The sequence below is a fragment of the Mycolicibacterium agri genome (assembly GCF_002553505.1).
GTDB classification, from domain to species: domain Bacteria; phylum Actinomycetota; class Actinomycetes; order Mycobacteriales; family Mycobacteriaceae; genus Mycobacterium; species Mycobacterium agri.
On the sequence record NZ_PDCP01000022.1, the window covers coordinates 53681 to 94884 of the forward strand.

General features: G+C 68.2%; 34 protein-coding genes, 1 pseudogene and 1 riboswitch (1 of these 36 cut by a window edge). Of the genes and pseudogenes, 25 read left to right on the plus strand and 10 right to left on the minus strand.

Annotated elements, in window-relative coordinates:
• The 10 genes from CQY20_RS14210 to CQY20_RS14255 form a co-directional block, all read left to right on the plus strand.
• Window positions 1-1077, plus strand: partial view of a carboxylesterase/lipase family protein gene (locus CQY20_RS14210; protein ID WP_097940730.1) — the 3' portion only. The gene continues 471 nt to the left of window position 1, outside the view; 1077 of the gene's 1548 nt are visible here — the last part of the coding sequence; the start codon falls outside the window, past its left edge; its stop codon occupies window positions 1075-1077.
• 67 nt (window positions 1078-1144) lie between these two features.
• Complete coding sequence (locus CQY20_RS14215; RefSeq protein WP_097940761.1) at window positions 1145-2032, plus strand: sterol desaturase family protein; 888 nt, start codon at window positions 1145-1147, stop codon at window positions 2030-2032.
• A gap of 24 nt (window positions 2033-2056) precedes the next feature.
• Window positions 2057-2539 (plus strand): cation:proton antiporter regulatory subunit, encoded by a 483-nt coding sequence (locus tag CQY20_RS14220; protein WP_097940731.1) that lies wholly within the window; start codon window positions 2057-2059, stop codon window positions 2537-2539.
• A gap of 3 nt (window positions 2540-2542) precedes the next feature.
• Window positions 2543-3748, plus strand: coding sequence for a cation:proton antiporter (locus CQY20_RS14225; RefSeq protein WP_097940732.1), 1206 nt, complete (start codon window positions 2543-2545; stop codon window positions 3746-3748).
• Between the two features lie 91 nt (window positions 3749-3839).
• A complete protein-coding gene (locus CQY20_RS14230; protein WP_097940733.1) occupies window positions 3840-5246 on the plus strand; it encodes an NAD(P)/FAD-dependent oxidoreductase in 1407 nt (468 codons plus the stop codon).
• Between the two features lie 185 nt (window positions 5247-5431).
• On the plus strand, window positions 5432-6064 hold the full coding sequence (locus CQY20_RS14235) for an Rv1815 family serine proteinase (RefSeq protein WP_234816243.1): 633 nt from the start codon (window positions 5432-5434) through the stop codon (window positions 6062-6064).
• 135 nt (window positions 6065-6199) lie between these two features.
• The gene (locus CQY20_RS14240; RefSeq protein ID WP_097940735.1) at window positions 6200-6538 is read left to right on the plus strand and encodes an ArsR/SmtB family transcription factor; all 339 of its coding nucleotides are present in this window, start codon (window positions 6200-6202) and stop codon (window positions 6536-6538) included.
• Window positions 6535-7164: an SRPBCC domain-containing protein gene (locus tag CQY20_RS14245; RefSeq protein WP_097940736.1), complete on the plus strand. Its 630-nt coding sequence runs from the start codon at window positions 6535-6537 to the stop codon at window positions 7162-7164. The genes CQY20_RS14240 and CQY20_RS14245 overlap by 4 nt, the downstream gene beginning before the upstream one ends.
• A 45-nt stretch (window positions 7165-7209) precedes the next feature.
• Window positions 7210-7692 (plus strand): VOC family protein, encoded by a 483-nt coding sequence (locus CQY20_RS14250; RefSeq protein WP_097940737.1) that lies wholly within the window; start codon window positions 7210-7212, stop codon window positions 7690-7692.
• On the plus strand, window positions 7689-9167 hold the full coding sequence (locus CQY20_RS14255; protein WP_097940738.1) for an FAD-binding protein: 1479 nt from the start codon (window positions 7689-7691) through the stop codon (window positions 9165-9167). Before CQY20_RS14250 ends, CQY20_RS14255 begins: the two co-directional genes overlap by 4 nt.
• Here CQY20_RS14255 and CQY20_RS14260 read toward each other — a convergent pair.
• The 3 genes from CQY20_RS14260 to CQY20_RS14270 are packed head-to-tail and all read right to left on the minus strand — an operon-like array spanning window position 9164 to window position 14946.
• Complete coding sequence (locus tag CQY20_RS14260) at window positions 9164-11038, minus strand: ABC transporter ATP-binding protein/permease (protein WP_097940739.1); 1875 nt, start codon at window positions 11036-11038, stop codon at window positions 9164-9166. The two genes, CQY20_RS14255 and CQY20_RS14260, sit on opposite strands and share 4 nt — an antisense overlap.
• Before the next feature lie 23 nt (window positions 11039-11061).
• Window positions 11062-12990: an ABC transporter ATP-binding protein/permease gene (locus CQY20_RS14265; RefSeq protein ID WP_163700241.1), complete on the minus strand. Its 1929-nt coding sequence runs from the start codon at window positions 12988-12990 to the stop codon at window positions 11062-11064.
• Window positions 12991-13035: 45 nt separating this feature from the next.
• Window positions 13036-14946, minus strand: coding sequence for an ABC transporter ATP-binding protein/permease (locus CQY20_RS14270; protein ID WP_097940740.1), 1911 nt, complete (start codon window positions 14944-14946; stop codon window positions 13036-13038).
• 130 nt (window positions 14947-15076) lie between these two features.
• Here CQY20_RS14270 and CQY20_RS14275 point away from each other — a divergent pair, with 130 nt between their 5' ends.
• The 15 genes and pseudogenes from CQY20_RS14275 to CQY20_RS14345 all read left to right on the plus strand — a co-directional run bounded on the left by CQY20_RS14275 (window position 15077) and on the right by CQY20_RS14345 (window position 30802).
• Window positions 15077-16729, plus strand: coding sequence for an acetolactate synthase (locus CQY20_RS14275; protein ID WP_097940741.1), 1653 nt, complete (start codon window positions 15077-15079; stop codon window positions 16727-16729).
• A gap of 92 nt (window positions 16730-16821) precedes the next feature.
• Complete coding sequence (locus CQY20_RS14280) at window positions 16822-17769, plus strand: GNAT family N-acetyltransferase (protein ID WP_234816241.1); 948 nt, start codon at window positions 16822-16824, stop codon at window positions 17767-17769.
• 217 nt (window positions 17770-17986) lie between these two features.
• Window positions 17987-20320: an accessory Sec system translocase SecA2 gene (secA2, locus tag CQY20_RS14285; protein WP_097940742.1), complete on the plus strand. Its 2334-nt coding sequence runs from the start codon at window positions 17987-17989 to the stop codon at window positions 20318-20320.
• A 10-nt stretch (window positions 20321-20330) separates the two neighbouring features.
• Complete coding sequence (locus tag CQY20_RS14290) at window positions 20331-20945, plus strand: CDP-alcohol phosphatidyltransferase family protein (protein ID WP_097940743.1); 615 nt, start codon at window positions 20331-20333, stop codon at window positions 20943-20945.
• Entirely contained in the window at window positions 20938-21867 is a 930-nt protein-coding gene (locus CQY20_RS14295) for a DUF881 domain-containing protein (RefSeq protein WP_234816242.1), read from the plus strand. The genes CQY20_RS14290 and CQY20_RS14295 overlap by 8 nt, the downstream gene beginning before the upstream one ends.
• A complete protein-coding gene (locus CQY20_RS14300) occupies window positions 21864-22196 on the plus strand; it encodes a small basic family protein (RefSeq protein WP_097940744.1) in 333 nt (110 codons plus the stop codon). Before CQY20_RS14295 ends, CQY20_RS14300 begins: the two co-directional genes overlap by 4 nt.
• Window positions 22197-22199: 3 nt before the next feature.
• A complete protein-coding gene (locus tag CQY20_RS14305; RefSeq protein ID WP_097940745.1) occupies window positions 22200-22982 on the plus strand; it encodes a DUF881 domain-containing protein in 783 nt (260 codons plus the stop codon).
• A 24-nt stretch (window positions 22983-23006) separates the two neighbouring features.
• Entirely contained in the window at window positions 23007-23402 is a 396-nt protein-coding gene (gcvH, locus tag CQY20_RS14310; protein WP_097940746.1) for a glycine cleavage system protein GcvH, read from the plus strand.
• Between the two features lie 189 nt (window positions 23403-23591).
• Window positions 23592-24074 carry a glycogen accumulation regulator GarA gene (gene garA / locus CQY20_RS14315; RefSeq protein ID WP_163700238.1) on the plus strand — a complete coding sequence of 161 codons (483 nt, stop codon included), beginning with the start codon at window positions 23592-23594 and terminating at the stop codon, window positions 24072-24074.
• A 26-nt stretch (window positions 24075-24100) separates the two neighbouring features.
• On the plus strand, window positions 24101-24835 hold the full coding sequence (ftsR, locus tag CQY20_RS14320; protein WP_097940747.1) for a transcriptional regulator FtsR: 735 nt from the start codon (window positions 24101-24103) through the stop codon (window positions 24833-24835).
• 48 nt (window positions 24836-24883) lie between these two features.
• Complete coding sequence (locus CQY20_RS14325; RefSeq protein WP_097940748.1) at window positions 24884-25378, plus strand: bifunctional nuclease family protein; 495 nt, start codon at window positions 24884-24886, stop codon at window positions 25376-25378.
• 244 nt (window positions 25379-25622) lie between these two features.
• The gene (locus CQY20_RS14330; protein ID WP_097940766.1) at window positions 25623-26246 is read left to right on the plus strand and encodes a MerR family transcriptional regulator; all 624 of its coding nucleotides are present in this window, start codon (window positions 25623-25625) and stop codon (window positions 26244-26246) included.
• A 43-nt stretch (window positions 26247-26289) separates the two neighbouring features.
• Window positions 26290-26387: riboswitch (glycine riboswitch) on the plus strand.
• Between the two features lie 144 nt (window positions 26388-26531).
• Complete coding sequence (gene gcvP, locus CQY20_RS14335; protein WP_097940749.1) at window positions 26532-29390, plus strand: aminomethyl-transferring glycine dehydrogenase; 2859 nt, start codon at window positions 26532-26534, stop codon at window positions 29388-29390.
• On the plus strand, window positions 29387-29923 hold the full coding sequence (locus CQY20_RS14340; RefSeq protein ID WP_174814626.1) for an Rv1352/Rv1906c domain-containing protein: 537 nt from the start codon (window positions 29387-29389) through the stop codon (window positions 29921-29923). The genes gcvP and CQY20_RS14340 overlap by 4 nt, the downstream gene beginning before the upstream one ends.
• A 10-nt stretch (window positions 29924-29933) precedes the next feature.
• Window positions 29934-30802: pseudogene (locus tag CQY20_RS14345) on the plus strand (alpha/beta fold hydrolase).
• Here the strand turns inward: CQY20_RS14345 and CQY20_RS14350 are convergent.
• The 7 genes from CQY20_RS14350 to CQY20_RS14380 all read right to left on the minus strand — a co-directional run.
• A complete protein-coding gene (locus tag CQY20_RS14350) occupies window positions 30792-33014 on the minus strand; it encodes a substrate-binding domain-containing protein (protein ID WP_097940750.1) in 2223 nt (740 codons plus the stop codon). The pseudogene CQY20_RS14345 and the gene CQY20_RS14350 overlap by 11 nt on opposite strands.
• 87 nt (window positions 33015-33101) lie before the next feature.
• Window positions 33102-35297: a malate synthase G gene (locus CQY20_RS14355; RefSeq protein WP_097940751.1), complete on the minus strand. Its 2196-nt coding sequence runs from the start codon at window positions 35295-35297 to the stop codon at window positions 33102-33104.
• A 73-nt stretch (window positions 35298-35370) separates the two neighbouring features.
• Window positions 35371-36255 (minus strand): 3-methyladenine DNA glycosylase, encoded by an 885-nt coding sequence (locus CQY20_RS14360; protein WP_097940752.1) that lies wholly within the window; start codon window positions 36253-36255, stop codon window positions 35371-35373.
• Window positions 36248-37312: a hemolysin family protein gene (locus tag CQY20_RS14365; RefSeq protein ID WP_097940753.1), complete on the minus strand. Its 1065-nt coding sequence runs from the start codon at window positions 37310-37312 to the stop codon at window positions 36248-36250. Before CQY20_RS14365 ends, CQY20_RS14360 begins: the two co-directional genes overlap by 8 nt.
• Window positions 37305-38744 carry a hemolysin family protein gene (locus tag CQY20_RS14370; protein WP_097940754.1) on the minus strand — a complete coding sequence of 480 codons (1440 nt, stop codon included), beginning with the start codon at window positions 38742-38744 and terminating at the stop codon, window positions 37305-37307. Before CQY20_RS14370 ends, CQY20_RS14365 begins: the two co-directional genes overlap by 8 nt.
• Before the next feature lie 212 nt (window positions 38745-38956).
• A complete protein-coding gene (locus CQY20_RS14375; protein ID WP_097940755.1) occupies window positions 38957-40393 on the minus strand; it encodes a GuaB1 family IMP dehydrogenase-related protein in 1437 nt (478 codons plus the stop codon).
• Between the two features lie 180 nt (window positions 40394-40573).
• Window positions 40574-41204 (minus strand): NADP(+)-dependent, decarboxylating phosphogluconate dehydrogenase (locus CQY20_RS14380; protein WP_474630422.1); only part of this gene is annotated, 631 nt, incomplete at its 5' end.

Here is a 41204-nt window from a genome sequence, read left to right on the forward strand (position 1 = left end):
CGATTCGACTCCAACATCGGGCTGCGCGACGTGCTGGCCGCGCTGCAGTGGGTGCGCGACAACATCGCCGCGTTCGGTGGCGATCCCGACCGGGTCACCGTGTTCGGCGAATCGGCGGGCGCGGCCATCATCACCACGCTGCTGACCAGCCCCGCCGCCGAAGGCCTCTTCGCCGCGGCGATCGCGCAGAGCGCACCGGCGACGTCGATCTACGCAAGGGGACGGTCCAGCGGCGTCGCCCGCCAGGTGCTGAACCGGCTGGGGCTCAGGGGTTCCGACGTCGACCGGCTGCGTGACGTTCCGGTCGACGCGATCGTCGCCGCGGCCACCCAGGTGTTCTACGAGACGCCGATGAACAAGCCCGGCACGCTGGCGTTCGCACCGACCGTCGACGGCGATCTGGTGCCGGATTACCCGGTGAAGCTCGCGCGGGAGGGCCGCTCGCACCGCGTTCCGCTGCTCATCGGCACGAACAAGCATGAGGCGGCGCTGTTCAAGTGGATGAAATCGCCGCTGGTTCCCATCACACCGGAGGCGATCAACGCGATGTTCAACGAGATCGCCTCGGAGCAGCCGCATTTACAGCTGCCGACCGACGACCAGCTCGGCTCGGCTTACGCGGGTCTGCGCGGCAAGGCCCGCGGCATGAGCGTCGCCCGCGACCTCGGCTTCCGGATGCCCTCGGTGTGGCTTGCCGAGGGCCATAGCGAAGTGGCGCCGGTATATCTCTACCGCTTCGACTTCGCGACCCCGATGCTGCGGCTGCTGCGCATCGCCGCCGCGCACGCCACGGAACTGCCGTTCGTGTGGGGCAACCTCGGCACCACCGCGAAGGACCCGACGTTCAAGCTGGGCGGGCGCCGGACCGGACGCGCGGTGTCCGAGCGCATGCGGGCCCGCTGGGTGAACTTCGCACGCCGCGGCGAGCCCCTGGGGCTGCCGGGCGAGCCGCACTGGCCGTCGTACAAGGATCCCGACCGCATGTGTCTGCTCATCGACGAGCGCGACTCCGTCGTCAGCGATATCGACGCCCACATCCGGCCCGTCTGGGGCAACGAGGTGCTCAATTTCCGCTAGCCGCCGCCGCGGCTAGACTTTCGCCGTGGACTGGGCCAAGGCGTGGGAGTACGTGCTACCGCCGCTGATGCACGACCCCGTGACGTTCGCGGTCCCGTTTTTTCTGATCCTCCTCGTCATCGAGTGGGCCGCCGCCCGCAAGCTGGCCCACATCGAAGACGACCGTCCGCCGTCGGGCGCCTACTCGCGGCCCGACGCGTGGGCCAGCATCTGGATGGGCGTGGTGTCGGTCGGCACCAGCGCGGTGATGAACGCCATCGCCTTGCTGGGCTACGCGGCGCTGTATGTGTACGTCGCGCCGTGGCAGCTGCCCGCCACCGCCTGGTACACGTGGGTGATCGCCATCGTCGGCGTCGACTTCCTCTACTACGTCTATCACCGGATGGCCCACCGGGTGCGGTTGGTCTGGGCCACTCACCAGGCGCACCACTCCAGCCAGTACTTCAACCTCGCGACCGCGCTGCGGCAGAAGTGGAACATCAGCGGCGACGTGTTCCTGCGCGCGCTGCTGCCGTTGCTGGGCGTACCGCCGTGGATGGTGTTCGCCAGCTTCTCCATCAACCTGATCTACCAGTACTGGATCCACACCGAGCGCATCGGAAAGCTGTGGCGGCTAATCGAATTCGTGTTCAACACCCCGTCGCATCACCGCGTGCACCACGGCATGGACGACATTTACCTCGACAAGAACTATGGCGGCATCCTGATCATCTTCGACAGGTTGTTCGGCAGCTTCCAGGCCGAGGAGTTCCGGCCGCACTACGGGCTGACCAAGCAGGTGGACACCTACAACATCTGGAAGCTGCAGACCCACGAATACGTCGCGATCGCGCGTGACGTGCGGGCGGCGCGGCGCTGGCGGGACCGGCTGGGCTACATCTTCGGGCCGCCCGGCTGGGCGCCGCGGGCCACTGCGCAGCCTGACATCGCCGGGCCCATACCGGTGTCGCGGTAGCGCGCGCTCGGTCATATTGAACGTATGGACGTCACGGAAGTAAGGCTGCCCGGCGTCGGCCTGCGTTACGAGTTCGATCTTGACCAGGGCCAACGGATCGGTGTTGTCGCCCGCCGTGGCGGTGATTTCGAGATCGTGCTCTACGGCGAGGAGGATCCCGACGAGGCGCAGCCGCTTTTCCGCCTCACCCCCGAGGAAGCCGAGGTGCTGGCTCAAATCCTTGGGGCGCCGCGGATCGCCGAGCGGTTCGCCGACCTCACCCGCGAAGTACCCGGCTTGAATGCAGATCAGGTGGTGGTCGCGCCGGACAGCCCATACGTCGATCGACCGCTCGGAGACACCAAGGCACGGACCCGAACCGGCGCGTCGATCGTGGCGATCGTTCGGGACGATGAGGTACTTGCCTCGCCGACACCCGATGCGGTGCTGCGCGCCCGCGACGTTCTGGTGGTGATCGGCACGGAAGACGGTATTGCGGGGGTCCGCGATCTGATCGCCGGACGCTGACGCGTGGAGATCTCGGCGGCGCTGCTGCTCGAACTCGGCGGCCTCTTCATCGGCCTCTCGGTGCTGGGAGCCGCGGCCCGAAGATACGCGCTGTCACCGATTCCGCTGTACCTGCTCGCCGGTCTCGCACTCGGCGACGGCGGCATCGCGCCAATGCCCTCCGCGAACGAGTTCCTGCGCGCGGGGGCAAGTATCGGGGTCGTGCTGCTGCTGCTCACCCTCGGTCTGGAGTTCTCCATCACCGAGTTCGCCGGCAGCCTGCGCAGACACCTGCCGTCGGCGTGGGTGGATGTTGCGCTCAACGCCGTACCGGGCGCCGTTGTCGGCTGGCTGCTGGGTTTGAACGGTGTGGGGATCCTGGCCCTCGCCGGCGTGACCTACATATCCTCGTCCGGCGTCGTCGCCCGTCTGCTCAGCGATCTCGGTCGGCTGGGTAACCGGGAAAGCCCCGCCGTCTTGTCTGTTCTTGTACTCGAGGACTTCTCGATGGCGGTGTACCTGCCGCTGCTGGCCGTTCTGGCCGACGGAGGAACGGTCCTGGACGCCGTGCTCGGCGTCGCACTCGCCATCGCGGTGCTGACGGCCGTATTCGTGATGTCATACCGATGGGGCCATCATCTCGGCCGGCTGGTTACTCATCCCGACGACGAGCAGTTGATGTTGCGGATCCTCGGGCTGACCTTGACGGTCGCGGCACTGGCCGAGTTCGTCCATGCGTCGGCGGCGGTCGGCGCGTTTCTGGTGGGACTGACGCTGACCGGTGACACGGCCGACCGCGCACGCCAAGTGCTCACCCCGTTGCGTGACCTGTTCGCCGCGGTCTTCTTCGTAGCGATCGGACTTTCGATCGTTCCGCACGAACTGGTGCCGATGCTTCCTGCCGCTGTGGCGCTTGCCGTCATCACGGCAGCCACCAAAGTGTGGACAGGACAGTTCGCCGCCCGCCGCGACAACGTGGGCCGCCGCGGTCAGTGGCGTGCCGGCGCCGCGCTCGTTGCACGCGGTGAATTTTCGCTCGTCATCATCGGTTTGGTCGGCATGTCCAGCCCAGAACTCGGCGAGGTGGCCACTCCGTATGTATTCATCCTCGCGATCGTCGGTCCTGTGTTGGCGCGGTTCGCCGGTCGGGGACGCTCGGCTCGCCGCAGCAGCGACAGATCGGCGCTCGGGGTTCGGCGTCGACACTGGGCCGCAGAGCCGCCTGGTTGAGCCTGTCCTGTTCATGGTGCGCCGTCGAATGATTCGCACACCGGCAGCGCGTTTTTCGCCGCGCGAACAGCCGACACCGTAGGGTCACGGTGTGCAAACGGTGTTCGATTCTCCCGTCGACCCACAGCTGGTCGAACGCTCGCTTGCGGGCAGCGCCTTCGGCTCGATGTGGCTGGACATACCGCGGCCGTCCTATGAGCAGCTGTCGGGTTCGCTGACCGCCGACCTGGTGGTGGTCGGCGCCGGTTACACAGGGCTGTGGACGGCATTGCATGCCGCAGAGCGCAATCCGGGACAGAAGATCGTCGTCGTCGACGCCGCGCGTGTCGGGTGGGCGGCGTCGGGGCGCAACGGCGGATTCGTCGACGCCAGCCTGACCCACGGTCGGGCCAACGGGAAAGCCCGCTGGCCCAACGAGATCGACAAGCTCGAGGCGATGGGCCGGGAGAACCTGGACGGCATGCAGGCCGACATCCAGCGGCTGGGCCTCGACGTCGACTGGCAACGCACCGGCATGCTGACCGTCGCCACCGAGCCGCATCAGGTGGCGTGGCTGCGGGAGGCGGCCGACGACGGGGAGGGTCGGTTCCTCAGCGAGCAGGAGGTGCGCGCCGAGGTGGCCTCGCCGACCTATCGCGCAGGCCTGTTCAACCCCGACTCGACGGCGATCGTCCATCCCGCCAAGCTCGCAATCGAACTGGCGCGCGCCTGTGTCGCGGCGGGGGTGCAGATCTTCGAGCACACCAATGTCACGGCGATGGAGTCGGCCGGCTCGGGTCTGCGCTTCACGGCGGGAAACGGGTCGATCACCGCCGAGCGTGCGGTGCTGGCCACGAACGTCTTTCGCAGCCTGATCCCCGGCAATCGGCTGCGCACCGTGCCGGTGTATGACTACGTGCTGTCCACCGAACCGCTCAGCGACGCGCAACTCGATCGTATCGGCTGGGCGAACCGGCAGGGAATCGGCGACTGCGCCAACCAGTTTCACTACTACCGGCTCTCGAAAGACAACCGCATCGTGTGGGGCGGCTACGACGCCATCTACCACTTCGGCCGCAGAGTGGAACCGGTCTACGAGAACCGGCCGGCCAGCTATCGACGCCTCGCGCAACATTTCTTCATCACCTTCCCGCAACTCGACGATGTGCGGTTCAGCCACCGCTGGGCCGGCGCGATCGACACCAGCACGCGGTTCTGCGCGCACTGGGGGCTGGCCCGCGGCGGACGCGTGGCCTATGTCAACGGGTTCACCGGACTCGGTGTCGGGGCGGCCCGATTCGCCGCCGATGTGTGCCTCGACCTGCTCGACGGCAAGCCGACCGACCGCACCGAGCTGGAGATGGTGCGCAAGCGACCACTGCCGTTCCCGCCCGAGCCGTTGGCGAGCATCGGCATCCAGGCGACGAGGTGGTCGCTGGACCGGGCCGACCACAACGCCGGCCGGCGCAACCTGCTGCTGCGCGCACTCGACGCGCTCGGGCTCGGCTTCGACTCCTGAGGACTCCGGTCTCGGGTGGGCCTCGTGGGTCAATTGCCGGGCCGCCCCGGCCAATTCGTGCGGTCCGGCTTGCTGTGCGCGCCGGCGACGGTAGGGTGGAAGGTCCTGACCCTTAAGAATCGGAGAAGACGGTGCGCCGACAACGGTTGCGCTTGCTGGCCGTGGCGGCCGCATTGATCTTTGCCATGGCGTTCGCCGGTGCCCCGGCACACGCCACTCCCGGCGTACTGGTCTATCCGGGCATGGAAATTCACCAGGGCACCACCGTCTGCACCCTCGGTTTCGTCGATCCGGGTGCGCGCATCGCGTTCACCGCAGGCCACTGCCGCGGCGACGGGCCCGTCGTCGACAACGTCGGCAATCCCATCGGTGCCCTGGCGTCGTTCCGCGACAACACCCCCGACGGCGCGACCGTCGCGACCGACCACCTGATCTCCGACTGGGAGACGATCAGCCTGGCCCCCGACGTCATGGTCAACGACATCCTGCCGGGTGGCCGCGTGCTGGTCTCCGACCCGGCCGTGGTGCCGACACCGGGGCTGCCGATCTGCCATTTCGGCGTGGTCACGGGCGAGAGCTGCGGCACGATCGAGTCCGTCAACAACGGGTGGTTCACGATGGCCAACGGCGTGGTCAGCCAGAAGGGCGACTCCGGAGGCCCCGTCTACGTCATCACGCCCGACGGGCGCGCCGCGATCGTCGGCATGTTCAACAGCACCTGGGGCAATTACCCGGCGGCGGTGTCCTGGCAGTCCGCCAGCCAGCAGGCCCGCGAGGACGTCGTGCAGGCCGCCTCCGGTCAAATCTTCACGTCCTGACCGCCCTATGCGCCCGCGAGCGTATGGGCTAGGGACCTCGACGGGCCGATTTGTCGCCACAGGCCATACAGTCGTGCGCCGACGCCCGATTCATTAAGCCTTGACTTATATAAGTGCGGACTTTAACGTTGAGGTGTGCACGCGTTCGATGTGCTGGGGGACCCGGTCCGCAGGCGCATCCTCGAACTGCTCGCCGACGGCGAGCTGACGGCGGGGGCGATCAGCGCGAGCATCCAGGCTGAATTCGCCATCAGTCAGCCTGCGGTGTCCCAGCATCTGAAAGTGCTGCGGGAGAACGGCTTTACCACGGTCCGGCCGGACGGCCAGCGTCGGCTCTACGCGGTGAACGGCGATTCGCTGCGCGATGTCGATGAGTGGCTCGCCGGGTTCCGCCGCCTGTGGGCTCCTCGCCTGGATGCGCTGGCCACCGAGATCGCCCGCGGCAAACGCCAACAGCGAAAGGACACACCGTGATCGACGTCGACCATCAGATCAACGCCGTGCGGCGCAGCGTCGGCAACCGCACGCTCGAGGCGGGTGAGGCCCGCGTGATGACGATCAGCCAGTCCTACGACACCGACGCGGCCGACCTCTGGGATGCCTGCACCAACGCCGAACGAATCCCGCGGTGGTTTCTGCCGATATCGGGTGAGCTGCGGCAGGGCGGTCAGTACCAACTGGAGGGCCACGCCCACGGCACCATATTGCGCTGCGACCCGCCGCGGGAGTTCACCGCGACCTGGGAGTGCAACGACGACGTCAGCTGGATCGAAGTGCGGATCACCAGCGAGGGGCCGCAGCGGGCACGGTTCGAGCTGCAACACATCACGCACGTGGACGACCATTGGGAGCAGTTCGGCCCTGGTGCGGTCGGCATGGGCTACGACGGGGCGCTGATCGGACTGGCACTTCACCTGTCGACCGGCGCGGCCGTCGATCCCGCCGCCGGCCAGCAGTGGATGGCCACCGAGGACGGACGACGCTTCCAGAAGCTGTCCAGCGAGGCCTGGTACGAGGCCAACCTGGCCGCAGGCGCCAACCCGCAGTGGGCGCGAGCATCGGCGGACCGGTGCCTAGCCGCCTACCTGGGCGAAAACTAGAACACGTTCTAGCCAGCGGGGCGTGCCGGAGATATTCTCGATGCGATGCACGCCCAGACACCTGTCCAGATCGCGTGGGTGACGAAGGACCTCGACGCCACCGAGGCCGCGCTGACCACGCTTTTGGGCGCCAAGAAGTGGATCCGCGTGCCCGACGTGCACTTCGGCCCCGACACCTGCACCTACCGCGGTCGGCCCGCCGACTTCGTCGCCAACATCTCGTTCAGCTACGCGGGCGACACCCAGCTGGAGCTGATCGCCCCCGTAACGGGGGAGAGCGTCTACACCGAGTTCCTCGACGCAGCTGGTCCGGGTCTGCACCACATCTGCGTGGAGGTCGACGACGTCGAGCGGGCCATCGGCGCGGCATCGCAGGACGCTCACGTCGTGCAACGCGGCGTGATGCACGGCGGCATGGAGTTCGCCTACCTGGCCGCCGAGGACGCCGGCGTGCCCTACATCGAGATCGCACACATCCCGCCCGAGATCCGGGCGTTCTTCGACTACGTCAAGCAGGAGCAGCATTGAGCACCCATATCCCCGAAACCGTCGCCGCCGCCGACGTTTCGAGTTGGTCCGACGAGTTCGACGTCGTTGTCGTCGGCTTCGGCATCGCGGGCGGATGCGCTGCGGTCAGCGCCGCGGCCGAGGGCGCGCGGGTGTTGGTGCTGGAGAAGGCGGCCGCCGCAGGCGGCACCAGCGCGATGGCGGGCGGGCACTTCTATCTCGGCGGCGGGACGGCGGTACAGAAGGCCACCGGGCACGACGACAGCCCCGAGGAGATGTACAAATACCTCGTCGCGGTATCGCCCGACCCGGATCACGAGAAGATCCGCGCCTACTGCGAGGGCAGCGTCGAGCACTTCAACTGGTTGGAAGGCTTGGGTTTTCAGTTCGAGCGCACCTTCTACCCGGGCAAGATCGTCGTCCCGCCGGGCGCCGAGGGCCTGTCGTACACGGGCAACGAAAAGGTGTGGCCTTTCACCGAAATCGCCAGACCCGCGCCGCGCGGTCACTCGGTGCCGGTGCCCGGTGAATTGGGCGGCGCCGCAATGGTTATCGACCTGTTGGTCAAGCGCGCCGAGGAGCTCGGCGTCGAGGTGCGCTACGAGACGGGCGTGACCAACCTCGTCGTCGACGACGGCGCCGTGGTGGGTGTGCGCTGGAAGCAATTCGCCGAAACCGGCGCGATCAAGGCCAAGGCCGTCATCATCGCCGCAGGCGGTTTCGCGATGAACCCGGAGATGGTGGCGAAATACACACCCGCGCTGGGCCAGAAGCGGCGCACCAAGCACCACGGCGAGGTCGAGCCCTACATCCTGGGCAATCCCAACGACGACGGCCTCGGCATCCGGATGGGCATCTCGGCGGGCGCCGTCGCCAAGAACCTCGACCAGTTGTTCATCACCGCCGCCGCGTATCCGCCCGAGATCCTGCTCACCGGGATCATCGTCAACAAGGACGGCAAACGGTTCGTCGCCGAGGACTCCTACCACTCACGCACATCGGCGTTCGTGCTCGAGCAGCCCGACCAGATCGCCTACCTGATCGTCGACGAAAAGCACATGCAGATGCCGGAGATGCCGCTGATCCGGTTCATCGACGGCTGGGAGACCGTCGATGAGGTGGAAGCCGCGCTCGGCATCCCGGAGGGGAACCTGGTGGCCACCCTCGAGCGGTACAACAAGTACGCGGCCGCGGGGGAGGACCCCGACTTCCACAAGCAGCCCGAATACGTTGCGCCGCAAAATCATGGGCCGTGGGCGGCGTTCGACATGTCGCTGGGCCGGGCGATGTATTCGGGGTTCACCATGGGCGGGCTCGCGGTCACCGTCGACGGACAGGCGCTGCGCGCCGACGGCAGCGTCATTCCCGGCCTGTACGCCGCCGGCGCGTGCGCCTCCAACATCGCCCAGGACGGCAAGGGCTACGCCAGCGGCACGCAGTTGGGGGAGGGCTCGTTCTTCGGCCGCCGTGCGGGCGCGCACGCCGCCAGGTCCTAGACCGCCGCCAGCCGCCACCCGCCGTCGCCCAGCAGTTCCAGCCGGCGACCATGGTGCTGCGCGAGCGTCCCGCGGTGGCCGACGCTGACCACAATGCAGTTCGGAAGTCGTTCGCGCAGAACGCGATACAGTGCGTGCTCCTGACCTTCGTCAAGCGCCGAGGTCGCCTCGTCGAGAAAGACCACCTTCGGCTTGGCCAGCAGGATGCGGGCGAACGCGATGCGCTGCTGCTCGCCGGGTGAGAGGATCTTCGCCCAGTCGGTGACGTCGTCGAGTCGACGGGTCAGGTGCCCGAGCGCGACTGTGTCGAGCGCCGAGGCGATTTCGACGTCGGAATACGTGGCTTCGGGCGCTGGATACGACACCACGGTGCGCAGCGTTCCCAACGGCACGTACGGCATCTGGGCGAGGAACATGACGTCGTCCTGGGGCCGGTGCAGCGTGCCCGACGTGAACGGCCACAGCTGGGCCAGGCTGCGCAGCAGGGTGGTTTTGCCGCTGCCCGACGTGCCGGTGATCACCAGCGACTCGCCCGGCTCCAGATGCACGTCCAGCGGGTCGATCAGCCGCGCCCCCGACGGTGTCCGCACCTCCACGTCCGTCAGCTTCAGCGACCCGTCGGCGCTGGGCAGCGCGGTCAACGTCGGCAGCTGCCTTGCGGTTTCGTTCGAATTGACGAGCCCGTGCAGGCGGATGATGGCCGCGCGATAGCCGGCGAACGCGTCGTAAACGGCGCGGAAGAACGACAGCGAGGCCTGCAGCTGGGTGAACGCGCCTGAGCTCTGGGTGACGTCGCCGAACTGGATCTGGCCCGCGAACAGCCGTGGCGCCTGAATGATCGTCGGCAGCGGGTCGACGATTTCGTTCATCGACCGATTCCAGCCGAGGAAAGCGATGCCGCGCCGGACGAAGGCGCGGTAGTTGGCGATGATCGAGGCGAACCTGGTCATCAGCTCGCCGCGTTCGACGCCCTGTCCGCGATAGAAGCCGACGGCCTCGCCGGCGTCCCGCAGCCGCACCAGCGCGTAGCGAAACGCCGCGTTGGTGAGCTCGTTTCGAAACGACAACCGGATCAGCGGGCGGCCGATCCAGAACGCGATGACGGTGGTGGCGGCCACGTAGGCCAGCGCGATCCAGAACAGCGCCTTGGGCAGTGTCATGCCGAAGAGCGTCAGCGGACCCGACAGCCCCCACAGGATCGGGGTGAACTCGACCGCCGATACGATCGCGAAAACCGTGCCGAACAACAGGGTTTGGGCGGTCCCGACCGTGGGCGTGTTGGTCTCCGGCCCGGTGCCGGTGGTGAAGATGTCGATGTCCTGCTGAATGCGTTGGTCGGCGTTGTCGATCGGGCGGTCGATGAACCGGCCCCGGTAGTAGGCGTCGCCGTCGAGCCAGTCGCCGGTGAGCCGGTGCGTCAGCCACACCCGCCACCGGATGATGAACCGCTGCATCAGGTAGGTGTCGAGCAGCGTTCGGCCGACCTTGGCGATGATGAGGCCGGCGAGAATCACCAGGGAGACCCAGAAGCCGTGTATCGCAGCGTCTTTGGCGGCACCCTCACCCTCGAACGCGGCCTGCATCGCCGAGAACTGGTCATTGGACTGATAGGTGAACAGCACGACCAGCCGGACGTCGACCATGACCAGCGCCAACAGCACACCCAGCAGCGCCCACACCGGAATGCTCTGCCGCCCTTTGAAATAGTCGCCGGAGACGCGCCAGAACTGACGGCCCCACGTCGTGTACCGGGCAAGCAGAGCGGCGGTGCCGACGATGCCGACCGCGGAGATCGCCCAGGCTTTCAGCACCCACAGCGCCGACGCCGCCAACTCGTTGCCCCAGTCAAGGGACGGGGTGAACGTGTCCATGCCGGGAAGCTACCCCGGCATCGTCACACGGGCGCGGGTTCCTTCTCTTCGCCCTCGACCCGGCCGAACCGCCATTCGCCGTCGCCGAGCAGGGTGAGTTCGTGGGTGTGGTGCTGCTCGACCGTCTTTCGGTGGCTGACGCTGACCAGGATGGTGTCCGGCAGCTCGGTGCGCACCAGGTTGTAGAGCAGGTATTCGAGACCTTCGTCCAGCGCCGAGGTCGACTCGTCGAGGAACGCCGCCTTCGGTTTGGTCAACAGGATGCGGGCGAACGCGATGCGCTGCTGCTCGCCGGGCGAGAGCACCTTGGCCCAGTCCTGCACCTCGTCGAGCCTGCCTTTCAGGTGCGACAACGCGACCTTCTCCAGGGTGTAGTTCAGCGTCCGGTCGTCGATGCTGCCCGACTCGCTCGGGTAGCTCACCACGGTGCGCAGATCGCCGAGCGGGACGTAGGGCAGCTGGGACAGGAACATCGTCTCGTTCGGCCCGCACGGGCGGGTCAACGTGCCGGACGTGAACGGCCACAACTCGGCCAGGCTGCGCAGCAGCGTGGTCTTGCCGACGCCGGACGGGCCCGTGACCACCAGCGTGTCGCCGACCTCGAGGCGCACGTCGAGCGGATTGATCAGCCGCTTGCCGTCGGGGGTGCGGACCTCGACGTTGGTGAACTGCACCGTGCCGTCAACGCAGGGCGTGGTCGTGATCTCGGGTAGCGCCCTGCCCTCCTCGTTGGCGACCACCAGCCCGTGCAGGCGGATGATCGCGGCCCGGTAGCCCGCGAACATGTCGTAGGCGTTGCGGAACCATGACAGCCCGTTCTGGATCTCGCCGAAGGCCGACGCCGACTGGTTCATCGCGCCGAGCATGATCTCACCGTTGAAGAACCGCGGGAACTGCAGCAGGTAGGGCAGCGGCACGATCACCTGGCTCATCGACCAGTTCCAGCCGTTGAAGCCCAGCGAGCGGGCCACGTAGCGCTTGTAGTTGCTCACCACAGGGGCGAACAGCTTGCGCAGGCCGCTGCGTTCGGCGGCCTCACCGCGGTAGAACGCGACGGCCTCCGAGGCGTCGCGCAGCCGCACCAACGCGTAGCGGAACGCGGCGTTGAACTTCTCGTTGCGGAACGACAGCCAGATGATCGGCCTGCCGATCCAAAACGCCACGGCCGACACCACGAGCACGAAGACGATGCCGATCCAGAACATCGCCCGCGGCAGCTCGTAGTTGATGATCGGCAGCATCATCGGACCCGACAGGTTCCACAGGATGGCGGTGAAGGAGATCATCGACGCGATGGCGTCGATGGCGCCGAACAGCAGCGTGTTCTGCGAGTAGTAGTAGGGCACGTTCGGCAGCGGCCCGTTGCCCGCGGTGAAGATGTCGATGTCGTTCTGGATGCGCTGGTCGGGGTTGTCGATCTTGTCGTCGATGAAGCGCGCCCGGTAGTAGGCCTTGCCGTCGAGCCAGTCGCCGGTCATCCGGTCGGTCAGCCACGCGCGCCAGGCCAGGCAGAAGCGCTGCACCAGGAACATGTCGAGCAGCAGCCGCGCGATGTAGATCGCGGCAAGGATGCAGAAGATGCCGATCGACATCCAGAACCCCTGCGCGCCGGAGTTCTTCACCTCCTCATTGCCGCCGCCGACGCCGGACGCGACCACCTGGAAGCTGGTCAGCATGTCGTTGCTCTGGAAGCTGAGAAGAACTTGTAGTCGCACGCCGAGCAGGACGAGCAGCAGGATCGCGCCGAGCCAGAGCCACACCCGGACGCTTTCGGCGCCGGTGAAGTAGTCGCCGGTGATGCGCCAGAACTGTCTGCCCCAGGTCGTGTATTTGGCGATGAGGACGCAGATCACAAACGTGGCGATCGCCGCGATGGTCCAGGCCTGGACGAGCCATCTCAGCGATGCCCAGAACTCATCTCCCCAGTCGAGCGTCGGGGTGAACATTTCCATTCCGGCAACGTACCTCGCCAAGCTGAAACCGGCGTCGTAGACGCCTCATCTGCGAGTTCTCACCGGGTCGAGACGCCACTTTCCGCCGCCGACAAGCTCCAGCTGACGTTCGTGGAACCGCTCGACCGTCGCCCGATGACTCACGCTGACCAAAATCGCCTCCGGCAGCTCGGCGCGGATCAGTTCGTAGAGCGTCAGCTCGAGGCCTTCGTCCAGGGCCGAGGTCGACTCGTCGAGGAACACCGCCGCCGGCCTGGTCAGCAGGATGCGGGCGAAGGCGATGCGCTGCTGCTCACCGACCGACAGCACCTTGCCCCAGTCGCCGACGTCGTTGAGCCGGATGGCCAGCTGCGGCAGGGCGACCTTGATCAAGGCGCGCTGGATCTCGCGGTCGTCAACGGCGCCAACCTCGTTGGGGTAAGACGCGACGGCGCGCAGGTCGCCGAGCGGAAGGTAGGGCAGCTGCGGCACGAACATCGCCGCCTGCGAGCCCGACGGCAGCGCCACCCGTCCGGACGCGAACGGCCACAGCCCGGCGATGCTCTGCAGCAGCACGGTCTTGCCGATGCCGCTGGGTCCGCTCACCAGCAGCGTGTCGCCGGGCCGCAACGCGAAACGCAGTGCGCGGATGAGATTTACCCCGTCTGGGGTGTGGACGTCAAGGTCGTCCACGGTCAGCGCGCCGTCTGAGGTTAGGGCCGTTGTCACCTGGCTGAAGCGGCGGGCGCGGGAGTTTTCGTCGACCAGCCCGTCGAGGCGGATCACCGCGGCGCGGTAGCTTGCGAACTCGTCGTAGGCCTCACGGAAGAACGACAGCGCGCCGTGGATGACCGTGAACGCGGTGGCCGACTGGATCACATCGCCGAACGAGATCTGCCCGGCGAACAGCCGCGGCGCCTGCACGACGTAGGGCAGCGGGTTGATGGCCTGGCTGACGGTCAGGTTCCAGCCGGTGAACCGCAGGAAGCGGGTGAGCCAGTTGGCGTAGTTGGCCATCACATCGGCCAACCGGCCCTGGAGAAGCCGCCGTTCGACGTCTTCGCCGCGGTACAGCCCGATGGCGGCGCTGGCGTCCCTGACCCGCATCAAGGCGTAGCGAAAGCCCGCGTTGCGCAGCTCGTTGAGATAGCTCAACCGAATCAGCGGCCTGCCGATGATGAACGCGACGACGGTGGCCGCCGACACGTAGCCGATCACGATCCAGAACAGCGCGCGCGGAATCGTCAACCCGGCCAACGTCAGCGGGCCGGACAGCCGCCACAGGATCGAGCCGAACGACGCCACCGACAGCACCGCGGCGACGGCGCCGAACAGCAGCGTGCTGCCGGAGCCGTACAGCGGGTTGTTGGTGTGACCGCCGACGCCGGTGGTGAAGATGTCGATGTCCTGCTGGATGCGCTGGTCGGGATTGTCGGTGGGGTGCCGCAGAAACTGCCGCCGGTAGTAGGCGCGCTCATCGAGCCAGTCATCGATCAGCCTGCCGCTCAACCAGATTCGCCACCGCATGATGAACCGCTGCATCACATAGATGTCGGTCAGCGTGACGACGACATGCACCACGGCCAGGATCACGAAGATGCCGATGGTGACCCAGAAGCCGTGAATGCCCGAGTCGGTGAGCGCGCGTTCACCCGCCGCGAGGCCTTGCAGGGCCACCTGCAGCGCGGTGAAGACGTCGTTGGCGTAGTAGCTCAGCAGCACCGTGATGCGCACCGAGATGATCGTCAACACCAGCAGCACGGACAGCAGCACCCAGACCACCAAGCTCTGCCTGCCGGTGAAGTACGGCCCGGTGATGCGCCAGAATTGGCGGCCCCACTCGGTGATCCGCCCGATCAGCACGAGAACGATCAGGACGCAGGGGGCGGTGATCGCGAACGCGAGCAGCACCCAGATGCTGGAGTTGACGAACTCGTGGCTCCAGTCGATCGACGAGCGGAATGCGCCGGTGTTCACCCCGCGACACCTCCTCCCCGCCGGAGCCAGCCTGCGGCGAAGCTACCGCAGGACGGCGGCTCGCGTGGCCGACACGCGTGGGTCGAACGGCGAGCAAAAGGCGCTGTGGGGCAGTGATTAGGCTGCCGCCATGAGCATCGACGCTGCCGCGGGCAGCAAAATCGGCGCAGGGCATCTGATCGCCCGCCGGCTGCGGGCCTGTGGCATCGACACCATGTTCACCCTGTCGGGCGGGCATCTGTTCTCGATCTACGACGGCTGCCGCACCGAAGGCATCCGGCTGATCGACACCCGACACGAGCAGACCGCCGCGTTCGCCGCCGAGGGTTGGTCGAAGGTGACGCGGGTGCCCGGCGTCGCCGCGCTGACCGCCGGACCGGGTGTGACGAACGGGATGAGCGCGATGGCCGCGGCGCAGCAGAACCATTCGCCGCTGCTGATCCTTGGCGGCCGGGCACCCGCGGCGCGGTGGGGGCAGGGCTCGCTGCAGGAGATCGACCACGTGCCGTTCGTGGCTCCGCTGGCCCGGTTCGCCTCGACCGCGCAGTCCGCCGACGCGGTCGGCGGGTTGATAGACGACGCGCTGCTTGCGGCCGCGGGCGTGGGCGGTGCGCCGACGGGGGTCGCGTTCGTCGACTTCCCGATGGATCACGTCTTCAGCGAGGCACACGACAGTTCTGCGCCCGGTGCGCTGGCGGAGGTTCCGCCGCCAGCCCCCGCCGACGGCGCCGCACTCGACGTCGCGGCCGGTCTGCTCGCGGGCGCGCAGCGGCCGGTGATCATGGCGGGCACCAATGTGTGGTGGGGTCGCGCCGAGGAGGCACTGCTGTCGCTGGCGCAGACTCTGCGCATCCCTGTGCTGATGAACGGCATGGCGCGCGGCACTGTGCCCGCAGACCACGAGCTGGCGTTCTCGCGGGCGCGGTCAAAGGCGTTGAAAGAGGCCGACGTTGCGCTGGTGATCGGCGTGCCGATGGACTTCCGGCTGGGGTTCGGCGGCGTCTTCGGCGAGCAGACCCAGCTCGTCGTCGCCGACCGCGTCGCCCCGCAGCGACCGCATCCGCGGCCGGTGGCCGCCGAGTTGTACGGCGATCTGACCGCCACGCTGACGGCGCTGGCCGGTCAGCGGCCGACCGAGCACGAGGGCTGGATCGCCGACCTGCGGGCCGTGGAGGCGGCGGGCCGTGCCGCCGAGGAAGCCGAGCTGACCGACGACCGCAGCCCGCTGCACCCGATGCGGGTGTACGCCGAACTCAAGCCGCTGCTGGACCGCGACGCGATCGTGGTGATCGACGCCGGCGACTTCGGCTCCTACGCCGGCCGGGTCATCGACAGCTACGTGCCCGGCGCGTGGCTGGACAGCGGGCCGTTCGGCTGCCTCGGCTCGGGCCCCGGCTACGCGCTGGCTGCCAAGCTGGCCCGACCCGACCGGCAGGTCGTGCTGCTGCAGGGCGACGGCGCCTTCGGCTTCAGCGGGATGGAGTGGGATACGTTGGTGCGCCACGACGTTGCGGTGGTCTCGGTCGTCGGCAACAACGGTGTCTGGGCGTTGGAGAAGCATCCGATGGAGCTGCTGTACGGCTATTCGGTGGTAGCCGATCTGCGGCCGGAGACCCGCTACGACAAGGTCGTCGCCGCGCTCGGCGGGCACGGCGAGCTGGTGTCGACGCCTGCGGAGCTACGGCCCGCGCTGCAGCGGGCGTTCGAGTCGGGGCTGCCCGCGGTGGTGAACACGTTGACCGACCCGGCCGTCGCCTACCCGCGCCGCTCCAACCTCGCCTAGTTGTTGTTTCCAGCCCTTCCCGGCCCTTTCCTTTCCGGCGAGATTGTCCCCGGCCCTTTCCGGTTGCTTCCGGACATCTCCGGCGAGCGGGCGTGTCTGCGGCCGACACGCCGTACAAATTCACGAGTTTGCGCACGCTCGTCGCTGAAATTCGGTGGACCGCCGCGCGGTGGGTGACCATGCTGGCGGAAGTGGATGTGCGAATACACCCGTCGGCAGCCGGCTTCCGCGACCTTGCCGCGCCGCTGTATCAGCGCGATCGCGTCGGCAACACAATCGAATTGACGTTGTTGCGGTCGGACACCAATTTCGGCGACGACGCGCTGCTGCTGTCGGTCTGGGACGGCGACGAAGTCGTCGGCGTGGCATTACAGACACCGCCATATCCGTTGGCGTGCAACGGGCTACCGCTGAGCACTCACCGCGCAGTCGCGGAAGCACTGGCAGTCACGCGGCCTGAGCTCAACGGCGTGCGCGGCAACCGTGACCTGGCGCTGGCCTTCGCCGGCGCGTGGCACGCGGCCACCGGCCGGCCTGCGGCGGTGGAGATGGAGGAGCGGCTCTACCGCCTGGGCACGCTGCGGGCGCCCAGCGTGTCCGGTGAGCACCGCGAAGCCACCGCCGACGACACCGCTGGTGACACGGCGCTGCTGGTCGATTGGATCGAGCGCTTCTTCGTCGAGACGTCCAGCCGCCTGCGCGACCGCGCCGCTGCCCAGCGCTACGTCGACAACGCCAGAGCCGTCGGCGACCGCTTCCTGCTATGGGAGGACGGCGGTGCGCCCGTGAGCGTGGCGATGCTGCGGGCGCCCGCGGCGGGGGTGTCGCGCGTCGGCCCCGTCTTCACGCCGCGCCATGCGCGCGGGCACGGCTACGGTTCGGCCGTGACGGCCGCCGCAGCCGACACCGCCCTGCGAGAGGGCGTCGACGACGTCGTGCTCTTCGCCGACCTGGCCAATCCGACATCGAACGCCATCTATCAGCGCATTGGGTTCGAGCCAGTCGGCGACTCGGTGCGGATGGGCTTCACGACGGGGTGACCGAGCGGCCGTCACAACGGGCTGAGCGTGCGCAAACTCCGCAATTTGACCGGCGTGTCGGCCGCAGACACGCACTGTCGCCGTAAGGGGGGCACACACGTCGCCGTAAGGGGGGCACACACGTCGCCGTAAGGGGGGCACGGCTGTCGCCGCAGGGGGAGCACGCACTGTCGCCGTAGGAGGGAAGGAGGGGTGAGCGGCCGCGTACCGTATTGGCGTGGCGAAGACGAAGACCCGCACCTCAGGTGGTCTCGGTAACCGGTTCTGGAAACTGCTCGGCGCCAGCACCGACAGGGAGCAGGCCCGCTCGATGGCGCAGGTACGCGCGTCGGAGGAGTTCGACAAGAAGGCCGCCGAGCTCGACGACGAGCAGATGCGCAAGGCGACGCAGCTGCTCGACCTCAGGGACCTCGCCGAGTCCAGCGACATCCCGCAATTCCTCGCGATCGCCCGGGAGGCCTCCGAGCGCCACACCGGGCTGCGCCCGTTCGACGTCCAGCTGCTCGGCGCGCTGCGGATGCTGGCAGGCGATGTCATCGAGATGGCCACCGGCGAGGGCAAGACGCTGTCCGGGGCGATCGCGGCAGCCGGCTATGCGCTTGCGGGCCGCAATGTCCACGTCGTCACGATCAACGACTACCTGGCCCGCCGCGACGCCGAGTGGATGGGGCCGCTGCTGGAGGCGATGGGGCTGACGGTCGGCTGGATCACCGCCGAGTCCACCGCCGACGAGCGCCGCGCCGCCTACAAGTGCGACATCACCTACGCCTCGATCAACGAGATCGGTTTCGACGTGCTGCGCGACCAGCTCGTCACCGACGTCAAGGACCTGGTGTCGCCCAACCCGGATGTGGCGCTGATCGACGAGGCCGACTCGGTGCTCGTCGACGAGGCGTTGGTGCCGCTGGTGCTCGCCGGCACGTCGCACCGGGAGACCCCGAAGCTCGAAATCATCCGGCTGGTAGGCGAATTGGTCCCCGGCGAGGACTACGACACCGACGCCGACAACCGCAACGTCCACCTCACCGAGAAGGGGGCGCAGAAGATCGAGGCCAAGCTCGGCGGCATCGACCTGTACTCCGAGGAGCACGTCGGCACCACCCTGACCGAGGTCAATGTCGCGCTGCACGCCCACGCGCTGCTGCACCGCGACGTGCACTACATCGTCCGCGACGACGCCGTGCACCTGATCAACGCCAGCCGCGGGCGCATCGCGCAGCTGCAGCGCTGGCCCGACGGCCTACAGGCCGCCGTCGAGGCCAAGGAGGGCATCGAGACCACCGAGACGGGTGAGGTGCTCGACACCATCACGGTGCAGGCGCTGGTCAACCGTTATCCGACGGTGTGCGGCATGACCGGCACGGCGCTGGCCGCGGGGGAGCAGCTGCGGCAGTTCTACAAGTTGGGCGTCTCGCCGATCCCGCCGAACACCCCGAACATCCGCGAAGACGAACCCGACCGCGTCTACATCACCGCGGCCGCCAAGACCGACGCGATCGTCGAGCACATCGCCGAGGTGCACAAGACCGGCCAACCGATCCTGGTCGGCACCCGCGACGTCGCCGAGTCCGAGGAGCTGCACGAGAAGCTGGTCAAGGCCGGGGTGCCCGCGGTGGTGCTGAATGCCAAGAACGACGCCGAGGAGGCCCGCGTCATCGCCGAGGCGGGCAAGCTGGGCGCGGTGACGGTGTCGACGCAGATGGCAGGCCGCGGCACCGACATCCGGCTGGGCGGCTCCGACGAGGCCGACCACGACGCCGTCGCCAAACTGGGCGGCCTGCACGTCATCGGCACAGGACGACACAACACCCAGCGGCTGGACAACCAGCTGCGCGGCCGCGCGGGCCGCCAGGGTGACCCCGGGTCGTCGGTGTTCTTCTCCAGTTGGGAGGACGACGTCGTCGTCGCCCACCTCGAAGCGGAGAAGCTGAGCAAGCTGCCGACCGAGACCGACGAAACCGGCCGCATCATCAACAAGAAGGCCGCAGGCATCCTCGACCACGCGCAGCGGGTCGCCGAGGGCCGCCTGCTCGCCGTGCACGCCACCACCTGGCAGTACAACGAGCTGATCGCGCAACAGCGCGCGATCCTCGTCGAACGCCGAAACACGTTGCTGAGCACGCCGACTGCGCGCGAGGAGCTCGCGGAACGCTCCCCGAAGCGCTACGAGGAACTGTCCGAGAAGCTCGGTGAGGAGCAGCTGGAGCGGATCTGCCGCCAGATCATGCTGTATCACCTCGACCGCGGCTGGGCCGATCACCTGGCCTATCTCGCCGACATCCGCGAGAGCATCCACCTGCGCGCGTTGGGCCACCAGAAGCCGATCGACGAGTTTCACCGGATGGCTGTCGACGCGTTCGCGTCGCTGGCCGCCGACGCGATCGAGGCCGCCCAGCAGACCTTCGAGACCGCCAACGTGCTCGAGGAGGAGCAGGGGCTGGATCTGTCGAAGCTGGCCAGGCCGACGTCGACGTGGACCTACATGGTGCACGACAATCCGCTGGCAGAGGACTCGTCTTCAGCGCTCAGCCTGCCGGGGATATTCCGCTAGGTTTATCCACATGAACCGCGCGCCGGGGGTAGTGCGTGACCGCGTGGTGACGGTGCCCAACGCGCTTTCGGTGCTGCGGCTGGTGCTCGTTCCGGTATTCCTCTACCTGCTGCTCGTCGCGCACGCCAACGGTTGGGCGGTGGCGGTGCTGATGTTCAGCGGCGCCTCGGACTGGGCCGACGGCAAGATCGCGCGAATCTTCGACAACCAGTCGTCCCGGCTGGGCGAGCTGCTCGACCCGGCGGTCGACCGGATCTACATGCTGACGGTGCCCCTCGCGATGGGGTTTGCCGGCATGGTGCCGTGGTGGATCGTGCTGACGCTGATCGGCCGCGACGCCGTGCTGGCCGCCACGCTTCCGCTGCTGCGCAGCCGCGGGCTGACGGCGTTGCCGGTGACCTACATCGGGAAGGCGGCCACCTTCGCGCTGATGTCGGGCTTCCCGCTGGTGTTGCTCGGCCAGTGGGACGCGCTGTGGAGCCGGGTGGTGCTGGCGTGCGGCTGGGCGTTTCTGATCTGGGGTTTGGCGCTGTATCTGTGGTCGGGCGTGCTGTATCTGATCCAGGTCGGGATGGTGATGCGCCGGCTGCCGAAGGTGGATTCGAAGGTGGATTCCGGTGGCTGACGAGCGGGAGATACCCGGCTACGCGCTCGGCGGCTACGACCCAGAGGCGGGGCGCAATCAGCACGAGGCGGGCGCACCGACACTGATCCCCGTCCCGTCGTTGCTGCGCTCGCTGCTGTCTGAGCACCTCGACCCCGGATACGCCGCGGCGGCCGCGCAGCGCCGTGCCGACGATCGCCCGAGAAGCCGTGTGGCAGACGCGTGTTGGCAAATTTTGGCGGCGCTGGCGGTCGCGACGGTGTTCGCGTTGGCGGTCGCGCAGGCCCAGGCCACCGCGCCGGGCGTGCGGCAGACCCAGCAGGTGTTGTCGGGCAGCGTGCGCTCGGCCGAACAAGAGGCCGATTCGGCGACGGCGCGCCGCGACGCGCTGGCGGCCCAGCTCGACGACGTGCGGCGCAGCCAGCTGGAAGGCGACGAGCGCGGACAGCAGCTGCTCGACGAACTCGACGTCGCCAACTTCTCGGCCGCGGCCACCGCGGTGCGCGGTCCTGGACTGACGGTGACGATCACCGACCCTGGCGTGTCGAAGGATCTCAGCGACGTCTCCAAGGAACGCGTCGAGGGCAGCCGCCAGGTCATCTTGGACCGTGACCTGCAGCTGGTGGTGAACTCGCTGTGGGTCAGCGGCGCGGAGGCGATCTCGGTGGGCGGCATACGCGTCGGCCCGAACGTGACCATCCGGCAGGCGGGCGGCGGCATCCTGGTCGACAATCAACCCATCGCCAGCCCATATGAGATCCTCGCCGTCGGTCCGCCGCACGCCATGACCGACGTGTTCGACCGCAGCCCCGGCCTGCAGCGGCTGCGGCTGCTGGAGGCCAGCTACGGCGTCGGGGTGACCGTCAGCTCCACCGAAGACATGACAGTCCCGGCGGGCTCAGTGCGAGAAGTCAACTTCGCCAAGGGAATTGGAGACAGATGATCGGGATCGCCGCGCTCGTGATCGGCATTGTGCTCGGGCTGGTCTTCCGCCCGAGCGTGCCCGACGTGGTCGAGCCGTACCTGCCGATCGCGGTGGTGGCCGCGCTGGACGCGGTGTTCGGCGGCCTGCGGGCGTATCTGGAGCGGATCTTCGACTCGAAGGTGTTCGTCGTCTCATTCGTCTTCAACGTGCTTGTGGCGGCGCTCATCGTCTACGTCGGCGACCAACTCGGCGTCGGCACGCAGCTGTCCACCGCGATCATCGTGGTGCTCGGCATCCGCATCTTCGGCAACGCCGCGGCCCTGCGGCGCCGACTGTTTGGCGCTTGATCGATGACCGGCGACACCCACGGAGCACACGAAGCAGGCCATGCGGGCCGCCATGAGATGCCGCCCGACGCGACCTCCGCGAGACCCAAACGCGGACGCTCGCAGCTGATCTTCGGCGCGCTCGGGGTGGTGCTGTGCCTGTTGCTCGGTGTCGCGATCGTCACCCAGGTGCGGCAGAACGATTCCGGCGACTCGCTGGAGTCCGCGCGGCCCGCCGACCTGCTGGTGCTGCTGGATTCGCTGCAGCAGCGGGAGGCCGCGCTGAACACCGAAGTCGCCGACCTGCAGCGGACGCTGGAGGCGCTGGAGGCCTCCGGCGGCAGCGACCAGGCCGCCATCGAGAACGCCCAAGCCCGGCTGGCCGCGCTGTCGATCCTGATCGGCACCGTGCCCGCGACGGGGCCGGGCTTGACGCTGACCATCGACGACGCCGCCACCGGGGTCGCCCCGGAGACCATGCTCGACGTGATCAACGAGTTGCGGAACGCCGGCGCAGAGGCGATGGAGATCCGCGGCGGGCCGAGCACCGTGCGCGTCGGGGTGGACACCTGGGTGGTCGGTGCACCCGGCGCGCTGGTGATCGACGGCCAGACGCTCAACCCCCCGTATACCGTTGTCGCCATTGGCGATCCGCCGACCCTGGCCGCCGCGGTGAACATTCCCGGCGGCGCGATGGACAGTGTCGAGCGCGTCGGCGGCACGATGGTGGTAGAACAATCCGACCGGGTGGATGTGACCGCCTTGCGGCAACCGAAAGCCCGCCAATACGCTCAGCCCGTCAAGTGAGCCCGACCTGCAAAGAGGAGCGCCGTGAGCGAAATCCCGCCCGACCTGTACTACACCAACGAGCACGAGTGGGTACAGCGCATCGGTGACGACACCGTAAGGGTCGGCATCACCGACTACGCGCAGTCCTCGCTCGGCGACGTGGTTTTCGTCCAGCTGCCCGAGGAAGGCAGCGAAGTCACGGCGACGGAGTCGTTCGGCGAGGTGGAGTCGACGAAGTCGGTGTCGGATCTGTACGCGCCGGTGACGGCGAAAGTCGTTGCGGTCAACGGCGATTTGGAAGGCAGCCCGCAGCTGATCAACTCCGACCCCTACGGCGACGGCTGGCTGGTCGAGCTGCAGTCTGACCCCGACACGCTGGCTAACGACCTCGACGCGCTGCTGGACGCCGACGGCTACCGGGCGCTGGTCAACGAGTGAGGATTGTTAGGGTGCCTTCCGTCAGTTTTGACGCCGGAAACCGCATGAGGACTTCCTCTTGATCCGGCGGGGGTGGACCCAACGACGACCGGCTCGCGGTACGGTCAACGAGAGACGAACGACGGCTGGAGAGGGGACCCGATTCGGGTCCGGCCAGGTATCGCCACAGCAGCCAGTGAGGAGCAGCGGGTGACGGATAAGGACCAGAATTCTGGGGCGGACCAGGCGTCTGAAGAAGTCACCGTGGAGACGACTTCGGTATTTCGCGCGGACTTCCTCAACGAACTGGACGCTCCGGCAGCGGCGGGGACTGAGGGGGCGGTCTCGGGTGTCGAAGGCCTGCCCGCCGGCTCGGCGCTGCTCGTCGTCAAACGCGGCCCGAACGCCGGGTCCCGCTTCCTGCTCGACCAGCCGGTCACGTCGGCAGGTCGGCACCCCGACAGTGACATCTTCCTCGACGATGTCACTGTCAGCCGCCGCCACGCGGAGTTCCGCCTCGAGGGCGGCGAGTTCCAGGTCGTCGACGTCGGCAGCCTCAACGGCACCTACGTCAACCGGGAGCCCGTCGACTCGGCGGTGCTGGCCAACGGCGACGAGGTGCAGATCGGCAAGTTCCGTCTGGTGTTTTTGACCGGGCCCAAATCTGACGACGACAGCGGCCAGGGCACGTAACCGATGAGCATCCGCGTCACGAGCTGATGACACAGCCCGACATCCACCCACCGGCGCCCGGGATGTCGATCGGGGCGGTTCTCGACGCCCTGCGGCCGGAGTTCCCGGACGTGACCATCTCCAAGATTCGTTTTCTGGAGTCCGAGGGTTTGGTCACCCCGGAGCGGACGGCCTCGGGCTATCGCCGGTTCACCGCTTATGACTGCGCCCGGCTGCGGTTCATCCTGACCGCGCAGCGTGACCAGTACCTGCCGCTGAAGGTCATCAAGGCACAGCTGGACGCGATGCCCGACGGTGAACTGCCGCCGACCGGCACCGGCTACGCCGTACCGCGTCTCGTGCCGGTGTCCGGCGAGACGGCGCCCAGCGAATCCGCAGTCCCGCCGACGCAGGTCCGGCTCAGCCGCGAGGACCTGCTGTCGCGGTCGGGGGTGGCCGAGGAACTCGTCAACGAATTGGTCAGGGCAGGCATCATCAGGCCTGGGCCCGGCGGGTTTTTCGACGAGCATTCGGTGGTGATCGCGCAGTGCGCGCGGGCGCTGTCCGAATACGGTGTGGAGCCCCGTCATCTTCGCGCGTTCCGGTCGGCCGCCGACCGGCAGTCGGATCTGATCGCCCAGATCGCCGGACCCGTGGTCAAGGCGGGTAAAGCGGGTGCGCGGGACCGCGCCGACGACCTGGCGCGCGAAGTCGCCGCCCTCGCTATCACGTTGCACACATCGTTGATCAAGTCGGCCGTGCGCGACGTTCTCGACAGGTGAGGATTAGACTCGTTGTAGAAGCTTCAGCGGTGCGGAGGGCAGACACAGATGGGTGAGGTTCGTGTGGTCGGCATTCGCGTGGAGCAGCCTCAGAACCAGCCAGTTTTGCTGCTTCGCGAGGCCAACGGTGACCGCTATTTGCCGATCTGGATCGGTCAGTCGGAGGCGGCCGCGATCGCGCTCGAACAACAGGGCGTCGAGCCGGCCAGGCCGCTGACGCACGATTTGATCCGAGATGTCATTGCCGCACTTGGCCATTCGCTCAAAGAGGTGCGCATAGTCGATCTGCAGGAGGGCACCTTCTACGCCGATCTGATCTTCGACCGCGACATCAAGGTGTCGGCTCGGCCATCGGATTCGGTGGCGATCGCGCTGCGTGTCGGTGTGCCGATCTACGTCGAGGAGGCGGTGCTGGCAGAGGCCGGGCTGCTGATCCCCGACGAGAACGACGACGAGGCCGCCGGCGCCGTGCGCGAAGACGAAGTGGAGAAGTTCAAAGAGTTCCTGGACAGCGTGTCGCCGGACGATTTCAAGGCCACCTGAGCGCTGTTGGTTTCGCTCCGCAAGCGGGCGGCACGAAACATCACGGATGCGTCTCAACTGACGTTTTGACGCTCGACACGCGGCCCGGGTTTCCGACAACAGTGACCGGGGCAGCCATACTTTGATCACCACGACGGGCAGTCAGGGCCCATCGGGGAGCGTATGCTCGACACATTCGGGCTTTGGCAAACGTGCCGCAGTGCAGGTCACAGACGCGAGTTCGATCGGCGAGAGGATTCGGAAAGTGGGAGACACGCCACGTCAGCAGCAGCTAGATCTTTCGTCGACCGAAGGCGCATCCCAGCCGTCCGCCCCCGCCCCTAGCGAACCCGTCCAGGCCGGGCTCTTTCCCGACGACTCCGTGCCCGACGAGCTGGTCGGCTACCGCGGGCCGAGCGCCTGCCAGATCGCCGGAATCACCTACCGCCAGCTGGACTACTGGGCCAGGACATCGCTGGTCGTGCCGTCGATTCGGAGCGCCGCCGGCTCCGGCAGCCAGCGGCTGTATTCGTTCAAGGACATCCTGGTCCTCAAGATCGTCAAGCGGCTGCTGGACACCGGCATCTCGCTGCACAACATCCGGGTCGCCGTCGACCATCTGCGTCAGCGCGGCGTACGGGACCTGGCCAACATCACGCTGTTCTCGGACGGCACCACGGTCTATGAATGCACCTCGGCCGAGGAAGTGGTCGACCTGCTGCAGGGCGGCCAGGGCGTTTTCGGCATCGCCGTTTCCGGCGCGATGCGCGAGCTGACCGGCGCCATCGCCGATTTCCCCGGCGAACGCGCCGACGGCGGCGAGTCGATCAGCGCCCCCGAGGACGAGCTGGCCTCGCGCCGCAAGCACCGCGACCGCAAGATCGGCTGAGGACCCCGGGCGAAATCGCCTGGCGGTAGAATCGGCTGCGCATCGCCCTTGTGCGGGAGAGTTCCGTGGCCGCCAGCCACGGGCGCCGAAGGAGCAACACCTCTCCGTCAACCTCTCAGGCCCCCGGACCGCGCAGGGCCCCGATGCCTCTGGAAAGCGGTGGGCACACGGCCCGCCCGCCCACGGGGAAAGGCTGGCGACAGCCGAATCTCGCAGGCGCCCGGATCGGGTCGACGACAGAGGGAGAGGAACCGCAGCGGTTCCTGCCCTGACGTCAGGAGATAGATGCTCTCCCAAGATCAATCGAAGGACCAATCGAACTTCGCCGCCCGGCACATCGGGCCGGATGCCGATGCCGTCGCCACCATGCTCAAGGTCATCGGCGTCGGATCACTCGACGAACTCGCCGACAAGGCGCTTCCCGCAGGCATTCTCGACGCGCTGTCGGCCGACGGGGTAGCCCCCGGCCTCGATCAGCTGCCGCAGGCCGCCACCGAGGAGCAGGCGCTGGCCGAGCTGCGCGCACTCGCCGACGCCAACACCGTCGCGGTGTCGATGATCGGGCAGGGCTATTACGACACGCTGACCCCGCCGGTGCTGCGCCGCAACATCCTGGAGAACCCGGCGTGGTACACGGCCTACACCCCGTATCAGCCCGAGATCAGCCAGGGCAGGCTCGAGGCGCTGCTGAACTTCCAGACCATGGTCGAAGACCTGACCGGCCTCGAGGTGGCCAACGCCTCGATGCTCGACGAAGGCACCGCCGCCGCCGAGTCGATGACGTTGATGCACCGCGCGACCCGCGGTAAATCGAACCGGTTGGCCGTCGACCGCGACATGTTCCCGCAGAGCGCCGCCGTGCTGGCCACCCGCGCCGCGGCGCTGGGCATCGAGATCGTCACCGCCGACCTGCGCGACGGCCTGCCCGACGGTGATTTCTTCGGCGTGATCACCCAACTGCCGGGCGCCAGTGGGGAAGTGGTCGACTGGAGCGGGCTGGTCGAGCGGGCCCACGATCGGGGCGCGCTGGTGGCGATCGGCGCCGACCTGCTGGCGATGACGCTGATCACGCCGCCGGGAGAGATCGGCGCCGACGTGGCGTTCGGTTCCACGCAACGATTCGGCGTGCCAATGGGATTCGGTGGACCGCACGCCGGTTATCTGGCCGTGCACACCGCCCACGCCCGCCAGCTGCCCGGCCGGCTGGTCGGGGTGTCGGTCGACGCCGACGGGGCTCCGGCCTACCGGCTGTCGCTGCAGACCCGCGAGCAGCACATCCGCCGCGACAAGGCGACCAGCAACATCTGCACCGCGCAGGTGCTGCTGGCGGTGATCGCCGCGATGTACGCCAGCTACCACGGCGCCGACGGGCTGACCGCGATCGCGCGACGGGTGCACGAGCGGGCCCGCACGCTGGCCGCCGGGCTGACCGCCGCCGGCGTCCAGGTGGTGCACGACCGCTTCTTCGACACCGTGCTGGTCAAGGTGCCCGGCCGGGCCGCCGCGGTGCGCGACGACGCCAAGAGCCGCGGCATCAACGTCTGGCTCATCGACGACGACCACATCTCGGTGTCCTGCGACGAGGCGACGACCGCCGAGCACCTGGACAGTGTGTTGGCGGCGTTCGGAGCCGCCCGCAACGAGAAGGCGTTCGACGGCCCGGACATCGCCACCAGGACATCGGAGTTTCTGAGCCATCCGGTGTTCACCCGGTATCGCACCGAGACCGAGATGATGCGCTATCTGCGCGCGCTGGCCGACAAGGACATCGCGTTGGACCGCAGCATGATTCCGCTCGGCTCGTGCACGATGAAGCTCAACGCGGCCGCCGAGATGGAGCCGATCACCTGGCCGGAGTTCGCCCGCCAGCATCCCTTCGGCCCGCGCGACGACACGCCGGGGCTGCGAAAGCTGATCGCCGACCTGCAGGAGTGGTTGACCGCCATCACCGGCTACGACGCGGTGTCGCTGCAGCCCAATGCGGGCTCGCAGGGCGAGTACGCCGGCCTGCTGGCCATCCAGGCCTACCACGCCGACCGCGGCGAGACCGACCGCAATGTGTGCCTGATCCCGTCCAGCGCGCACGGCACCAACGCGGCGTCGGCCGCGCTGGCCGGCATGCGCGTCGTGGTGGTGGCGTGCCGCGAGAACGGCGACGTCGACCTCGACGATCTGCGCGCCAAAGTCGCCGAGCACGCGGATCGGCTGTCGGCGTTGATGATCACCTATCCGTCGACGCACGGCGTGTACGAGCACGACATCGCCGACATCTGCGCGGCCGTGCACGACGCCGGCGGGCAGGTTTACGTCGACGGGGCGAACCTCAACGCGCTCGTCGGGCTGGCGCGGCCGGGCAAGTTCGGCGGCGACGTCAGCCACCTGAACCTGCACAAGACCTTCTGCATCCCGCACGGCGGCGGCGGACCCGGCGTCGGCCCGGTCGCGGTGCGGTCTCACCTGGAGCCGTATCTTCCCGGCCACCCGCTGGCCGACGACCTGTCCGACGAGCGCACGGTGGCGTCGGCGCCGTACGGCTCGGCGTCGATCCTGCCGATCACCTGGGCCTACATCAGGATGATGGGCGCCGAGGGCCTGCGCGCAGCCTCGTTGACGGCGATCGCGTCGGCCAACTACATCGCCCGCAGGCTCGACGAGTACTACCCGGTGCTCTACACCGGTGAGAACGGCATGGTCGCCCACGAGTGCATCCTCGATCTGCGCGGCATCACCAAGGCCACCGGCGTCACCGTCGACGACGTCGCTAAACGCTTGGCGGACTACGGTTTCCACGCACCGACGATGAGTTTTCCCGTCGCGGGCACGTTGATGGTCGAGCCGACCGAGAGCGAGAGCCTGGCCGAGGTCGATGCGTTCTGCGAGGCGATGATCGCGATCCGCGCCGAGATCGACCAGGTCGGCTCCGGCGCGTGGCCGGTCGACGACAACCCGCTGCGCAATGCGCCGCACACCGCCGAGTCCTTGCTCGTCGACCAGTGGAGCCATCCCTACAGCCGTGAGCAGGCCGCCTATCCGCTGGGCAAGAACTTCCGGCCGAAAGTGTGGCCGCCGGTTCGGCGGATCGACGGCGCGTATGGTGATCGCAACCTGATGTGTTCATGCCCACCGGTGGAGGCCTTTGCGTGAAGTCCCGATTCGCCATCGCAGCTGCCGTGCTGGCCGTCGGCTGGTCCGCTGCGGCGGGCGCGGCCTACGCCGAACCCGAGCCGGAACCGCCGCCGCCCGCCCCGCATGGTGCGGGTGCACCGCCCGGCCCCGACGGTGAAGCCGAGCCGCCACCGCCAGGTCCGCTGACGTCGTTCGGCGACGGCACCTACGAGGTCGGCACGCAGATTCTTCCCGGCGTCTACCAGTCGGCGGGGCCGGTCGAGGGCGGTGTGTGCTACTGGAAGCGCGTCAACGCCGACGGCATCGCCGAGAACGCGATGACCAAGAAGCCGCAGACCGTGGCGATCCAGCCGGGCGACACCGCCTTCACCACCAACGAATGCCAGGACTGGCAGAAGACCGACGCCCCGCCGCCGCCACCGCCCAGCGCGGGCGACATCCTCGGCCAACTCGGCCCCCTGCTCGGTGTGGGCGGCGCTCCCGCCAGCGGCTCGGGCGACGACTCGTCCGGCGGCAACCAGCCGGCGGGCTCGACGTCTGACGGCGGTTGATACCGGTTCCGTGATGCCACCGAGTGTGTCCGAGTGGCGTGCCGGCGGCCGCTTCGTGTCGACGAACGCAGGCCGGCTGTTTGTTCGGTCCGGCGCTGGTGACGGACCGACGGTCCTTCTCCTGCACGGATATCCGTCCAGCTCGTTCGACTACCGCGGGGTGATCCCGCATCTGCGCGGGCGCACCTATCTCACCCTGGATTTCCTCGGGTTCGGGCTCTCGGACAAACCCCGCCCGCATCGCTACAGCCTGCTCGAGCAGGCCGATCTCGTTGAGCAGGTGGTTGTTTCGCACGCCGACGGACCCGTGGTGTGCATCGCCCACGACATGGGCACGTCGGTGGCCACCGAGCTGTTGGCCCGAGATCTGGAGGGCCGGTTGTCGTTTGAGCTTGCCAGCGCCGTGCTGACCAACGGCAGCGTGATCCTCGAGCGCGCCAGCCTGCGGCCGATCCAGAAGATCCTGCGCGGACCGCTCGGACCGGTGGTCGCGCGCTTCGCCAACCGCGGCATGTTCGCGCGCGGGTTCGCGCGGCTGTTCAGCGACGATCACCCGCTGTCGGCGGAGGAGGCCGACGCGCAGTGGGCGTTGATGTCGTACAACAACGGCGCCAAGATCGCGCATCTGCTGATCTCCTACCTCGACGAGCGCGTGCGGTATGCCGCCAGATGGCATGGCGCCGTTCGGGATTGGCCCAAACCGCTGAGCTTCCTGTGGGGGCTCGACGACCCGGTCGCGACGACCGCCGTGCTCGACGGGCTGCGTGCGCTTCGGCCCGGCGCCGGGTGATCGAACTGCCGGGTGTGGGGCATTACCCGCAGGTGGAGGTGCCGGCCGAGTTCGCCCGCGCGGCGCTGCAGCTGCTCGCTACCCGGTGAACCTGGTGATCGCGGCCGTCAGGTCGGGCGACGCCGACGTCGACAGGTTCTGGTAGCTGCCGCCGGTGGTTTCGGCGACCGCCTCCCACGTCGCGCGGTCGGAGTCGGAGCCGAAGTCGATCACGTTGATGGCGACCGGCTTGGCGGGGTCGAACGCGCGGCGGACGTAGTCCTGCAGGCCGCTGCCGTCCAGGCTTCGGTCGGTGTGCGGGCCGGTGGTGATGACGAGCACCGAATTCGTCTGTCCCTCACGGAATCGCGAGTTCGCCTCGTCGTAGACCAGCCGCAGCGTGGTGAACGACACCGCACCGTTGCCGGACGCGGATGCGTCGTCGAGTGCGGCGCTCAGCGTCTCCGAGCGCGGCGAGCCGTCGACGGTGTCGGACAGCGGGCCCAGCGACACTTCGTTGTTGCCCTCGACACCGTTGAACGTCCACAACCCGACCGCCGCCGTCGGGGGCATCGCCTGCAGCCGCGTGGTCAGCGCCGCCACCACGTTGGCCAGCCGGCTCTTGCCGCCCTCCTGAGCCGACATCGACCGGTCGAGCATGATCGTCACCGCCGGGTTGCCCGCCGGCGCGGTCAACTCGTTGGCCAGGGTGGCCCGCATGCTGGTGTCGCCCACCGACAGCGGCGCCGACACCGGCGCGAAATTGGTGACGTCGCTCTTGGGCAGTTCACCGCCTTCGGTGCGGAATCCGAGCTTGGCCAGTTCGGCGAGCTGTTCGGGTTTGCGCAGGAAGCGGGAGAACTCGTTGGCGGCGGCCACCTGTTCCTGCGACAGCCAGTTGCCCTTCAACAAAACGGCGGGATAGTCGGCCAGTGCGGTGGGACCGGGCGGCAGCCACGATGCCACCGCCCTCTTGGCGTCGGGAAGCGACGTCGCACGCTGGAACAGCTGCTGTTCGGTGGTGACGACGGCATGCACCGGCGCGGTGGCAGGCTGGCCGGATTTGATGAGCGCATCCAGCGCCGTGCTCGCCTTGTTGTCGGCGAGCTTGGGCTGGGCCGCCATGAGCGTGTTCACCGCGCCCGTCCCGGCGCTGGGCGGCTGCCCGGCCGGCGCCGACGCGGCCGCAACCGCCTCGGCGGCCAGATAGGAGGCGTCGCTGTCGCCGCTGAGCGGAAGCGCCAGCCGCAGCGAACCCCACTCGGGCAGGTCCAGCGCGGTCAGCGAGTTCGGGTTGCTCTGCAGGCCCGGCAGCGTGCCCCAATTCTGCTGGCCCAGGGCGTCTTTGAGCTCCGGCCGGACGGCGAGCACCACCGGTGAGCTGACCAGCGATCGGCTGTCGTCGACGATCTCCTCGCCGGCCACCGCCTCGAGACGGGCCTGCGAAACCGAACTCGCCGGGATCCACAGCGCGGGCCGGTCGCCGAGCTCGGCGGGCCACGCGGTGATGAACCCGTTGATCACCCGGTCGGAGTCGGCCGACTTGACGTCCATCGCCACGCAGATGTCGCCGACCGGATGGGCGTTTTCGTTGAACTTGTCGGCCAGCGTCTTGATCGGCTCGGCGATGGACGGGTCGGCGATGACGGCGACCGCCTTCTGCCCCTCGACGCAGCGCGCGGCGGCCGAGGTGGAGCGGTCCGACAGCGCGTCGCCGAAGAAGCGCCACAGGATGAAGGCGGCCACCACCACGACGACGGCGACCAGCGCGCCGATGACGCCGACGCTGACGCCGCGCCTGCCGCTCTGCACGGCGCGGTGGCTGCCGGTCCACTCGCCGCCTTCCCAGTCGCCGGAGTGTTGCCTGCGCGACCGTGGCGGCGGTGTGGCGGCCGCGCGCGACGGTGTCTCATCCCTCGAGCGGCCGAACCGCGGCGCGGCGGTCTCGGGCGCTCGGTCTTCCGGTGTGTCGGAGTAGTCCGACTCGGGATAGTCCGACTCGACGAACTCGGGTTCGTACTCGTCGTCGAAGTGCTCGCCGGACCGGTAGCGCGCGCCGTAACCGTCCTCGTACCCGGTGCGGTAGTCGGCCTCGTAATCCGTGCCGTAGTCGCCTGAGGGGTAGTCGGTGTCGGGGTAGTCCGGCTGCCCGTAGTCGGGCGCGCCGTGGCGCGGGTACCGCGGCTCGGCCGGATCGGACCGGTAATCCGGGTAATCGTCGGGTCCGACCAGCGGCCGGTCGAACGACTCGGTCGCATCGCCAGCACCCTCGGGAGGAACGCCTGAGGATTCTTCAGGGTCGGGAATGCTGTGCCTACCCACTCCTGCGCCTGCGTCCTCTCCGTCGGGCAATCATTGCTGGCTGAAAGCAACCGAACCGAAGTCTAGCCATACCGCGTGGTGCTGAACTCAGCCGGCGTTGCTGGGATTAGCGGCTTTGAACTCGCGCCTGCGCCGATGCAGGATCGGCTCGGTGTAGCCGTTGGGCTGCTGCGCCCCCGACAGGATCAACTCCTGCGCCGCCTGGAAGGCGATGCTGCCGTCCGGGTCGGGCGCCATCGGGCGGAATTCCGGGTCGGCCTCGTTCTGCTTGTCCACCACCGCGGCCATCCGGCGCAGGCTGGCCTTCACGTCGTCTTCGGTGATGACGCCGTGGCGCAGCCAGTTCGCCAGCAGCTGGCTGGAGATGCGCAGCGTGGCGCGGTCTTCCATCAGCGCGATGTTGTGGATGTCGGGCACCTTGGAGCAGCCGACGCCCGCGTCGATCCAGCGCACGACGTAGCCGAGGATCGACTGGCAGTTGTTGTCGACCTCTTCGCGGATCTCCTCCGGGGCCCACGCCAGCTCCTTGGCCAGCGGGATGGTCAGCAGCTCGTCGATCGTGGCACGGCGCTTGCCCGCGAGCTCCTTCTGCACCGCGAACACGTCGACCTGGTGGTAGTGCATGGCGTGCAGGGTGGCCGCGGTCGGCGACGGCACCCACGCGGTCGTCGCGCCGGCCTTGGGCTGGCCGATCTTCTGCTCGACCATGTCAGCCATCAGGTCGGTCATCGCCCACATGCCCTTGCCGATCTGCGCCTTGCCGGTGAACCCGGTCTCCAGGCCGATGTCGACGTTCTGATCCTCGTAGGCCTTGATCCACGTGGTGTTCTTCATGGCGCCCTTGCGGATCATCGGGCCCGCCTCCATCGACGTGTGGATCTCGTCGCCGGTGCGGTCGAGGAACCCGGTGTTGATGAAGACCACGCGGTCGGCGGCGGCCTTGATGCAGGCTTTGAGGTTGACCGTGGTGCGGCGCTCCTCGTCCATGATGCCTACCTTGATGGTGGTCGGCGGCAGGCCGAGCAGCTCCTCGACGCGGGCGAACAGCTCGCATGTGTACGCCACTTCGTCGGGGCCGTGCATCTTGGGCTTGACGATGTAGATCGAGCCGGTGCGGCTGGCCAGCAGCGGCCCGTTGGCCTCGCCCGTCTTCAGGCCGTGCATCGCGATCAGGCTGGTGAACAGGGCGTCCATGATGCCCTCGTACACCTCGTTACCGTCCGCGTCGACGATGGCGTCGTTGGTCATCAGGTGACCGACGTTGCGCACGAACAGCAGGCTGCGGCCCGGCAGGGTGAGCTCGCCGCCGTCCGGCGTCTTGTAGGTGCGGTCCTGGTTCAGCACCCGGGTGAACGTCTTGCCTGCCTTGGTGACCTCCTCGGCCAGGTCGCCCTTGTTCAGGCCCAGCCAGTTGCGGTAGCCGAGCACCTTGTCGTCGGCGTCGACCGCGGCCACCGAGTCCTCGAAGTCGAAGATCGTCGTGACGGCCGACTCGAGGATGACGTCCTTGATGCCCGCCTTGTCGGTCGCGCCGACCGGCGACTGCGGGTCGATCAGGATCTCGATGTGCAGGCCGTTGTTGACCAGCAGCACCGACCAGGCCGGCTGGCCCAGTTCACCGGTGTAGCCGACGAACTTCTCCGGGCTGGCCAGCCCGACCGAGCCGTCGGCGGTGGCGATCTTCAACACGCCGTCCTCGAGGCTCAGGCCGGTGGCGTCGGCCCACGAACCGGACTCAAGCGGGACGGACTCGTCCAGGAAGTTGCGGGCATAGGCGATGACCTTGTCGCCGCGAACCTTGTTGTAGCCGTCGGTCTTCTCGGCTCCGTCGGTCTCCGGAATGACGTCGGTGCCATACAGCGCGTCGTAGAGCGAGCCCCAGCGCGCGTTGGCGGCATTCAGCGCGAAGCGCGCGTTGAGCACCGGCACCACCAGCTGCGGGCCCGCCGTCTTGGTGATCTCGTCGTCGACGCCGGAGGTGGTGATGGTGAAGTTTTCCGGCTCGGGCTCCAGGTAGCCGATGTCGATGAGGAACTGCTTGTAGGCCTCGGGGTCGTGCGGCTCGATGACGCGGTGCCGGTGCCACTTGTCGATCTGGGCCTGCAGGTCGTCGCGTCGGGCCAGCAACTCCTGGTTCTTCGGGGTCAGATCGGCAACGACCTTGTCGACACCGGACCAGAAGGTGTCGGGGTCGACGTCGGTTCCCGGCAGCGCCTCGTTGTTGATGAAGTCGTACAACGTCTGGGCGACGCGCAGGTTCCCTACCGTCACGCGATCAGTCATAAGTGTGTTCCTCCCTCGGCTTCATGGCGCGTGGCCCACCGCCGTTCGACCAGCTTACCCGGGTTAGCAGGGGCTATTCGCTGGTGGCGACCAGCGTGGCCGACAGCAATTCGTCGCAGCGCTCGGCGATCGCGGCCCGCAACGGCGCCGCCCGCTTGGCGATGTCCTGCTGTGCGCGGACGTAGCTCGCGCGGCCCGCCGGGGTTTCGACGGGGATCGGCTGAAAACCGTACTCGACGAGGTCGTACGGGCTTGCGCGCATATCCAGTTCCCGCGCGTCGGCCGCCAGCTCGAGGCAGTCCACCGTCAACTCCGACGGCAGCAGCGGCGCCAGCTTGTAGCACCACTTGTAGAGATCCATGTTGGCGTGCACGCAACCGGGCTGTTCCCAGGCGGACTGCTCGCGGCGGGTGAGGGTGGCCACGTTGCGTCTTGCGGCCGGCTCGGTGAAGAAGCGGAACGCGTCGAAGTGCGTGCAACGCAACGGCATTGACTCCACCACGGCGTCGGTGCCCGTCTTGCCGAGGCGCAGCGGCACGCGTTGGTGGCGGACCGTCTGCGCCCGGTACACCATCGCCCACTCGTGCATGCCGAAGCAGTTCAGCTGGGGCGCGCGGGATGCGGTGGCGCGCAGCAGATCCGTGATGAAGCGCACGGTATCGGCGCGCGAGCGCAGGTACTCCGCGGTCACGGTGACGCCGCGCGGATGCCTGCCGTATCCGGTGCGGTCCAGGTAGCCGGTCGCCGCGGGGCCGGTGAGCACCGCGCCGAAGCCGGGATGCCACATTCGCAGCTGGCGTGGTCGCAGGCTGTAGTAGTGAAACAGGAAGTCCCACACCGGGTGCGACTCGCCCACGCGGGCACGGCGCAGATGCGGCGCCAGGAAAGCCTCGACCCGGTCGCGGTGCGCCTGCTCGCGCGCCGTCCAGTCGGCCTGGTCGAGCAGCCTCTCAGCCATCGTGGCTCCGATGCCGCATGGCGCCGACCAGGTCTTCGACGAGGTCTTCCAGTGCCACCATTGCGGTCACCGTACCGTCGTCGCCGGTGACCAGCGCGAGGTGGCTGTTGCTGCGCCGCAGCCGCGACAGCGCGTCGGGCAGCGGCAGCGACGCGGCCACCTGGGGCAGCGGCCGCACCGCGGCCAGGTCGACGACCGCGTCCGGGTCGGTGTCCGGCTCGGTGACGAGCTTCAAGATGTCCTTGATGTGCACGTAGCCGATGAAGCGGCCCGCCTTGTTGGTGACCGGGAACCGGGAGTAGCCGGTCTCGTCGAGGGCCTGCTGGATCGCGCGCACCGTGGGCCCGGAGTCGTCGGCGGCCGCCGACACCGCGTGCACCTCGCTGAGCGGGACGGCCACGTCGCCGACGACGCGATTGCGGATCTGCAGCGCCCGCGACAGCCGGTTGTGCTCCTCGGGGTCGAGCAGTCCCTCCGACAACGATTCGGCGATCATCTCCGACAGTTCGACGCTCGAAACCGTGTTCTCCAGTTCGGGTTTGGCGGTGACGCCGAACGCGCGCAGCGTCATGTGCGCGCACCAGTCGTAGATCGCGATGACGGGTCGGGCCAGCCGCACCCACGCCAGATACGGCGGCACCAGCAGCATCGCGGCCGACTCCGGGCCGGCGATCGCGATGTTCTTCGGGACCATCTCGCCGAGCAGCACGTGCAGCACGACCACGATCGTGATCGCGATGACGAACGACACCGTGTGCAGCACGGCGTCGGGCACCCCGATCAGGTCGAACGGCTTCTCCAGCAGGTGCGCCACCGCGGGTTCGCCGACGCGGCCCAACAGGATCGAGCAGATCGTGATGCCCAACTGGGCGCCCGCCAACATCACCGACAGCTGCTGGCCGGCGCGGATCACGGTGACCGCGCTGCGCTTGCCCTGTTCGGCGAGCGCTTCGAGGCGGTCGCGGCGGGCCGAGATCAGCGCGAACTCCGCCCCGACGAAGAATGCGTTGGCGGCCAGCAGCAGCACGGTCAGCAGCACGCCGAAGATGTCACCCACCGTCGGCCCCTTTGCCGTTTCGTTTGGCGTTCGCTTTGCCGTTTCGCTTGCCGTTCGCGCGGCCGTTCTCGTCGCCGTTCTCGTGGTCGGAGCGGCGGCCCAGGTTGGTCAGCTCGAGCAGGTCGATGCGCCTGCCGTCCATCCGCACCACCGTGGCCAGCCAATGCACCGGGTCGTCGACCGGGCCGTCCGGGTCGAAGGCTGTCAACTCGACGGATTCGCCGGGTTTGGGGATGTGGCCGAGTTGCTGCATGACCAGCCCGCCGATGGTCTCGTATTCGCCCTCGACGCCGCGGAAGCCGGTGTTGGCGGCGACCTCGTCGATGCGCAACAGCCCCGAGACGCGCCAGCGGTCGCGGCTGATCCGCAGCACGTCGGGGGTGACGTCGTCATGCTCGTCGCGGACGTCGCCGACGATCTCCTCGATGAGGTCCTCCATCGTGACCATGCCTGCGGTGCCGCCGTATTCGTCGGCCACCAGCACGGTCTGCAGCGGGCTGGCCCGCACCTGTGCCATCACGTCGTCGCCGTCCAGCGTGGACGGCACTCGCGGGACGGGCACGGCCAGCCCGGCCAGCGCGGTGCGCTCCCGGTCGGCGGGCGGCATCGTGAACACCTGCTTGACATGCACCAGGCCGATTGTCTCGTCGAGGTCGCCGTCGACGATGGGGAAGCGCGAATATCCGGTCTCCATCGCCAGCTCGGTCAATTCGGCGACCGTCTGGTCGGCCTGCAGCGCCTCGATCTTGGACCGCGGGGTCATCAGTTCCTCCGCGGTGCGCGAGCCGAACTGCAGCGACCGGTCCACCAGCGTCGCGGTGATCGGGTCCATCGCGCCGCGGCGGGCCGAATTGCGCACCAGCGATGCAAGCTCCTGCGGGGAGCGCGCCGACCGCAGTTCCTCGGCGGGCTCGATGCCGAGTCGGCGCAAGATCAGGTTGGCGGTGCCGTTGGTCATCTTGATCAGCGGCGTGAACAGCGCCGAGAACAGCACCTGCGGCCCGGCGACCGCGCGCGCCGTCTCCAGCGGCTTGGCGACCGCGAGGTACTGGGCGACCAGCTCGCCGAACACCATCGACACCGAGGTGGCGATCAGCAGCGACAGGCCAAGCGCCAGGCCGTGCGAGATGCGTTCGGTCACCGCCAGCGACGCGAAGAGCGGCTCCAGCAGCCGCGCGATCAGCGGCTCGGCGAGGTAGCCGGTGATCAGCGTGGTCACCGAGATGCCCACCTGAGCACCGGACAGCTGGAACGACAGCGTGCGGTGGGCCCGCTGGATCATCTTGTCGCGTCGGCCGCCTGCGCGGGCGTTGGCGTCGACGGTGCTGCGCTCCAGCGCCGTCAGCGAGAACTCGGCCGCCACGAACACCGCCGTGCCGAGTGTGAGCACGATGAAGGCAACAAGCGCCAGCGGGGTGAAGACGACGCTCATCGCGTCCTCGGGGGATGGTCGCCGGACCGCGTGCCCGGCCGACTAGAAGAGGGCTCGGCGTCGGCGTCGGCTCCGGCCGGTTTGGCCGGCGTGCCCGAGGCCGGCCGCGCCTCCCGGAAGCCGGCGGCCTCGACGGGTGCCTGCGGCACGGGTTGCCTTTCTCTGAAACGTGATGAGAGCACTATGTTAACGGCCCGACCGGCCGCGCAGGGCTACCAACCCGTCGGAAGGGGATGGCCCTCGGCAAAGCCCGCCGACGACTGAACACCGATCACGGCCTTCTCGTGCAATTCGGCGAGGTTGGCGGCCCCGACATAGGTGCATGTGCTGCGCACGCCCGAGGTGATGTGGTCCAGCAGATCCTCGACGCCGCCGCGCGACGGGTCCAGACCCATCCGCGATGTCGAGATGCCTTCCTCGAACAGTGCCTTGCGGGCCCGGTCGAACTGGCTGTCACCGGCGGTCCGCGCGGCGACCGCCCGCTTGGACGCCATGCCGTAGCTCTCCTTGTACGGCCGGTCGTCGCGGTCGCGCATCAGGTCGCCCGGCGACTCGTAGGTGCCGGCGAACCAGGAGCCGATCATCACGTTCGAGGCGCCTGCCGCCAGCGCCAACGCGACGTCGCGGGGATGCCGCACACCGCCGTCGGCCCACACGTGGCCGCCGAGTTGCCTTGCCGCTGCGGCACATTCGACCACCGCCGAGAACTGCGGGCGGCCGACACCGGTCATCATCCGCGTGGTGCACATGGCGCCGGGACCGACGCCGACCTTGACGATGGACGCGCCGGCGCTGATCAAATCGCGGGTGCCTTCGGCCGACACCACGTTGCCCGCCGCGATCGGCAGCCCCAGGTCGAGCGACGACACCGTCTTGATCGCGTCGAGCATCTTCACCTGATGCCCGTGCGCGGTGTCGATCACCAGCAGGTCGACGCCGACCTCGGCCAGCGCGCGAGCCTTGGCGCCGACGTCGCCGTTGATGCCGACCGCCGCCGCGATCCGCAACCGGCCGTGAGCGTCGACGGCAGGGGTGTAGATGCCCGCCCGGATCGCGCCGGTGCGGGTCAGCACGCCCGCCAGAGTGCCGTCGGCCTCCGTCATCACCGCCACGTCGACGGGCGCGTGCTCGAGCAGGTCGAAGACCTTGCGGGGATCGGTGCCCACCGGAGCGGTGACGAAATCGGAGATGGCGACGTCGCGGACCCGGGCGAAGCGGTCCACGCCGAGGCAGTTCTCCTCGGTGACCAGGCCGATGGGCCTGCCTTCGAACACCACGACCGCAGCACCGTGGGCGCGTTTGTGGATCAGCGCGGTCGCATCGGACACCGAGTCGTCGGGGGCCAGCGTGACCGGTGTGTCGACGACGAGGTCGCGGCTCTTGACGAAGTCGACGGTGTCTTTCACCGCGGTGATCGGCAAATCCTGCGGCAGCACCACGAGGCCGCCGCGGCGGGCCACGGTTTCGGCCATCCGACGGCCCGCGATCGCGGTCATGTTGGCGACGACGACCGGGATGGTCGTGCCCGACCCGTCCGACGTGGACAGGTCGACATCGAACCGCGACGCCACATCCGACCGGCCCGGGACGATGAATACGTCGTTGTAGGTCAGGTCATAGAGCGGCGTCTGGCCGTCGAGGAATCGCATCGGACCTGATTCTAGTCGCCGCCTGTGCCCTCACCCTTGCCCTGGCAAAGGCCCGCACTTTCTTCGGCGAGCGGCTCACCTTTCCCGGCGAGGGGCTCACCTTTCCCTGGCGAGCAGACGCTAGTGCCCCGCAAAAGCCCAGGAGAGGGTGGACTTTAGCGTCTGCTCGCGGGAGGAAGGTCAGGCGGGGACTTCGGTGTGGTCGCCGCTCCAGAGGGTGTGGAACTTCTGGCCGGGGTCGGCGTCGATGCGGCCGTAGGTGTGCGCGCCGAAGTAGTCGCGCAGGCCCTGGGTCAGCGCGGCGGGCAGGCGTTCGGTGCGCAGCGCGTCGTAGTAGGACAGCGCCGAGCTGAAGCCCGGGATCGGAATGCCCGACTGCGTGGCCGCCACCACCACCCGCCGCCAGCTGTCGATCGCCGACTCGATCGCACTGCGGAAATACGGCGCGGTGATCAATGTCGGCAATTCGGGGTTCTCGTCGAAGGCTTCCTTGATGCGGTTGAGGAACTTGGCGCGGATGATGCACCCGCCGCGCCAGATGGTGGCCAGGTCGCCGGGAGTGATGCCCCAGTTGTATTCGGCGCTGCCCGCCTGAATCTGGTTGAACCCCTGCGCGTAGGCGATGATCTTCGAGGCGTAGAGCGCCTGACGGACGTCTTCGATGAATTTGTCTGCGTCCGTTGGCTTTCCGCCGAGGTCGCCGGACGCCAGGCCGGTGGTGGCCTTGCGCTGGGCGACTGATCCCGACAGGGCGCGGGCGAAGACGGCTTCGGCGATGCCGGTCACCGGCACGCCCAGATCGAGGGCGGAT

Bases quoted from the DNA above. Each gene is read 5' to 3' on its own strand.
- CQY20_RS14215 (WP_097940761.1), top strand. From the start codon at position 1,145: ATGCACGACCCCGTGACGTTCGCGGTCCCGTTTTTTCTGATCCTCCTC.
- CQY20_RS14220 (WP_097940731.1), top strand. From the start codon at position 2,057: ATGGACGTCACGGAAGTAAGGCTGCCCGGCGTCGGCCTGCGTTACGAG.
- CQY20_RS14235 (WP_234816243.1), top strand. From the start codon at position 5,432: ATGGCGTTCGCCGGTGCCCCGGCACACGCCACTCCCGGCGTACTGGTC.
- CQY20_RS14250 (WP_097940737.1), top strand. From the start codon at position 7,210: ATGCACGCCCAGACACCTGTCCAGATCGCGTGGGTGACGAAGGACCTC.
- CQY20_RS14260 (WP_097940739.1), bottom strand. From the start codon at position 11,038: ATGGACACGTTCACCCCGTCCCTTGACTGGGGCAACGAGTTGGCGGCG.
- CQY20_RS14265 (WP_163700241.1), bottom strand. From the start codon at position 12,990: ATGGAAATGTTCACCCCGACGCTCGACTGGGGAGATGAGTTCTGGGCA.
- CQY20_RS14275 (WP_097940741.1), top strand. From the start codon at position 15,077: ATGAGCATCGACGCTGCCGCGGGCAGCAAAATCGGCGCAGGGCATCTG.
- CQY20_RS14290 (WP_097940743.1), top strand. From the start codon at position 20,331: ATGAACCGCGCGCCGGGGGTAGTGCGTGACCGCGTGGTGACGGTGCCC.
- CQY20_RS14300 (WP_097940744.1), top strand. From the start codon at position 21,864: ATGATCGGGATCGCCGCGCTCGTGATCGGCATTGTGCTCGGGCTGGTC.
- CQY20_RS14305 (WP_097940745.1), top strand. From the start codon at position 22,200: ATGACCGGCGACACCCACGGAGCACACGAAGCAGGCCATGCGGGCCGC.
- ftsR (WP_097940747.1), top strand. From the start codon at position 24,101: ATGACACAGCCCGACATCCACCCACCGGCGCCCGGGATGTCGATCGGG.
- CQY20_RS14325 (WP_097940748.1), top strand. From the start codon at position 24,884: ATGGGTGAGGTTCGTGTGGTCGGCATTCGCGTGGAGCAGCCTCAGAAC.
- gcvP (WP_097940749.1), top strand. From the start codon at position 26,532: ATGCTCTCCCAAGATCAATCGAAGGACCAATCGAACTTCGCCGCCCGG.
- CQY20_RS14355 (WP_097940751.1), bottom strand. From the start codon at position 35,297: ATGACTGATCGCGTGACGGTAGGGAACCTGCGCGTCGCCCAGACGTTG.
- CQY20_RS14360 (WP_097940752.1), bottom strand. From the start codon at position 36,255: ATGGCTGAGAGGCTGCTCGACCAGGCCGACTGGACGGCGCGCGAGCAG.
- CQY20_RS14370 (WP_097940754.1), bottom strand. From the start codon at position 38,744: ATGAGCGTCGTCTTCACCCCGCTGGCGCTTGTTGCCTTCATCGTGCTC.
- CQY20_RS14375 (WP_097940755.1), bottom strand. From the start codon at position 40,393: ATGCGATTCCTCGACGGCCAGACGCCGCTCTATGACCTGACCTACAAC.